54 protein-coding genes (1 of these 54 only partly in view) are annotated in these 57051 nt (G+C 62.5%); 19 read left to right on the forward strand and 35 right to left on the reverse strand.

Annotated features, from left to right (window positions below; translation table 11 throughout):
- The first annotated feature begins 424 nt into the window (after positions 1 to 424).
- Genes aepX through M0D68_RS31635 form a run of 3 tightly spaced genes read left to right on the forward strand, consistent with a single transcriptional unit; the run spans position 425 to position 4389 of the window.
- A complete protein-coding gene (gene aepX / locus M0D68_RS31625; protein WP_266226339.1) occupies positions 425 to 2146 on the forward strand; it encodes a phosphoenolpyruvate mutase in 1722 nt (573 codons plus the stop codon).
- Positions 2143 to 3309, forward strand: coding sequence for a phosphonopyruvate decarboxylase (gene aepY, locus M0D68_RS31630; RefSeq protein WP_266226340.1), 1167 nt, complete (start codon positions 2143 to 2145; stop codon positions 3307 to 3309). The genes aepX and aepY overlap by 4 nt, the downstream gene beginning before the upstream one ends.
- Before the next feature lie 12 nt (positions 3310 to 3321).
- Complete coding sequence (locus M0D68_RS31635; RefSeq protein ID WP_266212469.1) at positions 3322 to 4389, forward strand: 2-aminoethylphosphonate aminotransferase; 1068 nt, start codon at positions 3322 to 3324, stop codon at positions 4387 to 4389.
- A gap of 55 nt (positions 4390 to 4444) precedes the next feature.
- Here M0D68_RS31635 and M0D68_RS31640 read toward each other — a convergent pair whose 3' ends face one another.
- The 4 genes from M0D68_RS31640 to M0D68_RS31655 form a co-directional block, all read right to left on the reverse strand.
- Positions 4445 to 4663 (reverse strand): hypothetical protein, encoded by a 219-nt coding sequence (locus M0D68_RS31640; RefSeq protein ID WP_143131640.1) that lies wholly within the window; start codon positions 4661 to 4663, stop codon positions 4445 to 4447.
- Between the two features lie 54 nt (positions 4664 to 4717).
- On the reverse strand, positions 4718 to 5422 hold the full coding sequence (locus M0D68_RS31645) for a PIG-L family deacetylase (RefSeq protein WP_093632976.1): 705 nt from the start codon (positions 5420 to 5422) through the stop codon (positions 4718 to 4720).
- Positions 5423 to 5606: 184 nt separating this feature from the next.
- Positions 5607 to 7136 (reverse strand): UdgX family uracil-DNA binding protein, encoded by a 1530-nt coding sequence (locus tag M0D68_RS31650; protein ID WP_266226341.1) that lies wholly within the window; start codon positions 7134 to 7136, stop codon positions 5607 to 5609.
- Between the two features lie 174 nt (positions 7137 to 7310).
- Entirely contained in the window at positions 7311 to 8015 is a 705-nt protein-coding gene (locus M0D68_RS31655; protein WP_266226405.1) for an SDR family NAD(P)-dependent oxidoreductase, read from the reverse strand.
- A 173-nt stretch (positions 8016 to 8188) separates the two neighbouring features.
- Here M0D68_RS31655 and M0D68_RS31660 point away from each other — a divergent pair, with 173 nt between their 5' ends.
- Positions 8189 to 9106 carry a LysR family transcriptional regulator gene (locus tag M0D68_RS31660; protein WP_093632973.1) on the forward strand — a complete coding sequence of 306 codons (918 nt, stop codon included), beginning with the start codon at positions 8189 to 8191 and terminating at the stop codon, positions 9104 to 9106.
- On the opposite strand, the gene M0D68_RS31665 is transcribed toward M0D68_RS31660, so the two are convergent.
- The 9 genes from M0D68_RS31665 to M0D68_RS31705 all read right to left on the reverse strand — a co-directional run bounded on the left by M0D68_RS31665 (position 9103) and on the right by M0D68_RS31705 (position 19101).
- On the reverse strand, positions 9103 to 9690 hold the full coding sequence (locus M0D68_RS31665) for an NTP transferase domain-containing protein (protein WP_093632972.1): 588 nt from the start codon (positions 9688 to 9690) through the stop codon (positions 9103 to 9105). The two genes, M0D68_RS31660 and M0D68_RS31665, sit on opposite strands and share 4 nt — an antisense overlap.
- Before the next feature lie 77 nt (positions 9691 to 9767).
- Complete coding sequence (locus tag M0D68_RS31670; RefSeq protein WP_266226342.1) at positions 9768 to 11990, reverse strand: xanthine dehydrogenase family protein molybdopterin-binding subunit; 2223 nt, start codon at positions 11988 to 11990, stop codon at positions 9768 to 9770.
- On the reverse strand, positions 11987 to 12988 hold the full coding sequence (locus M0D68_RS31675) for a xanthine dehydrogenase family protein subunit M (RefSeq protein ID WP_266226343.1): 1002 nt from the start codon (positions 12986 to 12988) through the stop codon (positions 11987 to 11989). The genes M0D68_RS31670 and M0D68_RS31675 overlap by 4 nt, the downstream gene beginning before the upstream one ends.
- 13 nt (positions 12989 to 13001) lie before the next feature.
- Positions 13002 to 13787: a 2Fe-2S iron-sulfur cluster-binding protein gene (locus tag M0D68_RS31680; RefSeq protein WP_266226344.1), complete on the reverse strand. Its 786-nt coding sequence runs from the start codon at positions 13785 to 13787 to the stop codon at positions 13002 to 13004.
- Between the two features lie 356 nt (positions 13788 to 14143).
- Positions 14144 to 14827, reverse strand: coding sequence for a Fe2+-dependent dioxygenase (locus M0D68_RS31685; RefSeq protein WP_266226345.1), 684 nt, complete (start codon positions 14825 to 14827; stop codon positions 14144 to 14146).
- Positions 14824 to 15585: a tetratricopeptide repeat protein gene (locus M0D68_RS31690; RefSeq protein ID WP_200651579.1), complete on the reverse strand. Its 762-nt coding sequence runs from the start codon at positions 15583 to 15585 to the stop codon at positions 14824 to 14826. Before M0D68_RS31690 ends, M0D68_RS31685 begins: the two co-directional genes overlap by 4 nt.
- 7 nt (positions 15586 to 15592) lie before the next feature.
- On the reverse strand, positions 15593 to 17842 hold the full coding sequence (locus tag M0D68_RS31695; RefSeq protein ID WP_266226346.1) for a TonB-dependent siderophore receptor: 2250 nt from the start codon (positions 17840 to 17842) through the stop codon (positions 15593 to 15595).
- A 165-nt stretch (positions 17843 to 18007) separates the two neighbouring features.
- Complete coding sequence (locus M0D68_RS31700; protein WP_266226347.1) at positions 18008 to 18163, reverse strand: hypothetical protein; 156 nt, start codon at positions 18161 to 18163, stop codon at positions 18008 to 18010.
- A gap of 26 nt (positions 18164 to 18189) precedes the next feature.
- Positions 18190 to 19101: a LysR family transcriptional regulator gene (locus M0D68_RS31705; RefSeq protein ID WP_266226349.1), complete on the reverse strand. Its 912-nt coding sequence runs from the start codon at positions 19099 to 19101 to the stop codon at positions 18190 to 18192.
- A 90-nt stretch (positions 19102 to 19191) separates the two neighbouring features.
- Between M0D68_RS31705 and M0D68_RS31710 the strand changes: the two genes are divergently transcribed.
- Entirely contained in the window at positions 19192 to 20280 is a 1089-nt protein-coding gene (locus M0D68_RS31710; protein ID WP_266226350.1) for a medium chain dehydrogenase/reductase family protein, read from the forward strand.
- Between the two features lie 111 nt (positions 20281 to 20391).
- Here M0D68_RS31710 and M0D68_RS31715 read toward each other — a convergent pair whose 3' ends face one another.
- From M0D68_RS31715 to M0D68_RS31755, 9 genes are all read right to left on the reverse strand, one after another.
- Positions 20392 to 21009 (reverse strand): hypothetical protein, encoded by a 618-nt coding sequence (locus M0D68_RS31715; RefSeq protein WP_200620924.1) that lies wholly within the window; start codon positions 21007 to 21009, stop codon positions 20392 to 20394.
- 69 nt (positions 21010 to 21078) lie between these two features.
- Positions 21079 to 21696: a hypothetical protein gene (locus M0D68_RS31720; protein WP_200566597.1), complete on the reverse strand. Its 618-nt coding sequence runs from the start codon at positions 21694 to 21696 to the stop codon at positions 21079 to 21081.
- A gap of 156 nt (positions 21697 to 21852) precedes the next feature.
- Positions 21853 to 22485, reverse strand: a complete 633-nt coding sequence (locus tag M0D68_RS31725; protein ID WP_266226351.1) for a hypothetical protein — start codon at positions 22483 to 22485, stop codon at positions 21853 to 21855.
- Positions 22482 to 23024, reverse strand: coding sequence for a hypothetical protein (locus M0D68_RS31730; protein ID WP_093632960.1), 543 nt, complete (start codon positions 23022 to 23024; stop codon positions 22482 to 22484). Before M0D68_RS31730 ends, M0D68_RS31725 begins: the two co-directional genes overlap by 4 nt.
- 62 nt (positions 23025 to 23086) lie before the next feature.
- On the reverse strand, positions 23087 to 24205 hold the full coding sequence (locus M0D68_RS31735; RefSeq protein ID WP_266226352.1) for a PHB depolymerase family esterase: 1119 nt from the start codon (positions 24203 to 24205) through the stop codon (positions 23087 to 23089).
- Between the two features lie 184 nt (positions 24206 to 24389).
- Positions 24390 to 24896 (reverse strand): hypothetical protein, encoded by a 507-nt coding sequence (locus M0D68_RS31740; protein ID WP_266226353.1) that lies wholly within the window; start codon positions 24894 to 24896, stop codon positions 24390 to 24392.
- A gap of 22 nt (positions 24897 to 24918) precedes the next feature.
- On the reverse strand, positions 24919 to 25365 hold the full coding sequence (locus M0D68_RS31745) for a lysozyme (RefSeq protein ID WP_266226354.1): 447 nt from the start codon (positions 25363 to 25365) through the stop codon (positions 24919 to 24921).
- On the reverse strand, positions 25358 to 26164 hold the full coding sequence (locus M0D68_RS31750; RefSeq protein WP_266226355.1) for a DUF2589 domain-containing protein: 807 nt from the start codon (positions 26162 to 26164) through the stop codon (positions 25358 to 25360). Before M0D68_RS31750 ends, M0D68_RS31745 begins: the two co-directional genes overlap by 8 nt.
- Positions 26165 to 26195: 31 nt before the next feature.
- The gene (locus tag M0D68_RS31755; protein ID WP_200572280.1) at positions 26196 to 26864 is read right to left on the reverse strand and encodes a DUF2589 domain-containing protein; all 669 of its coding nucleotides are present in this window, start codon (positions 26862 to 26864) and stop codon (positions 26196 to 26198) included.
- 274 nt (positions 26865 to 27138) lie between these two features.
- Here M0D68_RS31755 and M0D68_RS31760 point away from each other — a divergent pair, with 274 nt between their 5' ends.
- Complete coding sequence (locus M0D68_RS31760; protein ID WP_093632956.1) at positions 27139 to 27816, forward strand: response regulator transcription factor; 678 nt, start codon at positions 27139 to 27141, stop codon at positions 27814 to 27816.
- 48 nt (positions 27817 to 27864) lie between these two features.
- Here M0D68_RS31760 and M0D68_RS31765 read toward each other — a convergent pair whose 3' ends face one another.
- The 4 genes from M0D68_RS31765 to M0D68_RS31780 all read right to left on the reverse strand — a co-directional run bounded on the left by M0D68_RS31765 (position 27865) and on the right by M0D68_RS31780 (position 33041).
- Positions 27865 to 28668, reverse strand: coding sequence for a DUF4239 domain-containing protein (locus M0D68_RS31765; RefSeq protein WP_200651571.1), 804 nt, complete (start codon positions 28666 to 28668; stop codon positions 27865 to 27867).
- A gap of 4 nt (positions 28669 to 28672) precedes the next feature.
- A complete protein-coding gene (locus tag M0D68_RS31770; protein ID WP_266226358.1) occupies positions 28673 to 29731 on the reverse strand; it encodes a hypothetical protein in 1059 nt (352 codons plus the stop codon).
- 318 nt (positions 29732 to 30049) lie between these two features.
- On the reverse strand, positions 30050 to 31513 hold the full coding sequence (locus M0D68_RS31775) for an amino acid permease (protein WP_211702718.1): 1464 nt from the start codon (positions 31511 to 31513) through the stop codon (positions 30050 to 30052).
- A gap of 235 nt (positions 31514 to 31748) precedes the next feature.
- Positions 31749 to 33041, reverse strand: coding sequence for an aspartate carbamoyltransferase (locus M0D68_RS31780; protein ID WP_054038849.1), 1293 nt, complete (start codon positions 33039 to 33041; stop codon positions 31749 to 31751).
- Positions 33042 to 33461: 420 nt separating this feature from the next.
- Here M0D68_RS31780 and dapA point away from each other — a divergent pair, with 420 nt between their 5' ends.
- Positions 33462 to 34382: a 4-hydroxy-tetrahydrodipicolinate synthase gene (gene dapA / locus M0D68_RS31785; RefSeq protein ID WP_211707590.1), complete on the forward strand. Its 921-nt coding sequence runs from the start codon at positions 33462 to 33464 to the stop codon at positions 34380 to 34382.
- A gap of 83 nt (positions 34383 to 34465) precedes the next feature.
- Here the strand turns inward: dapA and M0D68_RS31790 are convergent, their stop codons facing one another.
- The 3 genes from M0D68_RS31790 to M0D68_RS31800 all read right to left on the reverse strand — a co-directional run bounded on the left by M0D68_RS31790 (position 34466) and on the right by M0D68_RS31800 (position 37996).
- Positions 34466 to 35272, reverse strand: a complete 807-nt coding sequence (locus M0D68_RS31790) for a hypothetical protein (RefSeq protein WP_093632951.1) — start codon at positions 35270 to 35272, stop codon at positions 34466 to 34468.
- 122 nt (positions 35273 to 35394) lie between these two features.
- The gene (locus tag M0D68_RS31795) at positions 35395 to 37464 is read right to left on the reverse strand and encodes a bifunctional diguanylate cyclase/phosphodiesterase (protein WP_266226360.1); all 2070 of its coding nucleotides are present in this window, start codon (positions 37462 to 37464) and stop codon (positions 35395 to 35397) included.
- A gap of 100 nt (positions 37465 to 37564) precedes the next feature.
- On the reverse strand, positions 37565 to 37996 hold the full coding sequence (locus M0D68_RS31800) for a rhodanese-like domain-containing protein (RefSeq protein ID WP_266226361.1): 432 nt from the start codon (positions 37994 to 37996) through the stop codon (positions 37565 to 37567).
- Between the two features lie 123 nt (positions 37997 to 38119).
- Between M0D68_RS31800 and ftrA the strand changes: the two genes are divergently transcribed.
- The 10 genes from ftrA to M0D68_RS31850 all read left to right on the forward strand — a co-directional run bounded on the left by ftrA (position 38120) and on the right by M0D68_RS31850 (position 49805).
- Entirely contained in the window at positions 38120 to 39088 is a 969-nt protein-coding gene (gene ftrA, locus M0D68_RS31805) for a transcriptional regulator FtrA (protein ID WP_266212488.1), read from the forward strand.
- Between the two features lie 377 nt (positions 39089 to 39465).
- Positions 39466 to 40416, forward strand: a complete 951-nt coding sequence (locus tag M0D68_RS31810) for a hypothetical protein (RefSeq protein WP_211707591.1) — start codon at positions 39466 to 39468, stop codon at positions 40414 to 40416.
- Between the two features lie 152 nt (positions 40417 to 40568).
- Entirely contained in the window at positions 40569 to 41336 is a 768-nt protein-coding gene (locus M0D68_RS31815) for a hypothetical protein (RefSeq protein WP_266226362.1), read from the forward strand.
- Between the two features lie 42 nt (positions 41337 to 41378).
- Positions 41379 to 42599, forward strand: coding sequence for a DUF2252 domain-containing protein (locus M0D68_RS31820; RefSeq protein ID WP_266226364.1), 1221 nt, complete (start codon positions 41379 to 41381; stop codon positions 42597 to 42599).
- Positions 42600 to 42904: 305 nt separating this feature from the next.
- A complete protein-coding gene (locus M0D68_RS31825) occupies positions 42905 to 44320 on the forward strand; it encodes a GH1 family beta-glucosidase (protein WP_200620941.1) in 1416 nt (471 codons plus the stop codon).
- A gap of 63 nt (positions 44321 to 44383) precedes the next feature.
- A complete protein-coding gene (locus M0D68_RS31830) occupies positions 44384 to 45625 on the forward strand; it encodes an ABC transporter substrate-binding protein (RefSeq protein WP_200620942.1) in 1242 nt (413 codons plus the stop codon).
- Between the two features lie 9 nt (positions 45626 to 45634).
- Positions 45635 to 46576: a carbohydrate ABC transporter permease gene (locus M0D68_RS31835; RefSeq protein ID WP_093632943.1), complete on the forward strand. Its 942-nt coding sequence runs from the start codon at positions 45635 to 45637 to the stop codon at positions 46574 to 46576.
- On the forward strand, positions 46576 to 47487 hold the full coding sequence (locus tag M0D68_RS31840) for a carbohydrate ABC transporter permease (protein WP_266226366.1): 912 nt from the start codon (positions 46576 to 46578) through the stop codon (positions 47485 to 47487). Before M0D68_RS31835 ends, M0D68_RS31840 begins: the two co-directional genes overlap by 1 nt.
- Positions 47488 to 47498: 11 nt before the next feature.
- On the forward strand, positions 47499 to 48701 hold the full coding sequence (locus M0D68_RS31845; protein WP_266226367.1) for an ABC transporter ATP-binding protein: 1203 nt from the start codon (positions 47499 to 47501) through the stop codon (positions 48699 to 48701).
- 48 nt (positions 48702 to 48749) lie between these two features.
- Positions 48750 to 49805 carry a substrate-binding domain-containing protein gene (locus M0D68_RS31850; RefSeq protein WP_093632940.1) on the forward strand — a complete coding sequence of 352 codons (1056 nt, stop codon included), beginning with the start codon at positions 48750 to 48752 and terminating at the stop codon, positions 49803 to 49805.
- Positions 49806 to 49856: 51 nt separating this feature from the next.
- On the opposite strand, the gene M0D68_RS31855 is transcribed toward M0D68_RS31850, so the two are convergent.
- From M0D68_RS31855 to M0D68_RS31870, 4 genes are all read right to left on the reverse strand, one after another.
- Complete coding sequence (locus tag M0D68_RS31855) at positions 49857 to 50714, reverse strand: PA4780 family RIO1-like protein kinase (protein ID WP_200620945.1); 858 nt, start codon at positions 50712 to 50714, stop codon at positions 49857 to 49859.
- Positions 50715 to 50894: 180 nt separating this feature from the next.
- Positions 50895 to 52151, reverse strand: a complete 1257-nt coding sequence (locus M0D68_RS31860) for a type II toxin-antitoxin system HipA family toxin (protein WP_200651560.1) — start codon at positions 52149 to 52151, stop codon at positions 50895 to 50897.
- Positions 52144 to 52521, reverse strand: a complete 378-nt coding sequence (locus M0D68_RS31865; RefSeq protein WP_266226368.1) for a helix-turn-helix domain-containing protein — start codon at positions 52519 to 52521, stop codon at positions 52144 to 52146. The genes M0D68_RS31860 and M0D68_RS31865 overlap by 8 nt, the downstream gene beginning before the upstream one ends.
- A gap of 377 nt (positions 52522 to 52898) precedes the next feature.
- Complete coding sequence (locus M0D68_RS31870) at positions 52899 to 53270, reverse strand: antibiotic biosynthesis monooxygenase (protein WP_093633240.1); 372 nt, start codon at positions 53268 to 53270, stop codon at positions 52899 to 52901.
- Positions 53271 to 53745: 475 nt separating this feature from the next.
- Here M0D68_RS31870 and M0D68_RS31875 point away from each other — a divergent pair, with 475 nt between their 5' ends.
- Positions 53746 to 55458, forward strand: a complete 1713-nt coding sequence (locus M0D68_RS31875) for a SulP family inorganic anion transporter (RefSeq protein WP_266226370.1) — start codon at positions 53746 to 53748, stop codon at positions 55456 to 55458.
- 40 nt (positions 55459 to 55498) lie between these two features.
- Here M0D68_RS31875 and M0D68_RS31880 read toward each other — a convergent pair whose 3' ends face one another.
- Positions 55499 to 55858 (reverse strand): hypothetical protein, encoded by a 360-nt coding sequence (locus M0D68_RS31880; protein WP_266226372.1) that lies wholly within the window; start codon positions 55856 to 55858, stop codon positions 55499 to 55501.
- Positions 55859 to 55927: 69 nt separating this feature from the next.
- Positions 55928 to 56566, reverse strand: a complete 639-nt coding sequence (locus tag M0D68_RS31885) for a LysE family translocator (RefSeq protein WP_093633239.1) — start codon at positions 56564 to 56566, stop codon at positions 55928 to 55930.
- Positions 56567 to 56951: 385 nt separating this feature from the next.
- Between M0D68_RS31885 and M0D68_RS31890 the strand changes: the two genes are divergently transcribed.
- Positions 56952 to 57051: the beginning of a VOC family protein gene (locus M0D68_RS31890; RefSeq protein WP_200620951.1), read on the forward strand. It continues 335 nt past the right edge of the window; only the first 100 of its 435 coding nucleotides appear in the window; its start codon is at positions 56952 to 56954; the stop codon falls past the right edge of the window.

Raw genomic sequence — 57051 nt, forward strand, 5'->3', positions numbered from 1 at the left:
ACAGGGGCAACGCTAATAGACCACTAACAATGCAAGGAAAGGCACCAAAGCCAGATCAAGGAAAGGCCAAAGCCCTTATAAAACTGACAAAAGCGCCACCAATACCAAAATTAATACAGAGCCAGAATAAACAAAGAAAATACAAAAACACCAAAATCAAATAAGAAAAACGAAACAGCAACCCCAAACCCCTGCTCCGCAGGGGCTCAATCACATTTCCCCACATAACGCCAAAAAAATCCAAACCTAATCACCACTGCATGAAATGCAAAAAACAACACATTTCCCCACTTAACAGCAACATCAAAAAACCCCAATACCACTTCAACACCGGATAAAAACGATTTCAGCTATAGTCGCCATTTTCCAGTACCAGCCGGGCAACAAAAGAGCATCAATAAGCCCGCCACAAGGAGTAAAGAAAATGAACGCCCGCGAACCTGCTTTCGTCTCCGCTTCCCGCAGCGCACGACTGCGCCAGATGCTCGTCAGCAACGAACTCGAATTCATGATGGAGGCCCACAACGGTCTCTCCGCCCGTATCGTCCGTGAAGCCGGCTTCAAGGCGATCTGGGGTTCGGGTCTCGCGATCTCCGCCCAATTCGGCGTGCGCGACAACAACGAAGCCAGCTGGACGCAAGTCGTCGACAACCTCGAATTCATGGTCGACGCCAGTGATCTGCCCATCCTCCTCGATGGCGACACCGGCTACGGTAACTTCAACAACGTGCGACGCCTCGTGCGCAAGCTCGAACAACGCGGCATCGCCGGCGTCTGCATCGAAGACAAGCAATTCCCGAAAACGAATAGCTTCATCAACGGCGAAGCGCAACCGCTCGCCGATATGGACGAGTTCTGCGGCAAGATCAAAGCCGGTAAAGACTCGCAGTCGGATGAAAATTTCTCGATCGTCGCGCGCGTCGAAGCACTGATCGCCGGCTGGGGCATGGACGAAGCGCTGCGTCGCGCGGAAGCCTATCGGCAAGCCGGTGCCGACGCGATCCTGATTCACAGCAAGCTCTCGCGTCCCGATGAAATCCTCGAGTTCGCGCGTGAGTGGGCCGGCCGCGGGCCGCTCGTCATCGTGCCGACCAAGTACTACAGCACGCCCACCGAAGTGTTCCGCGAAGCCGGCATCAGCACGGTTATCTGGGCAAATCATCTGATCCGCGCAGCAACCTCGGCCATGCAGGCCGTCGCCAAGGAAATCCACTCGAGCGAAACGCTCGTCAATGTCGAAGACAGCATCGCCGCCGTCAACGAAATCTTCCGTCTGCAAGACGCCGACGAATACTCGGAAGCCGAAGACCGCTATCTGTCGAGCGGCCGCTCGGCGGGCTCCGCCATTGTGCTCGCGGCCAGCCGCGGCAAGGGCCTCGAAGCCGTCACCGAAGATCGTCCGAAAGTCATGCTGCCGATCGCGGGCAAGCCGCTGTTGCGCTGGCTCATCGATGCGTTCAAGAAGCAGAGCGTCAACGACATCACCGTGGTCGGCGGGTATCGTGCCGATGCGATCGATACGGCCGGCATCAAGCTGGTCGTCAACGAACGTCACGCGCAAACCGGCGAACTGGCGTCGCTCGCCTGCGCCGTCGACAAGCTCGCGGGCGATACGGTCATCTCCTACGGCGACCTGCTGTTCCGCAGCTACATTCTGCGCGACCTGGTCGAGAGCGAAGCCGCGTTCAGCGTGGTGGTCGATTCGTCGCTGACCGATGCGGAAAACGCCAGCGTGCGGGACTTCGCATGGTGCTCGGCAGCCGACGATCGCGGGCTGTTCGGCAACAAGGTCACGCTGCGTCATGTGTCGAGCGGGCAGGACGCAAGCTCGGCCATCGCTTCGCAAACGCCGCATGGCCGCTGGGTCGGTCTGCTGAATGTACGCGGCGAGGGGCGTGAGCGTTTGCAAGCGGTACTCGGCAAACTGCAGGCGCGCCCGGATTTCGATTCGCTCGATATGCCCGCGCTGCTGAACGCGCTGATCGAAGCGGGTGAATCGATCGAAGTGCAATACGTGCACGGCCACTGGCGCGGTGTGAACGATCTGGACGACTTCCGTCGTGCCGGCGATTTCGCGCATGCACAAGCGCCGTTCGCAGCAGCAGCCGACAACCGGAACGACGCAGCCAGCGGAGCCGCGCAATGATCGAGGCGGCACAGTTCGTCGAGGCGGCGCGTGAGCGCGGCTTCGACTGGTATGCAGGTGTACCGTGCTCGTATCTGACGCCGTTCATCAACTACGTGTTGCAGGACGAATCGCTGCATTACGTCTCGGCAGCCAATGAAGGCGATGCGGTTGCGTTGATCGCCGGTGTCACGCTCGGCGCGCAGAACGGCCGGCGTGGCATCACGATGATGCAGAACTCCGGCCTCGGCAATGCCGTGAGTCCGTTGACCTCGCTCACGTGGACCTTCCGTCTGCCGCAGTTGCTGATCGTGACGTGGCGCGGGCAACCCGGCGTCGCGGACGAACCGCAGCACGCGCTGATGGGCCCGGTCACGCCCGCGATGCTCGATACGATGGAGATTCCGTGGGAGACCTTCCCGACCGAAGCCGACGCGATCGGCCCGGCGCTGGATCGTGCGATTGCTCATATGGATGAAACCGGCCGGCCGTACGCACTCGTGATGCAGAAGGGCAGCGTGGCGCCGTACGAGTTGAAAGAGGGCGCCGCCGGCGCTCGCCGCTTGCCGGTCGCGCCGCGTTCGCAATTCGGGAACGTCGCGGCGAATGAACTGGCTTCACGTCACGACGCGCTGCAGAAAGTCATCGCGCACACGCCGCTCGAATCGACGGTGGTGCTCGCGTCGACCGGCTTCTGCGGCCGCGAACTCTATGCCATCGACGACCGTCCCAACCAGTTGTACATGGTCGGCTCGATGGGTTGCGTAACGCCGTTCGCGCTGGGTCTCGCGCTTGCCCGCCCCGACCTGCACGTGGTCGCGCTCGACGGCGACGGCGCCGCGCTGATGCGCATGGGCGCATTTGCGACGCTCGGCGCGTACGGCCCGTCGAATCTCACGCACGTGCTGCTCGATAACGGCGCGCACGACTCGACCGGCGGCCAGGCGACGGTGTCGTCGCAAGTCTCGTTTGCGGGTGTGGCCGCGGCGTGCGGTTATGCGTCGGCGGTCGAAAGCGACGACGTCAACGTGATCGACGAACTGTTCGAAACCGCGCCGTCATCCCAAGGTCCGCGCTTCGCGCGACTGGCGATTCGCCGCGGTACGCCTGATGGCCTGCCGCGTCCCACTATCACCCCGCCCGATGTGAAGACGCGCCTGATGCGCCACATCGGCGCCGCTTAAGGAGTGCGCTCGATGCTGCTGCTCAATCCCGGCCCGGTGACGCTCACCGAACGCGTCCGCAACAGCCTGTTGCAAACGGATCTGTGCCACCGTGAAAGCGAGTTTTTCGACTTGCAGGAAGAGGCGCGCACGCGTCTGGTCGATCTATACGGCCTCGACGCGGGCGAATGGCAAGCGGTGCTGATGACCGGTTCCGGCACGGCCGCTGTTGAAAGCATGACCGCCGCGCTGGTGCCGCAAAACGGCAAGCTGCTGGTCGTGGAAAACGGCGTGTACGGCGAGCGTATTTCGCAGATCGCCACGCAATACGGCATCGCGCACGAGTCGCTGAAACACGACTGGATGCAGGCGCCGGATCTCGCGAAGATCGCCGAACGCCTCGACGCGGACAAAGCGTTCACGCACGTCGCCGTGATTCATCACGAAACAACCACAGGCCGTCTGAACGATCTGCAAGCGCTCGGTGCGCTGTGCCGCGGACGCGGTCTGCGTTTGCTGGTGGATGGCGTCAGCAGTTTCGGCGCGGAAGCGATCGATTTCGCCGACGCCAGTCTCGACGCCGTCGCAGCGACCGCGAACAAGTGTCTGCACGGCGTGCCGGGCGCATCCTTCGTGCTGGTGCGGCGCGCGGCGCTCGCGCAGGCGGCGAGCCGCACGTATTACCTGGACCTCGGACGCCTCGCGCGTCTGCAGGATCAGCGCAATACGCCGTTCACGCCGTCGGTCCATGCGTATTACGCGCTGGTCGAAGCGCTGCGCGAACTCGCCGACGAAGGCGGCTGGCAGGCGCGCCACGCGCGTTACGCGGCGCTCGCCGAGCAGGCTCGCGCGGGTCTCGCGGAGCGGGGCATCGGCAGCGTGTTGCCGCCGGAGCAGTCGTCGGTGGTGCTGCGCGCGTATCGCTTGCCGGGCGGCGTCACGTATCCGCAACTGCACGACGCGCTGAAGGCGCGCGGCTTTGTCATCTATGCCGGTCAAGGCGGCTTGTCGGCCGAACTGTTCCGCATCTCGACGATGGGCAACATCCATGCCGCCGACATCGACCGTCTGCTGCAAGGTTTTAGCGAGCTGACGCGCTAAAGCACGCGATCAGTCGCGCGTGCTGCAACGATCGGGTAGCACGCGCGTGGTGCCGTCACACCGGGTCCTTGTCCGGCGGTCCATCGGGCCGTTGCGGCTCCTCGGTGTGATGACCCGGCGACGGCGGCACGAGCGGATCGGCTTCCGGATCCCGGTTCGGATCGGCGTTCGGGTCGGGAATCGGGCTGGTATGCATGTCGTAGCTCATTGCATCACCTTTGAGTTGAGAGGCGAACGGAAAGCGGGTGGTACGGCCGCTGTCGGTCGAGTTCACCCACACGCCAGCCGTTTCCTTCTAGCGTAGGCGATCCAGCACGCCGCGCACCCCTTACTTTTTCCTGCGGCGACCCACGCTCAATTGCCAGTAGCGTTCGGTGTCGAAAACGTCGTCGTAATTGCCCGCGCCGAAGGCGCGCAGCTGGCTTGCGTAAGCGTTCACCGCTTCGCGTTTGAGCTGCGTGCGGCGCGGGAGATCAATGGTGTGGCCGACGCTCGGATAGGCCGGCGTCGCGACGACGCCGCGTTGCGCGAGGTCGGCGAGCCGCGCCTGAACGACGCCGGGCGTGCGACGATGGATCGCGTCCTCGTAGGCGAACCACGTGAGATGCGACAGGCGCGGCAGGATTTCGCAGCAGGCTTCGAAGACCAGCACATGATCGTCATGATGCAGGCCGAGCGGCATGAGCAGCGTGTTCGCGGTCGTGCGGTAGATGGTCTCTTCAAGCACGGCCGCCAGTTTGCTGATCGACGGCGAGTCCATGTATTGGCTGCCGCGAAACGGCATGCGTAGCGGAATCGCGTCGAGCACTTCGAGAGCGAGGTTGTCTTCGAGCGTGCGGGCGTGGGTGGCCTGATGGGCGCTCGCGAAACCCGATTTTTGATCCCATTCGGTATGCATTTCGTGCTCGGGCGGCGCGGCAAACACCGTGCAGACCGCGGCGTCAGGATGGGCGGCGAGTAGTGCGCCGCAACTGAAGACGGCGTCGTCGAAATGGGGTGAGACGATGAAAAGGCGTGGGCTGGTTTCGCTCATGGGACATGGGTAGTTTCGAAACGCGCGGGGCCGCATTCGAAGCTTCGATATTGCGCGCGACAAACTTGCTGGATTGGCGGCGTCACATCAGCTTAGGCGGAATTGTCGCGACTTGTGTAACCGGAGTGGTCGTCGCAAGCGGCATGCCTGAGTGGGCCGGTTCTGCTGTGGGTCCCGCAGAGGCTCACAGTTGTGCAACGGGCCTATCCCGAACATGCTCACCTTTAGCGGGCGGGTTGTCTCCCGCCAACGCCGCCAACGCCGCCAGCGCCGCCGCGCGGCTGAACGCCGCCGCAATGGTCGCCACGACGTCGTCGCGTAACGTGGCGTCGGTCATTCCTAGTGCATACGACGGATGCCAGGTCGGCACGATCAGGCGGCCGTTGTGAGCGATGGTTTGCCCGAGGTATTCGGACAGATTGACGTGCGGGCCGGTCAGCGTTTGCAACGCCGTCGCGCCCAGTGTGACGACCACGCGTGGTGCGACCTGCGCTAGTTCTTTTTCCAGCCAGTACTGGCAAGCCTCGACTTCGCGCCACACGGGCGTGCGATGAACGCGCTGCTCGTCGAGCGTTTCCCATTTGTAATGCTTGACGGCATACGTCAGGTACAGCGCCTCGCGCTCCAGTCCGGCGCGCGCCAGCACGGTGTCCAGCAGTTGACCGGCCGGCCCGGTGAAGGGCTCGCCGTGCTGGTTCTCGTACTCGCCCGGCTGCTCGCCGATCACCATGATTGCGGCAGGCGCGGGCCCGGCGCCTGCAACCGCCTGTTTCGCGTTGCGCCATAACGCGCAGCGCCGGCAGGTGGCGAGCGGACCAGTGGGCTCCCGCAAAGGGGGCGTCACGGCCGAATACTCGATTGGCGGCATGGGCGGAACGGTGACGGCCGCGCTTTGCGCGCCGAGACGGCTGCGTTCGCGCGCGAGGTGTGCAGGCAAAGGTGGACCCGCGGGCGGCCTTCTCCAGTAGCGCAGCGGCACCGGCGACGGCTGGGCATTGAAGGCATTGCAGTAGTACGCGAGCCAGAGCGCTTCAGTGGGGGTGCTGGTGATGGCTTCGCCGGTCATGGCGTTGGGCTCTAATAGCGACGCGGCTGGCTCGCACTCCGCCATGAGCGGCCGGTCGGTGCGCAGCAGCATGCCGTTCCAGAACACCGCGCCGTGCGGCGTGGCGAACATCCACGTGGAATTGCCCGTGCGCTTGGCGAACCGCTCGGCGGCGCGCTCCAGCAAGTCATGATGCGGCTCGTACCAGCCGACGAATTCGGGCGGCTCCATCGACGGATCGCGCCGTCTGAACAAGGTGAGTGTCAGCAGATCTTCGGTTTCGCGTTCGATAGTCCGGATGCGTCGATCCAGCAGCGCGCCATCGGGGTCGTCGAGATCGAGGACGTTGCGCTCGCCGCGCGTCCAGCGCCATAGGACGCGGTACAGCAGCGCCCAGCGGTCCGGTGCGCGGAAGCACGCCGCCGTTTTCAGCCAGGAGAGCAGTTCGCGGGGAATCACGGGCGTGGCGAGGGCGGGGGCAGGGGCAGCTCCTGTCTCGGCGGTGCCCGCCGTGGCGAGTGCGGGTTCAGTCGCCGGCAGACCCGGCGCCCTAGCTTCACCTTTAGACTCAAGCCATTCGATCTGCGAAGGCTCGACACCTTGCCGCAGCAGCACCCGCGCGGCGCGCCGCCATATGGCGAAAGACGGTTCGATCGAAATGCGTTTCATGCTGACGCGCCGTGGATACGCGCATCGAGATGCGTGTACCTATGCGGCCAAAATACTGTATGGATATACAGTATGCGCTAAAACGCCGGCCTGGATCAAGTCTGCCGGATCAAGCCTGCGCAACAACGGGCGCACGTCAATTGCAACTGGAGCAGAGACACGTCCGCAGACCCATCACCAGGGAACGACCCTTCCGAGGTAATCAAGGTAATGCAAACCGGCGCGCCCTTCATAAGCCTCGATCGTATTGACCAGGTTCGGAATGCTTTCCCCGATGGTCAAGCGCGCCGTAGGACCACCCATGTCTGTCTGGACCCATCCAGGCGCCATCAGCAGGAGGCAGCGCGGAGACTCGGCGCTGCGCGCCGCGAAGGTCCGCATGAACATATTCAGTGCGGCCTTGCTTCCCCGGTAGACTTCGTAATTCGCGTTGGTGGCATTCGTGAGACTGCCTTGCCCAGACGACATGACACCGATCGTTCCAGTCGGCGGGACAAGATCCTGAAACGCGTCAATGACTCTCATCGGACTCAGCGAGTTCGTTACCATCACCCGCACAAATTCCTCGGTCGAGACGTCCGCGATCGTTTCACCATTTTCGTTGACGACGCCTGCGTTCACAAAGAGCACATCGAAACACCGATCTGCAAGACGGGCGCGCAACGCTGCGATCTGTTCGGGAATCGTGATATCGACAATTTCTACTTCAAGCGCGCCAGCGGCGGCTTGCGCGACATGCCGAAGCTTGTCGGTCGAACCCGTTCGCCCGGTGGCGATGACCTGATAGCCGCGCTTCAAATACTCCTCGACCATCGCAAAGCCAAGGCCGCGCGAGGCGCCGATCAGGAGGACGGTTTTCTGTGAATGTGTGTTTTGCATTGGCACTCCCGGTAAACGAAGCCGCTCCCGAACCTGCACGTAACGAGAGCGATCCTCGTAGGTAAATCGTTCAAACCAATATAGCGATGCACAGGGAATGGCGGAAGCCGCGCTGAATGCAACTAATATCTGCATCAGACGCCTTATCTCACCTCCGCTGACTACGATAAAAAATGCCTGAACCGGACCTGAATCTCCTTTTCGCGCTCGATGCTTTGCTCGCCGAGAAAAACGTGACGCGCGCGGCCCGGTCGTTGCATTTGAGTGCGTCGGCAATGAGTCGCACGCTGACTCGTCTTCGTGCCGCGACGGGCGATCCATTACTGGTCCGGGCCGGACGCCAGATGGTGCTGACGCCGTATGCCGAGGAGATTCGCGAGCGAACACAAAATATCGTTCAGGAGGCGCGTTCCTTATTGCGTCCGTCCCCCGCAGCGCTGGATTTTTCAACCTTGCGCAGAACCCTGACGATTCGCGTCAACGAAGCTTTCGTGGAAGCCTTCGGCGCGCCATTGATTGCAGAAGTGACTGCACTGGCGCCGTTTGTGCGTTTGCACTTTTCGTCCAAGCCGGAGAAGAACGCGGAATATCTGCGCAATGGCTCCGCCGATCTCGAGATTGGTGTTCAGGAGGATATGGGGCCTGAAATTCGCGTGCAGGCCCTGTTTCGAGACCGCTACCTCGGTGTTGTCAGAAAGGGGCATCCGCTGGACCTGAAACAGGACGTGTCGATCGAGCAATACGCAGCGTATGGTCACGTCGTCGCGCCGTACGGTCGCCAGACAATCGATACGCTTGACGCTGCGATTGCCCTGGCGGGTTTGGAGCGAACGACCATAGCGGTTGTGCCGAGCTTTCCGGCCGCGTTAGCGGTGGCACGAGCGTCCGATCTGGTCGCGCTTCTGCCGGCCTCTTTTGTGAACACTCAGCCCGGCGCAGCTGCCAGCGTCTGCGCGTTCGAGCTTCCTGTGGCGACTGAGGGTTTTACGGTTTCCCAGATGTGGCATCCGCGTTTGGAGAATGACCCGGTGCATCGTTGGCTTCGGCAACTGATTCTTAGAATGTGCCGTCAGCAGGTGTCATCGGGTTAAACGTTGCGCAGATCTTCCGGCGTATCCACGTCGCGCAGAATCCCGGGATCGTCGACGTCCAGCCGCATGACCCGCTGCGAAGTCAACAGCGCGCGTGCGCCGGTGTCGCCGTCGAGCGCGATCAATGCGTCCCGATGCTCGATGCCGAAGCCGACCGGATGGCCGCGCTGGCCCTGATAAAACGGCGCGACGATCGAAGCGCCACCGTCGAGCGCACGCGCCACTTCTTCGATCGTCGGGGTGGCAATGCGCGGCATATCGGCAAGCGCGACGATCCAGCCCTCGGCGTCTTCGCAGGCCTCGATGCCGGCGGCGAGACTCGCACCCATGCCACGATTGGCGCTCTCGGCGAACACCACGTCGCAGCCGGCGTCGTTCAGGAGGCGCGCGAGAGCGTCCGAACCCGGCCGCACCACGGCCAGCACATGCGAGACGACCCTAAGCAGCCGGTGCGCCGCTTCGTGCGCGACGGGCGTGCCGTCGGGCATCTGGGCGAGGAGCTTGTTGTGCAGGCCGTCCGGGTCGAAGCGGGAGCCGAAGCCGGCGGCGAGCAACACGCCAGTAGCGAGCGAGGCGTAGGCCATGGACGGGCACCGATAGAGGGGACGTGCCCGATTGTGCGATGCAACGCATCGGCAGGCAAGCGCCAATGCATCAGCCGTTATGCGCGCATCGTCCCCATCACCTTGTCGAGCGTCACCGGCAGATCGCGCACGCGCACACCGGTCGCGTGATACACCGCGTTCGCGATGGCCGCCGGCACGCCGGTGATGCCGATCTCGCCGATGCCGCGCACGCCGAGCGAGTTGACGTACGGGTCAGGCCGATCGATGAACGCGATGTCGAGCGAACCGATGTCGGCATTCACCGGCACGTGGTACTCGGCGAGATTCGCATTGGTGAACCGGCCATAGCGCGTATCGAGCGAGGTATCTTCCTGGAGCGCCGCTCCCACGCCCCACACGATGCCGCCCAGCATCTGGCTGCGCGCGGTTTTCTGGTTCAGCACGCGGCCCACGTCATACACGCCGACCACACGCGCCACGCGAATCGTGCCGAGGTCGGCATCGACATGGACTTCGGCAAACACGGCGCCAAACGAGTGAAGCGAGTACTTCTGCCGTTCATCGCCGGGTTTGACCGTCGCGGTGGCCTCGATCGGTTTGCCGCCTGAGCGCGCGATGATCGCCGCCGCCGGATCGCGCTTCGCCGGTTGCGAACGGCTCATGACCCAGCCGTTTTCCACCGTGATGTCGTCGAGCGCGATGCCGTGCACCGGCGAGGCTTCGTCGGCGAGCGCCAAGGCGATCAGCTGGTTGCGCGCCTGGCTTGCGGCCTCGCGCACAGCGGGCGAAACGCTCGCCGCCGATTGCGAGCCGCCCGACCCCGGCGCTTTCGGCAGCGACGAATCGCCGAGTGCGAAGTGGATGTTTTCCGGCGCGAAGCCGAGGGCGTCGGCGGCCACCTGGGTCATCACCGTGTAGGTGCCGGTGCCGAGGTCCTGGGTGCCGGAGGCAACCATGGCGCTGCCGTCCGGCAGAATCCGAGCGATGGCCGCAGCTTCGCTGCGGTTGGCCGGATAGGTGGCGGTGGCCATGCCCATGCCGATCAGCGTATTGCCGTTGCGCATCGAGCGTGGCGCGGCAGTGCGCCGCGACCAGCCGAATTTCTCCGCGCCGATCTGATAGCACTCGCGCAAGGATTTGCTCGACCACGGCTTGTTTTCCTGCGGATCGGCATCGGCGTAATTCTTTAGACGCAGCGCGAGCGGGTCCATCTTCAACGCGACAGCGAGTTCGTCCATTGCCGATTCGAGCGCGAACGAGCCGGTCGTCTCGCCGGGCGCGCGCATGAAGGTCGGCGTGCCGAGATTCATCGGCACGATCCGGTGCGTCGTGATCTGATTGGGCACAGCGTACAACATGCGCGTGACCATGCAGCAGGTCTCGGTCCAGTCTTCGAACATTGACGTGTTCGACGTACTGTCGTGGCGCATCGCCGTCAGCGTGCCGTCGTGCCGCGCGGCAAGCGTGAAATGCTGCTCGGTACGCGGCCGCGCGCCGACGGAGCCGAACATCTGCGGCCGCTCGAGCACGAGACGCACCGGGCGCCCGGTCTGTTTCGCCGCCATCGCGCACAACGACACGTGCGACCACGACGAACCCTTGCAACCGAAGCCGCCGCCGATAAAAGGCGAAATCACACGCACGTCGCCGGGCGACATGCCGAACGTCCTGGCAACCGCCTGCGCCGCATTGCTCACGCCTTGCGTCGAGTCGTAGAGCGTGAGTTGCGGGCCATCCCAGTGCGCCATCGTGGCGTGCGGCTCCATCGGGTTGTGATGCTCGATCGGCGTGGTGTAGACGGCATCGACGTGGACGGGGCCGCTGCGCAACCCGTCCTCGAAGTCGCCGCGTTGCGTGTCGGTTGTGCGGCCTTGTGGTTTGTCGGGCGCATGTCCGTTCGGCTTCGCTTGCGTGAAATCGAGTACCGCGGCGCTGCTCTGATACGTGATGCGCAACTGGCGCGCGGCATCGGTGGCATGTTCGAGCGTATCGGCAACCACCACCGCGACCGGCTCGTTGTTGTAGTGAACCTGGTTGTCCTGCAGCAGTGACAGCCGCCTGCCTGCCGGCGGCGTCAACGCGGGCTTGCCGCCATTCGGCAGGCGCGGCGCGTTCTGATACGTCATCACCAGCAGCACGCCTGGCAATGCCTGCGCGCGGCTCGTGTCGATCGACGCAATCGTGCCGCTTGCAATCGTGCTGGTGACCAGCACCGCATGCGCAAGCCGCGCCTCGGGGAACTCGGCGGCGTAGCGCGCCTCGCCGGTGACTTTCAGCAGACCGTCGATGCGGTCGAGCGGTTGACCGATCAGATTCATGCGACACCTCCGCTGCGGCCCGCGGCCAGATTTACTGCGCGCACGATCGCGCGTTGCGCGAGCTGCACCTTGAACGCATTCTCGTGCTGGGGCCTCGCATCGCGTAGCGCGGCGGCTGCGGCGTCATGCAACCTCGCCTGCGTGAGCGGCTGGCCGTTGAGCATCTGCTCGGCCGCACTTGCACGCCACGGTTTGTGCGCGACGCCGCCCAACGCGATGCGTGCGGTTTTCACGTGGTCGCCGTCCATCTGCAACGCGGCGGCTACCGAGACCAGCGCAAATGCGTAACTGGCCCGGTCACGCACCTTCAGATAGTGGGCGTTCGCGATGAACAAAGGTGGCGGCAAATCGACAGCGGTGATCAACTCACCCGCCTGCAAAGTCGTATCGATATCGGGCCGGTCGCCGGGAAGGCGATGAAAGTCAGCAAACGGAATCGTCCGCTCGCCTGATGGGCCGCTTACACGCACGGCGGCGTCGAGCGCGGCGAGAGCCACGCTCATATCCGACGGATTCACGGCGATGCATTGCGGACTCGCGCCGAGAATCGCCTGCGTGCGATTGTGGCCTTCGAGCGCCGCGCAACCGCTGCCTGGTATGCGCTTATTGCACTGCGTGAAGGCGGTGTCGTAAAAGTAGCCGCAGCGCGTGCGCTGCATCAGATTGCCGCCGACGGTCGCCATATTGCGCAACTGCGCTGAAGCACCTGCCAGAAACGCTTGCGACAGCAACGGATATTGTTCGCGCACCAGCGCGTGATTGGCGGCATCGCTGTTGCGCACCAGGGCGCCGATACGGATGCCGCCATTGGGCAGCGTGGTGACCGTATCGAGTCCGCCGATGTGCGTGATATCGATGAGCCGCAGCGGCCGCGCCACGCCGCCCTTCATCAGGTCGAGCAGATTGGTGCCGCCGCCGATGAACACCGCACCCGGTTGCTGCGCCGCGCGCACGGCGCCGGCGACGTCGCCGGCGCGTTCGTAAGAGATCGCATCCATGCTGGTCGCTCCGTCAGGCGTTGTGGCGGTTATCGCTGCTGTCGCTGTCAATGACACTGCTGGCGATGCCACCAATGCCGTTGCCGCTTGCAGCGTTCTGCCCACCGCCTTCATGCACGGCGCGCACCGCCGCGACGATATTCACATACGCTCCGCAGCGACAGATATTGCCGCTCATGCGTTCGCGAATCTCGTCGTCGGAAAGTTGTGGAGGCCGGCTGCGGACATCAGCGGTCGCGGTGCTGGCCGTGCCGTTGCGGAATTCGTTCAGCAGGGCAGTCGCAGAACACAACTGCCCGGGCGTACAGTAGCCGCACTGGAACGCATCGTGTTCGATGAAGGCCCGCTGCAACGGACTCAGCACGCCGTTGCTGGCGAGTCCTTCCACCGTCGTAATGTTTTCTCCTTCATGCATCACGGCGAGCGTCAGGCAGGAATTGATACGACGACCGTCGGCGATCACCGTGCATGCGCCGCACTGTCCGCGGTCGCAGCCTTTCTTGGTGCCCATCAGGCCCGCGTACTCGCGCAGCGCATCCAGCAAGGTCACGCGCGGTTCGAGTTGCAGCGTGTGAGCACGGCCGTTGATGGTCAGCGTGACCGGACGGCCCGGCACCGGCGAGCGGACTTCCGCAGGCGGCGCGGCCGGAGTGGGGGTTTGTGTTTGCGCTCGCAGATGTGGCGCTGCGCCGACCGTGGCCGCTGCGGCTGCCGACTGCAGAAAGCGGCGACGCGACGGCCGGGGTGGCGTGGCGGCGGGCGCGTCGTCCGATTCCGGACGTTCGTTCTTCGTGGACATGACGGTCTGCTGGCTCCATTGAAAGGTCAATGCAGGCTGGCGACATGCGGATAGCCATCGTGCGGATACCCGCGCGTCGGCTTCCGAAGCGTCGTGGTGTGACTCATCGCTATCAGCAATTTCGGTGCCGTTGCGAATGCAACTGGTTGCCGACGCGGCGCAATGGCGTCCGCTGCGACCCGGCTATCCGGGCACGGCGAAGCGAATCGAATCCCGGAGAGCGCAACCAGGAACGTAGCGACGCGCGTCAACCACGCACGTTGCGCTTAACGAACAGGAAAGTAAATACGCGGACGTGCCTTCTTTCTGTGTGCAAAAAGAAAGACTGTTTTGTGTGGGACGAGGAGTCCGCCAGATCAGGCGTCGGCCCAGCGGCGCAGCAGATTGTGATAGATGCCGGTGAGGCTTACCACGGTTGCATCGTTCGAACCTTTCTCGGCCGCGAGGCGTTGTACGTCGTTGTCGAGTTGAAACAGCATGGCGCGTTCGCCGTCGTCGCGCACCATGCTCTGAATCCAGAAGAAGGACGCGACCCGCATGCCACGCGTCACCGGGCTTACGTGGTGCAGGCTCGAAGCAGGGTAGAGCACCATGTCGCCGGCCGGCAGCTTCGCGCGATGCACGCCGTAGGTGTCTTCGACGCAGAGTTCGCCGCCGTCGTAGGACTCCGGCTCGGCCAGAAACAGCGTGGCCGACAGATCGCTGCGGATGCGGAAGTCAGTGCCGCGCAACTGGCGGATCGCATTGTCCACGTGCGTGCCGAAACCATCGCCGCCTGCATAGCGGTTAAAGAGCGGCGGAAAGACTTTCAGCGGCAACGCGGCGGAAAAGAAGCGTGGATTGCGGCCGAGCGCGTCCTGAATCGCATCGCCAACCGCGCGCGCGGCGGGGGAGCCTTCGGGCAATTGCTGGTTGCGCTTGGCCTGCGCCGACTGTTCGCCGGAAGTCGCATTGCCGTCGATCCATGGCGCCGCGTCGAGGATTTCACGGTATTGCGCGACCTGTTGCTTGCTGAGTACGCCTTGCAGATGCAGCATCATGCGCGCACCTCTTCGTTGATCTCCTGATTGATCTTTTCAGCCAGCATACGAAATGCGGCCACCGGCGAAGCGGCCAGCCACGTTTGCATTTTCTCGACGAACGCCGCTGTTGCGGTATGCGGCACACGCCGCAACCATTGCAGCGCGGCATCGATCTCGCCGCGCTCAGCCAGTAGCCGCGCATAGTTGAACTGGCCGCGAAAATCGCCGCCCACCGCTGCACGCCGGTAATAGTCGAGCGCGATGTTTGCGTTGGCATCGACTTCCCAGCCGTCCTCGTAAAAGCTGCCGACAAAGTTGATCGACTTCGTGTGACCCATTTCGGCAGCGCGCCTGAACCACTGCAGCGCCTGTGCACGATCGCACGCCACACCATTGCCGAGCGCCAATGCGGAGGCGTAGTTGTACATGCCCCAGTCGAGACCGGCCTGCGCCGCGAGGCGGTACCAGTAGACCGCCACCGGCGCGCACGCGGTGGTTCCCCAACCGTGCTCATAGCAACGGCCCAACATGTTCATCGCCATCGGATGATCCTGCCGGGCCGCGTGCTTGAACCAGCTCAACGCTTCCTCGGCGTTGCGGTCCACGCCATGACCGTCGAGCAGATATTGCCCATACACCGCCTGCGCTTCGACGATGCCGTTATGCGCGGCCGCCGCCACCCACGCGGCAGCGGTGGCCGGTGGCCCGGAGAGAATCGCGGCGAGCTCGTCATGTGACACGCTCGCCAGCGCCTTCAGCGTTACCTGTTCCGTCATGCCGTGCTTAGTAATGCGCGTTGAGCGTCAGGAAGGCGGAACGGCCGGCTGCGATCGACGCATAGTGCGCCGGATACGCCTGGTCGTAATACGTCCGGTTGAAGATGTTCTGCACGTTCAGTTGCAGATCGACCTTCTTGTTGATCCGGTACGTCGCCATGCCGTCGAAGCGCCAGTACGACGGCACCGCACGCAAGTTCGCCGTGTCGCCGTACACCTGCGACATGTAGAACGCGCCACCGCCGATCGTGAACTTCGGCAGCACGTCGTAGTTGGTCCACAGGCTGATGCTGTTCTTCGGCGTATTCGGGAACTGGTGGCCGTTATCCGAGGTGGTCTTGCCGTTGTCGCGCAACTGGCTCTTCATGTACGTGTAGCCGCCGAACACCTGCCACTTGTTCGTCAACTGACCGGCCACGCCGAACTCGAAGCCTTGCACGCGCTTGTTGCCGACCATCGCGTATTCGTTGTTCGGCAGCGTGACGCGGGCGTTGGTCGTGTCGATCTGGAACAGCGCGCCCGTCAGCGAGAGATGGTTATCCAGCACATTCCACTTGGTGCCGAGTTCGACGCTACGGTTCTTTTCCGGCGCGAGCTGATCCGCGTTCGCACCGACCCCGCCACGTCCCGGCGTCAGCGATTGCGTTTCGCTGCCCTGGCCGAGCAGGGCGCCGGCCGGCGTCGACGAGGTCGCGATCGACGCATACACGCTGCCGTTCGAAGCCGGTTTGAAGACGAGGCCGAACTGGTAGTTGAACAGCGTGTCGTCGCGCGAGGTGCGCTTGCCGCCGTTGGCCACCGTGTTGCGGAAATCGGTCGAGTAATCGTCGACGCGCAAGCCGACGTTGGCCTGCCAGCGTTTGGTGAGTTCGATCGTATCGAACGCATACAGCGATTTGGTGGTGGTGCGCTGCTCGCTCGGATCGTTCGTTTGCTTGACCGAGCCGGCCCACGGGTCGTTCGGATCCGGCGACCACAGGCTCGTGCAGTTATAGCCCGACGCCGCGCCGATGCCCTTGGTCTTGCAGATCGCACCGGTGGCCGTTGCAACGGTGTACGAATCATTCACGCTGGTTTCGCGCGACAGTTCGAGGCCGGTGGTGAAGCTGTGTTTCAGGAAGCCGGTCCTGAACTCGCCGAACAGTTCGGTCTGGTTCGCAAGGCTGTAGACGTCGCTGGCACGCGTATTCGCGCGGCGCCACACCATGCCGTTCACGACGTTGCCCTGACTGTCGTCCGGCTGCGTCCAGATGTAGTCCTGAGTCGACTTCGTATAACGCGTGGTGTTGCGGATCGTCAGATTGCTGTTGATGTCGTGCTCGATGCGCACGGTGCCGACGTCCGACGTCGTCTTGCGGAAATCGCGGTCGATCAGGCCGTAAAAGTTATGCCGGTCCACGTTCGCCGGATAGATCGTGTCGACGTTGGCCGGCTTGTTGGTGGTCGTGTAGAAGTACGGAATGCCACTGTCGGGCAGGTCGTCGGTGGAGAGGTGGTAGTAGCTCGCCGTGACGCGGGTCGGTGTGCCGAGACCATAGGTGAACGACGGCGCGATGCCCCAGCGCTCGTTGTTGACCGCGTCGCGGCCGGCCACGTCGTTGTTGTGGCTCATCACGTTCAGGCGGAAGGCCGCGTGATCGGCCATTTGCCAGTTGCCGTCGGCGGTGAAGCGGCGGTAGCGGTCGGTGCCGAGGCCCGCGCTGCCGTCGGCGGAATTGCCCAGATGCGGAGTCTTGCTGATCAGGTTGATGCTGCCGCCCGCGCCGCCGCGGCCACCGTAGGCGCCGTCCGAACCCTTGGTCACTTCCACGCTTTCGATGTTGAACACTTCGCGCGTGGTCGCGCCGATGTCGCGCATGCCGTCGACGAAGGTGCTGCCCTGGGCGTCGTAGCCGCGAATGAACGGTCGGTCGCCGAGCGGGTTGCCGCCTTCGCCGGCGCCGAACGTGATGCCCGGCACCGTGCGCAGTGCTTCGGTCAGCGTCGAGGCGCCCGTGCTTTTGATCAACTCCTGCGGAATCACGGTCACCGACTTCGGCGTGTCGACCAGCGGCGCGGTGAATTTGACCGACGCCGAGTGGTCGGTCTTGAAGCCGTCGTCCGCCTGGCCTTGTACGGCGATCGGTGCGAGCTGGCTTTCCTTGTCAGGCGGCGCCGTGCCGGCCGTGCCCTGCGCGAGCGCGGGACCTGCCGCCAACATGCTGCACAGCGTCGTGCTGATTTTGCCGAGCTTCGGTTCGTCGGACCGCAACTTCATTTTTATCCCCGTCATGAGTGCTGGTGCCCGGGTGAACAACGCATTCCTTACCCGAACATTCCATGTTTATTACAAATTGTTTGCGGCCTGCATTCTATGCAATCTGGTTGTAATTGAGAAGCGTTCTCATCAGAAAATCTTCGGGTGGGGAATTGAGTGCGCGTATCAATTCATTAAATTGAAGGCTTGATCGACGAAGATAAGTGGGGAAGGGGTGAGTTTGGCGGCTTCGGCAGGCGTGGGGATGCTTGCACTTTTGTCGCCGAAAGTGTCTTCTGTGGCGCTTGATGCGCTTCTATCTATTTCTGTTTTTTGATCCAAGGCGGACCCTGTCCGCGCCCGATTTTCTACTGTGCGGCCAACTCGGCCAGCATCTCCCGCAGCCACACGAGCGCCGGATCGGCCTGGTTGCGCGGATGCCAGCCCGCGTACAGCGTGAAGCCGCGCGCCTCGAACGGCAGCGCAAAGGTGTCGAGCCGGTCGACGTAGCGTGTCGCGAAGCGCGACGGCAGCGTCGAAACGTAGTCGGTTTTGGACAGCAACTCCGGCACCAACGCGAAGTGCTGGACCGACAGCGCGACACGCCGTTGACGGCCGAGTTCGTCGAGATGCTCGTCCATGAAGCCGTGAAAACTGCCGCCGCTGGTCGACACCAGCACGTGATCGAGCGCGCAGTAGGTGTCGAGATCGAGTGGGGCGTCGCCGCGCGGGTGGCCCTTGCGCTGCACGAACACGAAATGCTCGTCGTAGAGCTTGCGGACTTTCATCGACGGCGGAATCATCCGGTCGGAACCGAGCAGCAGGTCGATCTCGCCGCTTTCGAGCCGCGATGCGGCGGTGGGCTGATCGCCGATCACGAACGCCACGCGCACGCCCGGTCCCGCCGACGCCGGCAGGCGTTCCATCAGGCGCATGCCGAGCACGGCGGTGGCGTTGTCGTGCGCGGCGATTACGAAGCGCCGCGTATCCGTGATGGGATCGAAGGCAGACTGATGGCGCACCACCGCTTCGAGATTCTTCAACGCTGCATGAAGCGGCTCCATCAACTCCAGCGCCCGGGCCGTGCGGGTCATGCCGCGGCCGGTTTCGGCCGGCAGCAGCAGCGGATCACCGAAGATCTGCCGCAAGCGCGAAAGCTGCGTGGAGACGGCCGGTTGTGTCAGATGCAGCCGCTCGGCCGCACGCGTGACATTCGACTCGGCGAGCAGCGCGTCGAGCGAAACCAGCAGATTCAGGTCGATGCCGCGGAGATCAATCATGTTGATAGGTCGCATATGAGTAATTGATTTCTAGAATACGTACCGCGCCTCTACAGTTCAAGCACCGAAACGAACTGAAGGAAGCTCAACATGAAAGCCTGGATGCTCGACCAACCCGGCAAGCCGCTGGCCTTGCGCGACGTGACCCAGTCGCAACCGCGCCGTAACGCCGTGCTGGTGCGGATGGAGGCGGTGCCCTTGCTCAGCTACACGCGTGAATATGTCGAAGGGAAGTTGCCCTACGCGTATCCGCCGACACCGTTCTCGCCCGGCACCAATGGTGTTGGCCGGGTCGTCGCGGTCGGCGAGGGCGTGGTCGCATTTCGCGCCGGTCAACGCGTTGCCGTGAATCCGTACTGGATTGCCGACGAAACGGTGCGCGAGCCGGCGCAGGCGCTGTTAGGGCTGACCGCCATTAGCGCCGACAGCGCTGCGGTGCTGGCTGAGTTCCCGCACGGCACCTTGCGTGAAGTAGCCGAATTCCCTGCGTCGACGCTGATTGCACTGGACGGTCTGGACGGGACCGACGCCACACGTCTCGCGGTTCTGGCGAAATTCGCGGTGCCCTTCGGTGGTTTGCGGCGAGGGCGTCTGTCGGCAGGCGAGACGGTGGTGGTCAACGGCGCAAGTGGTTACTTCGGCTCGGCGGCCGTGCTTGCGGCGCTGTCGCTCGGCGCGAGCAAGGTCGTCGCGCTCGGCCGGCGTCTTGAACCGCTGCAAGCGCTGCTCGAGCAAGGCCGCGGACGTGTGGTCCCCGTCGTGCTGAGCGGCGATGCCGCGCAAGACACAGCGGCGATTCGCGCCGCAAGCGGTGGCGGCGCGGACCTCGCGTTCGACATGGTCGGGCAGGCCAGTGACGCGAACGCGACCCTCGCCGCACTACGCAGCCTGCGTCGCGGTGGACGGCTCGTGCTGATGGGCAGCATGCAAGTGGACCTGCCGATTCCGTACAGCGAGATGCTGTTGAACAACTGGGAATTGATCGGCCACTTCATGTACACGCGCGCCGACTATCTCGCGCTGGTTTCGCTCGCCACGTCCGGGCAGATTCCGCTCGATGCGGTCGAGTTGAAGTCGTATCGGTTTGCCGAGCTGGAAGCGGCAATCGACGCGGCCGGCCGCATGTCGGGTTTGCAATGCACGGTCGTGAACGGCGCGTCGCCGCAAGCGTGGGGTTGAGCGTGTAGTGGCTTAGCTGCGGTCCTCGCCGAGCGATCCGGCTGGCCGAGCTTTGAGAAATGCGCCGACCCGCATCAAGCGGGTCGGCCGCATTGCAGAAGATGCATCCGTTCAGCCCATCACGATATTCGCCAGCTTGAACTGATACGGCACCGCCGTGGTCCCGCCGCCACCGCCCGTCATCACGATGTCGCAGCGTGCAATGCCGAGCAGCGACAACTCGGTGTTGATGTCGGAGATCACGGCGGAATTCATCACCTTGCCTTGCTCGATCTGCGAGGCGGTGCCGATCCAGAGCGTCGGCTTGAACTCGAACACGGCCTTCTGCCCGGGCACGATGCCGGTCTTCTTTGCGAGCAGCCGGTTGTCCTTGAACACGCCGGCGCTGATGGCGCCCGTGCGCAGATCGTTGCGCAACTGGATCTCGCGCGAGCTCGTCGACGCGCCGGCGATAGCGAGCACGTTGCCGGATGCGGCGCGGCTCACGCTGAACATCTGGCCGTTTTGCGCGACTTTTTGCGGCATGTAGTTGCCGTCCGAGTCGCTGGCGGTAACGGTGGTGAGCAGCGGAAAGACGAACGGGTGATTGTCGCCGCGCCCGCAGTTGCTGATGACCTTCCACGCGACCGCGAGTTCGTCGAAATCCGTCGAGACGTTTTTCTGAAAGATCACGACCTGACTGTTGTTGACGTCGTTGGAGAGGTTGATGAAGTTGAGTTTGATGTCCATGGCGAACCTTTTCCTGGTGGAGTGAAGCGGCGTCGAACGACGAATCCTCCGACGCCGAACGCGTGTCCGTTACGCCATCACGACGTGTTCGAGCCGGAAGGTGAACGGCAACGAGCGCGGGCCGGGACCGCCGCCCGTCATCACGATGTCGGCGCTGGCAATGCCGAGCAGCGACAGCTCCGTGTTGATGTCGGAGATGACGGCGGAATTCAGCAGCGCGCCCTGTTCGATCTGCGACGCGACACCGATCCACAGAGTCGGCTTGAACTGGAACACGGCCTTTTGCCCCGGCGCGATCGATGTTTTGGTCGCAAGCGGACTGCCGTCCTTGTAAATGGTCGCGTTCGTGGCGCCGTTCGGCAGATCGTTGCGGACCTGGACTTCCGAGCTGTTGCCCGGGTCCGTGCCGAGCGTGAGCACGTCGCCCGACGTCGAGCGGACGATCTGGAAGACCTGCCCGTTGGTGGCGGTTTGCTGCGGCATGTAGTTGCCGTAGCTGTCGCTCGCGCTGACGCTCATCGTCATGGGAAACTTGAACGGATGATTGTCGCCCTGGCCGCAGTTGCGGATCACTTTCCACGCGATCGCCAGTTCGTCGAAATCCGTCGCGACGTTTTTCTGGAAGATCACGATGTTCGAATTGTTAGCGTCGTTCGAACGGTTGACGAAGTTCAGTTGAATATCCACTTGCCTGCTCCTTGAGGTTGAAATACGGCAATCGGTTTGCCGCGCACCTTGCCACCGGCCTGCCGGATGGACGGGCCGTCAAACGAAAGAAGAGGTGAGACGCCTTATGCGGGCGTCGTGCCGGCTCGAGGCGTTAAAGACGCGAGAGATGCGACGCTAGAGATGCACGATGTTTTCGAACGCGAAAGCGAAGGGCTGCGCGTCGACGCCGCTGCCGCCGCCTGTCATCACGATGTCGCCCGCGGCAATGCCGGCGAGGGGCAGCATCGTGTTGTCACTCGACAGCACCGCCGAACTGAGCGCGCGTCCTTCCTCGATCTGCGAGGCCACGCCGATCCACAGCGCCGGTGTGAAGCGGAAAACGGCCTTCTGCGCCGGCGCCACCGCCTGCTTGGCGGCAATCAGCTTGCCGGCGTTGAAGGCGTTGATATTGACCGCGCCGCGCGGCATCCGGTTGGCGACCTGGATTTCCGGACCACCGTCCGCGCCGCCCGCCTGCGCCGGTTCCGCGGTGAGCCGGGCGCGGCCGGTCGGATGAACCCCGATGACGAAACGTTCGCCGTGCTGCGCGCTCATGCGCGGCGAGAAGTTGCCGTGCTCGTCGCCAAGCGCGATCTCGATGTCGGTCGAATAGACGAACGGATGGATGCAATCCCGGCCGCAGAAGCGGATCACCTTCCATGCGATCGCGAGCTCGTCGAAATCGGGAATCACGTTGCGCTGGAACAGCACGATTTCGCTGTTGCCGCAGTCATTCGAGCGGTTGACGAAGCGAAGATTGACGTTCATTTCGCCTGCTCCGCGTCGTCGTCCGAGAGGTGCTTCTCGACCCACTGCGTGAGGGCGGGCGACACGCTGCCGGCGACCGACGACGTATGCAGCGCTTGCGCCCGGCTCTGCGCCTGCATGTCGTTCGCGAACCGGCCGAAGGCCATCGCGGCATCCGTGGCGTTGCGGCTGCGGGACAGGTCGTCGAGATACTGGGCAGCGGCATCAGTGAGCGCGCCGGTGTGCTGCACGTGACCCTGGGCGATGCGCGTCGCGAGGTCGGCATTGATCGCGGCCAGCTCCTTGATCGCGGCGGCGGCGCCCGGCAGCGCGAAGCGGTCGCGCTGCTCGCGCCAGCCGGCGTCGAAGGCCGATTGCGCAGCGCTCGTGTACTGCTGGCTGCTCTGCAGGGCGGTGCGTACGAAGGCGCGCCACGTGCGGACATCCGTTGTGGCGCCCGGCAGTCCCGCCGGATTGGCCGACTGCGCGACGAGCTTGCTGAACAGCTGGAAGGCGGCGAGATTGGCGTTTTCCCACTGCGTGATGAGGGTCGAGAGCATGACGGATCCTTGATCAGTTCGGGTTCAGGTTCGGTTTTGATGAGCGATGACAATCACCGCGTTCACTGACGTGCGCCGCCCAGGCGCTCGATCATCTTCATCACGGCGGCCATTTGCGGCGCCTCGCGGGTATTGAAGTTGGGATGGTCCGGGTCCGGACTCGTGTAGCCCCAGAAGTCCCAGCAGCCGAGCGGATTGACGGCGGATTTCGCAGCCTGCGGGTAGAGCACGATCAGGCGATTGGTGTCGGCGATCTCGTTGTAGCCGGCGCCGCGCACGAATCGTTGGCCGACGGCATCGGCGTTCTGCACGCAGCCGTGAAACGCGACATGGACGGCGCACGCCGCATGCAGACAATCGGCCGGCACGTACACGTAGGCCACGTCGGCGAGCGACGCACCGCGGTTGGGATCGAACTCGCGCTGATCGAAGCTCCGCAACTCGCCGCTTGCCTGCGTCGCGGGTGCATTCAACGGCGCATTGGGTCTCGCGTAGATCCAGCGCAGCATCTCGTGCGATTGCTCGAAGCCGCAGTTGTTGATGTACGGGCTTTGGTTCGCATCGCAGGGTGAGTCTTCCGGGCGGTTCGTGATCAGTGCATGGCCGGCGTCGGGATGGCGTTGATACTCGATGCTGGCTGCCGGCACGTGAGCCAGTTCATAGAAACGCTTGGCCTGATCTACCACGCGGGTCGCGACGACGCTATCCTTCGCGCCGCTGAAGAGGTAGATGCGTTGCTCGCGAAGATTGGCGGGATCGTCGATCTGGCCGGCTTTCGCAAAGCGTTGCGCGGCCTGCCATGCGCCTTCCGCGGTCGGCGCCGCGCCTGCCGGCTGCATGCACAGCGTGACCGCTGCCACGGCCGGCGCGATAAAGGCCGACTCTCCGGCGCAATCGAATGCGCCACCGGCCACGATGCCCGCGCCGATCAGACGGCTCGACCAGGCAACGTCGAACTGGGCCGCCATGAACGCGCCGGACGACAATCCGGAGACGGACGTGTGTTGCAGATCCGCGCCGAGCGTGGGCAGCGGCGCGAGGTCCGCGGCGTGTGCGCACGAGACGGTCGCGGCGATCAGCACCACTGCGCTGAACCGCGCGCGCAGGACGTCGTGCCATGATCTGCGTGATTGCCAATCAAGTTTGGATAACGAATCATTATGAATAGTTGCCGAATTCATGCCGCTGCTCCTGTTGGGTGTGTACTCGATGAGTGTTCGGGTCTACGTCTCAGGCATGCGTTGCTTGTGTTGCACTACCCTTGCAGAGTAGGTGCGCGGCGTGTTCGCATGAATAGGGCGGAAGGCTGGTACGGCGACATAGGACGGATGGCCTGGGCCGTACCCGCCGTGCATTGCCAGGTTGTCAGGGCGCGCTGCCGGGTGTGCACGGCACCAGCGGTATCGAGACGCTGCGGTCGGCCGTAGTGATGGCTAGAGGCCGGTTCGACGGCGTGTAGCGCAGCCTGTGGATGCCGCGCGGCCCAAAGCCACTGTCGATGTCGGCCAGCAGCTCGGCGCCGTCCGGGATGCCGGCGAGACTGCGGCCGCTCATCATCGTGGGCCGGCGCTGCGGGTCGTCCCAATTGGCGCTGTCGGCGGATGCATAGAAGGTGGGTAACACGCCGAGCCGGTAAAGGCTGTCGAGCGTGCGCGCAAGCCGCTCGCCGCAGCGTTCGCATAGCGCAGGTTGGTGCGCGATCCGCAAGGCCTGGCTGATGCGCACGACTTCAGCCTCGCAGGTAAGCGTCGGCGTTGGCTGTTGGGCGTGCGAATCAGCGATGGAATAGAGGACGATGGCGGCGGCTGCGATTGCACAGACAACACGCGTGTTAAGCCCGCGACCCGTCCGGTTGTGATGGTTTGAAATCATCGGGAAGCCTCCTGTCAGGACACTAGGAAAGAAAGAGCTTGCGTTCGGCCTGGCGGCGGCGCGTCAGACCCGCGAGCGGTTTGCCGCCCGCTTTGTTCCAGACGAGGAACTGGTCGGCGGCATGACTGCTTGCGCCCGCGTTCAGATAGCGCAGCAGCGTTGAGGAACGCAGCCGCCCCGCGCCGAGGTTGAAGACGAACGACATCAAGGCGTCGAATTGCTGCTGCGTGATCGCGACGCGTACCAGCTTGCGCAGCGCGAGTTCGGCGCTGCGCAAGTCGCGCCTCAGAAGCGCCAGCGCCTCGGACTCCGAGAGCGGGCGGTTGAAGCTTTCGTGCAGCAGAATCAGATGTCCATAGCCGATCGTCGGTTTGCCGACGGCGTCGAGATAGCGGTTCAGGCGTAATCCCTCGAACTGTTTGATCAGGTCGATACCTTGCGTGCCGGTGCACGTGGGTTGCTCAGGCATGGCGTTTCTCCTCATCGTCGTGCCGTGCGCGCGGCACGAGGCGGTGGGTGTATTCGTCGATCACGCGCATGATCGCTTCGGGCGGGTCGAGCGCCGCAAACTGCATTTCGATGTCGATGTGCTGGCTATCGCGCTGCGCTTGCTCACCTTGGGCGTTCGGGCGTGCGGACGGCGGCGCGAGCGTCACGAAGAAACGGCCGCGTTGATCGCCGCCCGCCAATCCGCCGGCCGGTAGCGTTTCGGTGAAGTCCGCGCGCACCGTCAGATGCACGACCATCCTGTCGAGCGCCAGTCCGCGCGGCGTCGCCAGCGCGACGAGCGGCACCGGCATCGTGTGCTCCGCGTCAAGCGCGACCTCGACCGCGCGCGGCGTGAGCAGGCCGTTCTCGTCCTGGTCGAAGAACTGGTCGAGCACGGTGGTGTACTGAAGCGAGAGCAACTGATTCGCGGCGGCTGCCGCGTGTTGCATGCCGCGCGTGATGTCGTCAAGCGCGAGACCGCGTGGTGGTGGCGGTGGATCGCTCGCGCTCGACGGCGGCGCACCGCCGGACGGTGGAGTGCCGGGCGGCACGTTCGCTCCGCTGCCGTTCGCCATGTCGGCGTCGCTGGCCGCCGCCGAAGCGGACGGCGCAGCTTGCGTGACTGCCGGCGGCTCGCGCGTGCCGGGCGCAGCAGCCGGTTTGCTATCGCTAGCGTTCTGCGAGGCCGTGCGCTGTGAGGCGTTGTCGTGCGGTACGCCTTCGGCCGGCGTACCGTGTGAAGCCGGCACGCCGCGGCGCCGTTTGAAGAAGTTGAACATGGTGTCCGCCCGCCGTCAGTGGCCGCTGTGCTTACTGATGGACAGGCTGCTGGCCGCTCGCCTGCGTGCTTGCCTGCGTGGTCTCGCCGACCAGCTTGCCGTCTGTCGGTGTGGCCGGCAGCGGCTTGACGTCTTTCGCCTTGTCTTCGGTCACAACCGGTTTGGTGGCGGCGTCCGTCAGGAAGTCAATGACACGCATCAGCGCTTCCGGCGGAGGCTGCCGCTTGATCTGCGTGTGGATCGAATATTTGGCTCGCGTATCGGTGCTGCGGGTTTGCTCCGACTTGTGCGAGACACGTCCCGAGATGCTCACGCTGACCGGACCCCAGCCAAACTTCGCCTGGAATTCGCCGCTCGCATCCGTGGACTCCGACGACTTCTCCGACTGCGTGATTTCCATCTCGAAGTCGATCGTGCCTTCTTCGATCGCGATGATCGGGTGAACGATCGCGGCCAGCAGCGGAATGCGCATGGTCTTCTGCACCACGCCTTTCGATACGCCGCTCTCGTCGACTAGTGTTTCGTCGTAGTCGAACTGCACAGCGACTGCCTTGCCGTTCTGAATGCACACCTGCATCAGAAAATCGGCATAACTTTTCGCCGCCTGGGTTTGCGCTGAAATCATTGCTTTCAATGGACCGGCGATCATTTGGTCCATTGGTAAAGCATTAATGACAGAGCCGATGAAATTGGCATCCATACAGACCTCCATGGTGAATTTGTGACAGTGCGAATACACTGTCTCTATTCAAATTACATAAATTGGAGAAATCTGTGGAGAGGCCATCCGTCCTGCATGACGGCAGGGGAGGACGGCATATTAATTCTGAAAGAAATGGAGTGCCTTTTGTATTAGAACGTTTTTCACGGATCGTCGGAACTAGTGCGTCATTTTCAAAAGAGCGGTAAAAGCGAGCCGAAGAGACGCAAATAACGTGAACCCGAGCGTCTCGCTACCGAGGGGATACGCTTAAATGAACGTTCTGATGATCGATAGTCCGCCGCTATTCGTGGCAGGGGTAGCCGATGTCTTATGGAGACGGGACAGCAGTTGCCAGGTGTGGTCGGCCCAGCGTCCTGAAGACATCTACCGCATCCGGGAAGGCCTGCCGCCGGGAACGGTCGGCGCGGTCACCCTCGAATGGGACGAGCGTGCTGCGCGGATGGGCTGGCCGAAGGTGCTGCAGGACGCCCTGGGGACGGTGCCATGGCTATTCGTGGTGCGCACGGTGTGTCGCCAGGCGATCGCCGATGCGCTGATGGCGGGCGCCTCGGGCATCGTCGAGCGTCATGCGAGCGCGGACGAATTCGCCGATGCGCTCTGCCGCGTCGCCTCGGGTGCGATCTACGTTCCGCCCACTTATGGCCTGGGCGCCGAGCTGGGGCCGGCTCAGGCGCAGTCCAGCGATCGCGCATTCGAGCGTCTGACGCCGCGGCAGCGCGAGGTATTGCGTCTGCTGGCGGAAGGGAAGTCGAACAAGCAGATCTGCCGGGTGCTCAACGTCGCGGAGGGGACCATCAAGAACCACCTGTACGCACTTTTTCGGCAGATCGGCGTCAGCAATCGCACGGAGGCGGCGCTTTGGCTTGCGCGTCACGTGACACCTGAAAACGTGCGCGGCCAGACGCTCTTATGCGTCACGCATGAGTAAATGCCACGCTTGCATCCGGCCCGGCGCACGGGCCGGATGCAAGACCGGCTAGGCCGGTGCAATCTGATGTCCGGCGTCTTCAGCGGCAAGGGTGTCGATGGCGTGCTGCATGGGCGCCGGACTCACGCTGACTTCGCCGGCGAACGGCCGGTCGACAGCTAGCACGAAAAAGAACGCGAGTCCGAGCGTCGTTGCCCAGATGGTCACGAGCCCAAGATGAAAGCGCGTCACGGGCAACACGTACAGCAGCACCAGCGAGAGCGCGCTCGCGATCAGCATGACACCCCACAACGTCACCGGCATGGCGACATCGAGCGCCTGCAGCCGATGCTCCCGAAGCTTGGTCATTTCATTCACACGGGCGAGCACTTCGGTCAGGAGTGCCCGCTCGCGATCGTCCGACGGCACGATCCGGTTGGTCGTCGCGAACATCTTGTCGAATGCGGCCTGGGTTCCGGCATCCGCGCGAGCGTACTGCTGCATTTGCGGCCACTCGTCGCGAACAACGTGCTCGATATAGATGATCAGCTCGCTCCTCGCGGTGAGCGCATCCGGCTTACCGAACGACGCGAGATCGTGAGCGAGTTCGGTGGCACACGCGGCCTCGGACGAGACCGTGCCAGCCGCGGCGTCGTAGGTACCCCAGACCGTAATGGCGGCGAACGCGACCAGCAGCGAATTGATGGTGGTCACCGCGGACATCATCGCCACAGTCATGCCGCGCTGTTCGGCATCGAGTTGAACCGGAAAGCAACGACGAAACAGCAGATAGCCGCCCAAGGCCGCGGCGAGCGTCGCGCCGACGATCAGCGCACCCATCAAGGCGGCGGGCATGTTGTAGAGGAAGAGCATCGTGTCACTCCGGGTCGTTTGGAATGGGGGTAACGGACAGCCGGGCCGGCTCGCCTGCGAGCATCGCGCGGGTGAGATCCGCGAGACGTTGGCGTACGGTGTCGCCGGCATCCGGATGATCGAGCGACTGCTGAAGCTCGAGCAGGCTCGCGGCGATCTCGCTCTGCCATTGCGTGCGTTCGCTCACAGCCTGGGCACGGCGCGTCTGCTGTGCGGCATCCGCGTCGGACGAGCGATCGCCGCGCACGAGTGTGTCGAGCGTGTCGACGAGCCTTTGCAACAAGCGGTGTACGGCAGTTGCCGAGAAGCCGCCGAGCATCGATAGGGCGGGTTTGCCGAAGCTGTGCATGCTGCCCTGATCGAAGAGGCGCGACGGTAGCATCTCTACGAGGATCAACCCGGCAATCAGCCCGAGAATCAGGCGCGCGCCGTAGGATGCGTCGTACTTCGGGTCGTACGTCGACGCGGCGATGTAACGATGCGCCTGAAACAGCGTCGCGAACGATGCACCAAGTCCCGCGCAAAACAGCAGGAACAGCGCATTCCATAACAACTGCGTGCCGTGTGAGTCGAGGAAGCCGCGCTCGACGTTGTCCGCAGAGACATCGGGAGAAAGCCCGGTTGCGACCACGGCGATCAGAAACGCAATCGACGCGACCGTCAACAGCCTGATCAGCGGCACCGGACCGAGCCACGCGAACGGGCGGCCGAGACGGTGCTGCGCATCGAGCAGCGTGACGGCTTGCGGTGTGGCCGGCGCGATGAGCGCGGCCAGTTTCCGGTGGATCGATGCAAGCGAGTGCTGCGAGGTGGCGGCGTAACGAGGCACGTCGCCGACAGTGCCGGGAGGCGGGTTGTCAGGCGCTGTGCCGTCGATCAACGCGCTTAGTAGCGCGATGGTTTCGGGCGCGACGGGCAGACCGTGATGCAACGCGTAGCGCGCCATCGCCTCGCATTCGTCGCGCAATTGGGCCAGCAGTGCGCCGGGCGATGCGCCGTCAGGAGGGGCACTGACACGTGCGGCGCGCAGCCGGAACCGATTGGAAAAATGGTCGATGCCCATTTCAGCCCTCCGGTTCGTTACGGTGGCCGATTGCGGAGCGTGCGGCGCGGCAGGCTCGAGTTAGTAAGCGTTGCAAAGTCATGATGAACGTCCTGCTGTGGAAGAGTGCCGGCGTGCGTGGACGCGATAGACGGCGATGCCACTTTGCGTGTCTCGCGCGCTGTGGACAATCCAGCAGAAGTCATGGATGACGGGGTGACGAAGCGCCCGTGACGGGCGTTCGAGCGACAGCAAAAAAAAGCGGCCTTGCTGGTTTTCAGCAAGGCCGCTTTATTAGTCGTTCAATCGATGCGGTGAAATACCACATCGTCTGTGATATCAGTCGGGTGCCCGTTCCGGATAGCGAAGCCGCGAATGACTGCGGCCGTAGATCCCGTAGACGATGAGCCCGATCACGAGCCAGACGAAGAGCCGCAGCCACGTGACGATCGGCAGCCCCGCCATCAGCAGCAGGCAAAACAGAATCCCGAGGATCGCGATCACCGGCACGCCCGGCGCGCGGAACGGTCTCGCGGCTCCTGCGTCGCTACGGCGCAGATAGATCACGGCGCCGCAGACGAGAATGAACGCGAACAGGGTGCCGATGCTGACCATCTCGCCTAACACGTTGATCGGTGTGAACGCCGCCACAATCGCGACGATCGCACCGATCATTATCTGGCTCAAATGGGGTGTTTGCAGACGCGGGTGGACGCGCGCGAACAGGTGCGGCAGCAGGCCATCTTGTGACATCGTGAAGAAGATACGGCTCTGGCCATATAGCAGCACGAGTATCACGGTCGTCAAGCCGGTCAGCGCGCCGATCTTGATGAGCACGGAAAACCAGGTGACGCCGATTGCATCGACACCTTTCGCGATCGGATCCGGGACGTTGAGCTGGGCATACGGAACGAGTCCTGTCAGCACGCCGGCGACCGCAATGTAGAGCAGCGTGCAGATTATCAGCGAGCCCAGAATGCCGATCGGCATATCGATCTGCGGCTTGCGTGCCTCCTGGGCCGCGGTGGATACAGCATCGAAGCCGATGAAAGCGAAGAACACGACGGCCGATCCGCGCAGAATGCCGCTCATGCCGAAATTGCCGAATTCGCCGGTATTCTGCGGAATGAACGGATGCCAGTTAGCCGGATGCACAAAGAAGGCGCCGATAGCGATGAACGCCACCACCACGGTCAGCTTGATCGCCACCATGATGTTATTGAGCCGGGCGGATTCCTTGGTGCCGAGCACGAGCAGGAGAGTCAGCACGGCGATAATGAAGACCGCTGGCAAATTGACGACACCGGCTACCGTGCTGCCATCGGCCAGCGTCACCGTGGTGCCGGGTGCCGCTGCCATGGTGGGCGGAATGTTGATCCCGACGTTGTGCAACAGGCTCACGATATAGCCCGACCAGCCAACCGCAACAGTCGCCGCGCCCATCGCATACTCGAGGATCAGATCCCAGCCGATGATCCACGCGAATATTTCGCCGAGCGTGGCATACGTGTAGGTATAACTGCTGCCGCAGACCGGCAGCATGGCAGCCAGTTCGGAGTAGCAGAGTCCGACAAAGGCGCACGCAATCCCGCCGAGGACGAACGAAAGAATGATGCTCGGGCCCGCGTAATGCGCCGCGGCCGTGCCGGTCAGAACAAAGATGCCGGCGCCGATGATCGCGCCGATACCCATCGCCGTAATGCTGGGCGCACCCAGCGACTTCGACAGTTGGTTTTCGCCACCCTCCGCGCTTGCGACAATATCCGCGACGGATTTGCGCGCCATATAACTCGTGTCAGCCATGATGAGTCGTCCTGTTCGTATGTGGGTGAATCCGAGATCGAATCGATCTGTGACGCACTGCAATAAGCGACTTCTTTAAAGGCGACTGACACTGTTGATGTTGCGGTTGAGGGGAGGACTAACGAGTTCAGTCTAGTCCGGATTTAATCGAGTGGGTACTGAAGATATAAATTGCGGATGCAGAAACGGCCTTGCGGGCGATCCGCAAGGCCGTCTTTTCAATCTCGAATCCTGATCAATCGATGCCGTGAAACACCGCGTCGTCCGGACCGAGATAAACCGGCGGGCGCCATGCGGCGTCGCGCATCGAATGCTGAACCAGCTTTTCGACGCCCAGCAGCACCGCGAAAATCGCCATCCGCACCGGGATGCCGTTATCGGTCTGGCGGAAAATCGCTAGACGCGAATCGTGATTCAGATCGACGCTCAGATCGTTCGCGCCAGGCCGGCTGTCGCGCGGCAGCGGGTGCATGATCAGCGTGTCGGGACCGCACACGCTGTCCATTAGCGCCTGATTGATCTGGAAGTCCGGCGTATAGCCTTCGAAAGATTCGTCGGTGAAGCGCTCTTTCTGGATGCGCGTGGCGTACACCACGTCGGCGCCGCGCAGCCCGGCGGGCAGATCGTGGGTTTGCTCGATCACATGATCGTTGCGCGAAATCTGCTCGATGATGTAGCTCGGCATTTCGAGCATGGGCGGCGAGATGAGCGTGAACTTGATGCCGCGATACAGCGCCAGCAGCTTGACCAGCGAATGCACCGTGCGCCCATATTTCAGGTCGCCGACCAGCGCAATATGCGCACCGTCGACGATCTTGCCCAGCCGCGAGAACTCGCGCTGGATCGTGTACAGGTCGAGCAGCGCCTGGCTCGGATGCTCGCCCGGGCCGTCGCCGCCGTTGATCACCGGCACGTTGGTGGCGCGCGCGAATTCGGCCACCGAGCCTTGCTCCGGATGGCGGATCACCAGCGCATCCACATAGCCGCTCATCACGCGACTGGTGTCGTAGATCGATTCGCCCTTGGCCATCGACGAAAACGTGAAGCCGGTGGTGTCGCACACCGAGCCGCCGAGCCGGCAGAATGCCGCGCCGAAGCTCACGCGGGTCCGTGTGCTGGCTTCGAAAAACAGATTGCCGAGCACCGCGCCTTCGAGCACGCGGGAGATTTTCCGGCGCCGCGCGATCGGCTGCATGATGTCGGCGACGCGAAACAGCGCCTCGACCGAGTCGCGCGAGAACTGATCGACCGACAGCAGTTGCGGCTTGCCTTCGAACAGCATCTGGCTCGCCAGCGACTGCGAGTCTACGCTTTGCGTATAGTTTTCACCCGGCTCGCCATGCACCACGATTTCCGACACGAAACGCTCCACGATCTCCGGCATGGCCCGCGATTCCTGCGAATCGTCCGGCAAGAGCCATGTGTCCAGCGCACGGCGTGACACGCCGATACGGCTCGCGAACGTCTCGCGGGTCATGTTCATGCGACGCATCGCGTCGCGCAGGAAAGCTTGTTGTGGGACGCTCATGCGGGCACCTGTCGGGAAAGGGCTGCGAACCGGATATGTACGCGGTGCGTATATTAGTTTCCCTGTCGCAGAAGTCAAGCAATTTTGCGAGTTTGGCCAATCCTTCGGCGAACCCGTTTGCCAGCCCGCTTTGCAAACTCGCCCCGGACGCGGTTACACTGCGTGTCATGCATTCCGGCCAAACGCTCCGACTCCGTCCGTCAACCATCGCCCGTCTCGCTTTTGCGAGCGTCGTGGTCGCACGCGCGGGTTTCCCGAGCGTTAGCGCCAAAGCCAAAAAACAGCCGCTCATCTGACCGGAGTTGCTGTTCCGTCAGATGTTGCGACGGAACAGCCGGTCAACGCCCCCTGCGGCATTCCCTGTTTTTCCTCCCTCGCACCGCTGATCGGAATCGATACGGTCGTCATCGAGGTAAAGACATGTCTATTTTTTCGGGTATCTGGGTTCCGCTCATCACGCCGTTCGCCGATGGCGAGGTGGATCACGCCGCGTTGCGCGCGCTGGTGCGCCGCTATGCCGACGCGGGCATCGCCGGGCTGGTCGCGTTAGGCACCACTGGCGAGCCGGCCGCGCTCGACGATGCCGAGCAGGACGCCGTGCTGGCGACGATTCTCGACGAGGCGCGAGCCGCCGCTCACAGCACTCACGGCGCGGACGCACGAGCGCTGCCGGTGCTGGTCGGCGTGTCGGGCAATCACACGGCGAGCATGAAGGAGCGTATCGAGCAACTGAACGCGCTGCCGATCGCCGGTGTGCTGATGGCCGCGCCGTATTACATCCGGCCTTCGCAAGCGGGCATCGTCGGGCATTTCATGGCGCTTGCCGATGCGAGCGACAAGCCCGTCGTGTTGTACGACATTCCGTATCGAACCGGTGTGCGGCTCGAACTCGACACGCTGCTGACGCTCGCCGCGCATCCGCGGATTCAGGCCGTGAAGGATTGCGCCGGTTCGCTCGACACCACGCTCGCGCTGATTCGCGACGGGCGCTTGCAGGTGCTGACCGGCGAGGACATCAATATTTTCAACACGTTGTGTCTGGGTGGGAGCGGGGCGATCGCGGCCTCGGCGCATCTGCGGCCGGAACGGTTCGTCGCGCTGTATCGTGCGCTGTCAGCAGGACGGCTCGACGAAGGACGGCGTATTTTTCATGAGCTCGCGCCGCTGATCCAGGCGTTGTTTGCCGAACCAAATCCGGCGCCGGTGAAGGCTCTGCTCGCCGCGCAAGGCCTGATACGCGACGAGCTACGCATGCCGATGACGCGTGCCGGTGATGCGCTGGTCGCGCGGCTCAGGGAGCTGGAAGGGTTTGATCGGATAGAGGCGCACGCAGCGGTATAGGCAGCTTGAGTGCGGATTCGCTTCGGGCCATCTGTATTTGAGATGATGGTTCGTGATGCCAGTCTAAACGGCCGCGCGCTGCGTCAAACAGTCCCCGGCAGCGACCGGCGTTGCGTGGACGTGTCGTGGCCGAGTACGTCGCCGCGCTGCGTTCTCGATTCGTGTAGTCCGCGCATTTCCCGTGACTCGGCGAGACGCTCCAGCGCGCCGCGGTCGAGCGTGGCGAGCATGTCGCGCTCGACGATCAGATGATGCAGGGCCAGCACGATCAGGCCGATGCTCAGCAGCAGATCGCCTGCAAACACGACGGCATAAAGCGCCGAGGTGGTGCGAGGATTGCCGTACAGCAGCGTCATGTTGGAGCGGTCGAGCAACACGAGCACGAGCGGCACGATGGCATTGAGCGTCGCGATACCGCTGCCTATCGCCACCAGCATACGAGCTGCCCCAAGTTGCGGACGGCGCCGCCGGTAGACCTCATACAGCGTCGCCGCGCGGCACGGCGCAAAAAACAGCGCCAGCAGGCTGGCGCGGACCGCCAGCGGTGCATTCAATGCCAGCACGCTCCCATACAGCACGCAGAACACGGCAGTGACGGCGAGGCCGGCGCGCCACGGCGCCGATGCACCGAACAGATCACGCGTGCCCGTCCAGATCAGAATGCGGCTTTGCAACGCCAGCGTGGCGGTGGCCAGCAACAGCAAATCGCTAGGCCAGATCTTGTGCAACGTGAAGCATGCCGTGGCGGTGGCAAGCAGATAAAAGCCGACGGCCCAGAAGCGGAAGGCGCCCACCTGCGCGAACATACGCGAAAGCGCTGTCGTGATGAGGGCGCTGCACAGGAACGTGATCAGCCACACCGTTTGGAACGTCGCTACGTCAATTTTCATGAAGTCTCCAGCAACCAATCTGTTTGTTCCTGCTTATAGGTAAAACGAGGCGACGCAGCGGGCGCGCCATGATAGGCGAACCGGGTCGCAAAGGTACACGTCTTTCAAACAGATCAGGATGTTCATGCGGCCACCATTCTTGCCCGCAGCAGATCGCCGAAGTCCTCGGCGGTGAGCGGCTTGCCTAACAGGAAGCCTTGCATTTCGTCGCACATCATCGACTTGAGCATGTCGAGCTGCGATTCGGTTTCGACGCCTTCGGCCACCACGTCCATTTCCAGCGAGTGAGCGAGCGCAATGATCGCGGAAACGATCGCGCTGCCTTCCGGTCCGTGCTCGTCGAGCCCGTTGGTGAAGAAGCGGTCGATCTTCAACTGCTTGACGCGAAAGCGTTGCAGATAGGCGAGGCTCGAATAGCCGGTGCCGAAATCGTCGATGGCGATTTCAAAGCCGCTTGCCTGGAACGCGCGGATCATCTCGATGGTTTTCTGCGCGTCCTGCATGGCGACGGTTTCGGTGATCTCGAACATGATCTGCCCGCATTGCACGCCTTCGGCTTGCACGATCTCGAGCATCGTCGCGACGAGGTCCGGTTGCGACAACTGGCGCGGCGACAGGTTGATTGCCACTTTCATCGAGGGCAGGCCCTGGTCGACCCAGCGGCGAATCTGCCGGCACGTCTCGCGCAGCACCCAATAGCCAATCTGCACGATCTGACCCGAGCGCTCGGCAATCGGAATGAACTCGAGCGGCGCCAGTGCGCCGAGTTGCGGATGATTCAGGCGGATGAGCGCTTCGGCACCGGCCAGCGAGTCGCCGCTGCCGTGGAACTTCGGCTGGAAGTGCAGTGAGAAATGGCCGGCGGTGAGCGCCTCGTGCAGCGCGCTTTGAATTTGCAGCGTGCGCGTCGCGGCTTCGTTCATGCTTTGTTCAAAGAAGCGATAGGTGCTGCGGCCCGCGCGCTTGGCTTCGTACATGGCGGCGTCGGCATGCTTGAGCAGCGTGTCGACGCTATCGCCGTCGTAGGGAAAGAGCGCGATGCCGATGCTCGGCATCACCTGCAGCGGCTGCGAATCGGTCCATACGCCCTGGCGCATCCGTTCGAGCACGCCTTCGGCCATCGAGCCGGCGTCTTCCCGTGACGTCAGGTTCTCGGACAGCACGACGAACTCGTCGCCGCCGAGACGCGCGACGGTGTCGCTCTCTCGCACACACAGCAGCAGGCGCTGGGCGAATGCGGACAGCACTTCGTCGCCGGCCGAGTGACCAAGTGAATCGTTGATGGTCTTGAAGCCGTCCAGATCCATGAACAGGATGGCGAACAGCGAACGCTGCCGGCGCGCGCTATGAATGGCGCGGTCGATGCGTTCGGTGAGCGTGCTGCGGTTGGGCAGGCCCGTCAGCGTGTCGAGCGTGGCGAGCCGCACGATCTGTCCGTTCAGCTTTGAGACTGCGCCGACCAGAAAGCTGGTGCGCGCATCGAAACGCGACAGTATTAGCGTGACGATCAGAATCGCAAACGTGAACAGGATCACCGAAGTCGCGAGCCATGCGGCGTTCACGCCCTTGGCCGCGCCGCAGATGGCGCCGGGCGGAAACTCCGCGGCCGCCATGCCGGCGTAGTGCATGCCGCTGATCGCGACGCCCATCACCAGCGCCGCAATGAAACGTTTGCGCAAAACGTGGAGTTCATCATCGTTACTGAGTGCGCGAGCTATCCACAGCGCGGCGGTCGAGGCGCCGATCGCGATCGCCAGCGAGCCGGCGAACCAGGCCGGCTGATAGTGGATGCCCGGCTCCATTTGCATCGCCGCCATGCCGGTGTAGTGCATGCCGGCAATGCCGAAGCCCATCAGCACGCCGCCGGCCACGAGCCGAAGCAGCGTGAGCCGCGCGTGGGTCGTCACGACCAGCGCCAGATACGACGCGCCGATCGCGAGTCCGAGCGAATAAGCCGTGGTCGCGAAATCGTAGCCGAGCGGAATCGGCAGCGAGAAGGCGAGCATGGCGACGAAGTGCATCGACCAGATGCCGACACCGAGCGCGGCGGCGCCGCCGAGACGCCACGCGTGCCGCAAACTGGCCGACGCCAACAGGAAGATACGGCCCGTCAGATCGAGCGCCGTGTACGACGCCAGCGTCGCGACGACGAACGAGAATCCGACCAGCCAAAAATTGTATGAGCTCTGCATGTTAAGTCCAACCGCGAGAGGGAAGCGGCTGAACTTGTTATCGACAGTTGGTGGCGTTTATTTAATTGATTTTCAATATGTTAGTCATGGGGTTTGAGCATCACACGGCTGGCGTGATGTGTACCAGGGTTAATCCTTCGTCGAGCCAGCCCGTAATGCCGCCGATCATCAGTTTGACGGGGCGTCCCAGCTGCGCGAGACGCAGTGCGCCGCGTGCGGCGCCGTTGCAGTGTGGGCCTGCGCAGTAGGTGACGAACAGTGTGTCTTGTGGGTACTCGGCGAGCTTCGACGCCACGATTTTTCCGTGCGGCAGGTTCAGCGCACCCGGCACGTGGCCCTGTTCGAACAGCGCCGGGCTGCGCACGTCGAGCAGCACGAAGCCGGGCGTGCCGCTCGCGAGTGCCGCGGATACGTCCGAGCAGTCGGTTTCGAATTGCAGCGACGCCTGAAAGTGGGCAACGGCGGCGGCGCTATCGGCGGCAGGGATGGCGGTAACGGCGTTGTGGGCTGTGAGGGTGTCGAGCGTCGGCATGGCGAGGTTCCGGTTGGGCAGTGAGCGTGATTGTCTGGCGAAGCGATTCTCGAGCCTTCATTGTCGCGACGCTCCACGTGTCGGGGTAGTGGCGCAATCGTCAATCTCCGGTAACATCACGCCATGCACAATCATCTTGTCGTCGCGCTGGCTTACGACCGGCTCTGTACCTTCGAATTCGGCTGTGTGACCGAACTGTTCGCGCTCGAACGTCCTGAGCTCGGCGTGGACTGGTATCGCTTCGCGGTATGCGCGAGCGAACCTGGTCCGATTCGCGCGGCTGGCGGCATCACCGTCGCCGCGCCGTACACGCTCAGGCTGCTGGATCGCGCTGACACGATCGTGATTCCCGGCTGGCGCGATGCCGACGAATTGCCGCCGGAACCACTGCTGAAAAAAATTCGCGCCGCCTACGAACGCGGCGCGCGCCTTTGCTCGATCTGCTCCGGTGTGTTCGTGCTGGCCGCTGCGGGTGTGCTCGACGGCAAGACCGTCACGACACACTGGCGCTACGCCGACAAATTGCAGCAGCGCTATCCGCAATTGCGCGTGCAGCCGGATGCGTTGTATGTCGACGAAGGGCAGATCATCACCTCGGCGGGATCGGCGGCCGGGCTCGACATGCTGCTGCATCTGGTGCGGCGAGATCATGGCAGCGCGATCGCCAATCGGGTCGCGCAGCGTCTCGTGGTGCCGCCGCATCGAGAGGGCGGCCAGGCGCAGTTCGTGCCGCGGCCGATGCCGCAAGATGAAGGCGGCCGCCTCGCGAAGCTGATGGACTGGGTGCGCCGCCATCCTGCGTTGCCGCACACCTTGCGCTCGCTGGCCGAACGGGCGGCGATGAGCCCGCGTACGCTGCAGCGGCAGTTCCACGACGCGACGGGCATGGCGCCCTACGAGTGGCTGGTGCGCGAACGCGTGGCGATTGCGCGAGAACTGCTTGAGGCGCAGACCCCGCTGCCGATGGCGCGTGTGGCCGAGCTGGCAGGCTTCGGTTCCGAAGAATCGCTGCGGCGGCATTTCCGGCGTATCGCGTTGACGAGCCCAGGCGCGTATCGTAAGAAGTTCGGGATGCCGGCCGGGGTGCAGTGATTCGGCTAGCGGCGCGTCGTTTTTCGTTCTGCTGTTTCCCCTACTGGAACAGTTTCAAACGAACGCATTGCCAATGCGCAAAATCATGTATGACTCGGGTATGACAAGCAGCTTGATGCGTGCCGCATGACCGGTCGAATACGTTTCGTGCAAGCCGCCGTGTATGCTCAAAAGTCACAGAGTGCCGCGTGCCGGGCGTTGCGAGCGAATCGTGCGATAGGCCGCCCGTTTCGCCGCCTTGCAAGGGTTCGCGCAATCGCCGGTTTTCTGTCAGCATCACGGCCAGCATCCGTGGCAACCCACGTCAACCGTGCAGCGCATACGGCTACTTGAAGCGCGTGTTCGAAACACGTCGTCGTCATCGTCCTCTCCTGCTCATGAACGTCAAAACCGCCGCTGCTGCCGTTGTCGTCTCCGCTGCCATGGCAGCGCTCATGCCTGCGCTCGTCGCGGCGCAAACGGAAGCAGCCGATTCGCGCGCCGAACTCTATCGCCGCAACCTGCTGGCGGGCAAGGAGGTGCCGTGCCGCACCAACGCGTCATGCGCGGCGTTGGGCGTGGCCGCGCTCGAAGCAGGGCGCCTCAAGGACGCGCAAACGCTGGTCGCGATGGAAGCCGCGCTCGCCGAGGCCACCGCCATGCAGGCGAACGAAGAGAATTCGCCGAAAGCGACCAGTTCGGCGCGGGCTCGCGTGGCGATGGCGCTGGTTCATCAGGGCGACGTACAAGTGAGGCTGGGCGCGCTGCCGGATGCGCGCGCGTACTACCGCACCGCGGTGAGCCGCGGCAACGACTATCCCAACGACGCGCTGCTCGGTCGCGCGGTAGCGGCGGCGCGTCAGCGTCTCGAAGCGATTGCGGACAAGGCGGTAGTGGCCGGTCTGCCGCCGAACGGCGCACGCTTTGCCAGCTACATGTTTTTCGGCGCATGGAACAGTATCGAGGTGAAGCCGGTGAAAGGGCGGCACGGCGTCTATCGGATCGATGGCGACTTCGTGTATCCGACTGTCGCCGCCGACGGTCAACCGAGCGCGAACATGGGCAGCCTGTCGGCCTACGTGCGGTTCTACGACGGCGTGGCGCGCGTGCCGATGAGCGATGGTGTCGGCGATGCGCCGCTCGACGCAACCGCCAGGATCACCAATCTCGCGCCTTATGACAAACGTGCGGACAAGCCAACGGACAAGCGTGCGGACAAATGCCTGATCGAGTTCAAACTCTCCGCACCGGAAACGCTCGATGTAGCGACGCACGGCTCACCGACGGAATGCGGATTTGGCTTCAACGTTAGTGCGGACGGACGTTACTATCTGATGACAGGTTCCTGACGGCTGGCACGCTGCAGGTTGCCAGCCAGTTCACCTGCCGCCCGCATGCTTCCCCATCCGCGCTGCGTCTCTTATGATGCAGTGGCCGTGCACGATTTACCGCTGTCCAAAGCGTTTCCGCCAACAAAACTCTGATAAGAAAAACGCTCGCCATGCAAAACCTCCTCGACTATCCGGCACTTGTCTTCATCATCTGCTTTGTTGTGATGTGGCTGTCGGCGCGCATCGGCGCGTCGCTGCTGCGGCGCTTCAGAAAGATCGACGAAGACGCACGCGAGGATTTCAGCGTGATTCAGGCCGCCACGCTGACGCTGCTCGCGCTGATCATCGGTTTCACTTTTTCGATGGCGGTAGGCCGCTACGATCAACGCAAGAACTACGAGGAAGAAGAGGCGAATGCGATCGGCACCGAATACGTCCGCGCCGATCTGTTGCCCGCCGCCGACGCGGCGATCGTCCGCGGTTTGCTGAAAACTTATCTCGACGAACGCGTGCTGTTCTACGTGACGCGCAACGCCGATGAGCTCGCCAAAGTCAACGCCGAGACGTCGCGCCTGCAGGGGGCCATGTGGACTGCAGTGAAGAATGCCGCTGCCGCGCAACCGACGCCAGTGGCCGCGCTCGCTGTCGCCGGAATGAACGACGTGCTCAATACGCAGGGTTACACGCAGGCCGCGTGGTGGAATCGCATTCCTGCCGCGGCGTGGGTGCTGATGGTGCTGATCGCCGTGTGCGCCAATGTGCTGGTCGGCTATGGCGCACGTGGTTTGAAAGCGGGAGCCGGCTTGTTGCTGATCGTTCCGCTGATCGTGTCGCTGTCGTTCATGCTGGTCGCCGATATCGACAGCCCGCGCGGCGGTGTGATTCGCGTGAAGCCACTCAATCTCCATGCGCTCGCGGATTCGTTCCGCTCGCATTGAACCCGTACTGAATCCGCATCGAGTCGCATGAAGGAGAAACACATGTCCGATATCGCACAGACCATCGCCAGCTTTAATGCCGGCCGCGATCCTGAACGGCTCGCGATGAAATACAAGCTCATGCGTAGCTCGCCGTTCGTGTTTCTGCGCGGCACCTGTCATCTGTTTTACGCGCGGCTGCCGCGCGACAAGGTGCTCGACGAAGCGCCGCCGGTGTGGATTTGCGGCGATATGCATCTGGAAAATTTCGGCAGCTACAAGGGCGACAACCGCCTCGTCTATTTCGACAATAACGATTTCGACGAAGCCTGTCTCGCGCCGAGTCTTTACGAACTGGTACGGCTCCTCACGAGCGTGCTGGTCGGCGCGAACGACCTCAAGCTGAGCCGCGCGCAGGCGCTCGCGCTCTGTCACACCGCGGTCGACTCCTATAGCGCCGCGCTCGCTTTCGGCAAAGCACGCTGGATCGAAGCGGAGACGTCGACCGGCATGGTGCGCGATTTGTTCGACGCACTGGCGAGCCGCACGCGCGCCGCGCATCTGGATCGGCGCACCACGCTCAAGGGTAAGACCCGCGTGCTCAAAGTGGATGGCAAGAAAGCGCTACCGGTGAGCGACAAGGCGCGCGCCACAGTCACTGCGTTCATGCATCAGTTCGCCGCCGGTCAACCCAATCCGGACTTCTATCGCATCATCGACGTGGCGCGGCGGATTGCCGGCACCGGCAGCCTGGGTGTGGACCGCTACGTGATTCTCGTCGAAGGCAAGGGCTCACCGGACGGCAACTATCTGCTCGATCTGAAAGAGGCGCTGCCTTCTTCAGTGACGCCGCATGTGCGCACACCGCAGCCGAAGTGGCAGAGCGAGGCGCAGCGTGTGGTTGAAGTTCAGCGGCGCAATCAGGCGGTTTCGCAGGCGTTCCTGCATGCAGTCGATTTCAATCAATGCTCGTATGTGCTGCGCAGCTTGCAGCCTTCGGAAGACCGTGTGGCATTGAGCGACTGGGACGGCAAGCTGCCGCGGCTCGAAGAAGTGGTCAACAGCATGGCCCAATTGAGCGCATGGGCGCAGCTGCGCAGCGGCGGACGGCAGAAGTCGTCGATTGCGGACGAGCTGATTGCATTCGGCAATCGCAAGGATTGGCAATTGCCGCTGATTGAGCTCGCGACGCAGTGCGAGGCGCAGGTAGGGGCTGACTGGAAGGCGTATTGCGAGGCTTATGATGGTGGTGCGTTTGATTTGCCGGCGCCGACCAAGTCTTGAGAGGTTAGCCGCACTGGAGGTTCAGCGCGTAGCGCGCAAACTTGCGGAATAGCTCGCGTGTTGGCGTACGCAGTCGTACTACGCTTGCGCATTCTCACGCCGTTCCCGACCTCTTTCGATGCGCGGTGCATCCCAGCGCCGCGCATGCCAGCAAGTCCTCCAGACAAACCCTGATTGCTGCGTTCAATCCGCCACTGCTATCGTTCGCTGGTCTTTGTGGAAGCGCTTCCACTCTAGCTGCCCGGCAGCATCCACATCGAGTTTTGCCGTACCCGGTTCAATGACCTCAGCGCAGGAGAGAATCCGTGGCAAACGACGCATCCGCTGTATTCGACACCCTATCCCCAGCCGTTTCCAAGGGCTCGCCCGCCGATCCCTTCACCCCGCCCGCGGACTCTTCGCTGTGGCGCAAGAACTTCCTGCTTGGCGCCGCCACCGCTTCGTATCAGATCGAAGGCGCGGTGAATGAAGACGGCCGCCTGCCGTCGATCTGGGACACCTTCTCAGCGATACCCGGCAAGGTGCTGGCCGGCGACACCGGCGCCGTTGCCTGCGATCACTATCATCGCTGGGAAGCGGACGTCGAGATGCTGGCCTCTCTCGGTCTCGAAGGCTATCGGCTCTCGATTGCGTGGCCACGCGTGATGGATGCGGCAGGCGCGCCCAATCGCAAAGGGATCGACTTCTACAAGCGCCTCCTGAATCGTCTGAAAGAGAAGGGCATCACGACCTTCGTGACGCTCTATCACTGGGACTTGCCGCAGCATCTGGAAGATCGCGGCGGCTGGCTCAATCGCGACACCGCTTACCGTTTCGCCGACTACGCTGACTTGATGAGCTGCGAACTGGCCGGAACGGTCGACGCATGGGCGACGCTCAACGAGCCCTGGTGCTCGGCGTATCTCGGCTACGGCAACGGCCACCACGCGCCGGGCCTCGCCAACGACCGCTTTGCGACGCAGGCGATGCATCACCTATTGCTCGCGCACGGCCTCGCCGTGCCGGTGTTGCGCACCAACGATCCGGCTTCGCAGAAAGGTATCGTCGCCAACATCGGCCGCGGTACGGCCAATAGCGACAGCGCCGCGGATCAACGCGCGGCGCATCTGTTCGAAGTCCAGCACAATGCGTGGATTCTCGATCCTTTGCTCAAGGGTTCGTATCCGCAAGACCTGTTCGAGTTGTGGCCGGGCACTGAGCCGCTGGTGCTCGACGGCGATATGGAAACCATTTCCGCGCCGCTCGATTTCCTCGGCATCAACTATTACTTCCGCACCAACGTTGCGAGCGACGGCGCGCATGGATTCCGGGACGTGCCGCTCGAAGGCGTCGAGCGCACGCAGATGGGCTGGGAGGTGTATCCCGATGGCTTGCGCGATCTGCTGATCGGTTTCAAGGAGACGTATCACAACCTGCCGCCGATCTACATCACCGAAAACGGCATGGCCTCGGACGATGAGGTGACCGACGGTCATGTGGAGGATACGCAGCGCATCTCGTTCCTCAGGCGCCATCTCGCGGCGGTCGATCAGGCAATCAAGGCCGGCGTGGATATTCGCGGCTATTTTCTGTGGTCGTTGATGGATAACTTCGAGTGGGCGTTTGGGTATGAGCGTCGCTTTGGTGTCGTACATGTCGACTACAGTACGCAGAAGCGCACAATCAAACGGAGTGCTGAGCTAGTGGAGAAATTTTTGCAGGAGCGTAAGGCAAAGGCTTAACGGCAGGTGAAGCTGGTTTGTATGTCGACCTGAAACGCGGGCGCAAAGCCCGAAGGAGACGGAATGCACAGCAAAAAAATGGTCTTGCGAGGCGTAGTTGCGGCACTGGCGCTGTACGGAGTCATCGCGCATGCGGCTGAACCGCTGAAAGCCAACGTGATTCACTGGTGGACCTCCGGCGGCGAATCTGCCGCGATCCGCCAGTTTGCCGATGCGTACAACAAGGCCGGTGGCCAGTGGGTCGACAACGCGGTGGCCGGCGCCGATCAGGCGCGCTCCACCGCGATCAACCGGATCGTCGGCGGCGATCCACCCACCGCCGCACAGTTCAATACTTCCAAGCAGTTTCACGACCTGATCGATCAGGGCCTGCTGAACAACGTCGACGACGTCGCCGCGAAAGAAAACTGGAACGGCGTGTTCCCGCAATCGATCATCGACAGCATCCGGGTGAAGGGTCACTACTACGCCGCGCCGGTCGATATTCACATGCCGGCCTGGTTCTTCTACTCGAAGCCGGTGTTCCAGAAGGCTGGCATTGCCGCCGAGCCGAAGAGCTATGACGAATTCCTCGCCGATCTCGGCAAGCTGAAAGCGGCGGGCGTGATCCCGCTCGCGCTCGGCGGTCAGCCGTGGCAGGAAAAGATCACGTTCGACGCGGTCTTCGCCGACGTCGGCGGTCCCGATCTTTATCTGAAGGTGTACCGCGATCGTGACATGAACGCGGTCAAGTCGGATGCATTCAAGAAGGTGCTCGCGCAGTTCAAGCGCTTGCATGATTTCGTCGATGCCGGCTCGCCTGGCCGCAACTGGAACGATGCCACCGCGCTGGTAATTTCCGGCAAGGCCGGTGTGCAGATCATGGGCGACTGGGCCAAGGGTGAATTCTCGGCGGCCAACCAGGTTGCCGGCAAGGACTTCGGCTGCTTCCCGGGCTTCGGTCCGCATTCGCCGTATCTGGTTGCGGGCGACGTATTCGTGTTCCCGAAGACCGACAATGCCAACGCAATCAAGGCGCAGAATCTGCTTGCCACGGTGATGACCTCGCCGGCCGCGCAAGTCGCATTCAGCGCGAAGAAAGGTTCGATTCCGATTCGCCCCGATGTGGATGTGAGCAGTCTCGACATCTGCGCGAAGGAGGGCATGGCGATCATGAAGGACAAGTCGCGTCAGTTGCCGAATCCGGAGATGCTGCTCTCGCCTGACACGCAGGGCGCGTTGATCGACGTCATCACGAACTTCTGGAACAAGAACCAGTCGGTCGATGATGCGCAGAAGGCGTTTGCCAGTGCGTTGAAGAGCTAGGCGCTCATCATGCACGCGCTCAAGCTGCCGGCTGCCGACTCAAGGCATCGCAAAGGGCCGCTGAAAAAGCCGCTAAAAAAGCGTTTACCGATAGCGGCATGGCTGGCCTTGCTGCCGATGGTCCTGACTGTCGTGTTCGCGTATCTCGGCACGATGGTCTGGACCGCGCGCGTATCTCTCAGCAATTCGCGCACGTTTCCTTCCGGCGACTTCGCGGGCCTCACGCAGTACACGCGGCTCTTCAATAACGACCGCTGGTTGCTGTCGCTGCAAAACATCGTGATCTACGGCGCGTGCTTCATTGTCGCGTGCATGGTGATCGGTTTGCTGCTGGCGATTTTCATCGACCAACGCGTGGTGGCCGAAGGCGCGTTGCGCACGGTGTTTCTCTATCCATATGCGATGTCGTTTGTCGCAACGGGTCTGGTCTGGCAGTGGATTCTGAATCCTGAGCTGGGTGCGCAGGCCGTGCTGCACAAGATCGGTTTCGTGCATGCGCGCTTCGACTGGATCGTGGATCAGGATTGGGTGATTTACACCATCGTCATCGCGACGGTGTGGCAGGCGTCCGGTCTCGTGATGGCGCTGCTGCTGGCCGGCTTGCGCGGTATCGACGACGAGCTGTGGAAAGCCGCACGTATCGACGGCATTCCGCGTTGGCGCGTGTATGCGAGCATCGTCGTGCCGATGCTCGGGCCTTCCCTGTCCACCGCCTTCGTGCTGCTCTTCGTGATGGTCGTGAAGCTTTACGACGCCGTGGTCGCCATGACGCAAGGCGGGCCCGGCACGGCAAGCGAAGTGCCGGCGAAGTTCATCATGGACTACCTGTTCGGCCGGGCCAACATCGGCCTCGCGTCGGCCGCGTCGATCGTGCTGCTGGCTACGGTGCTGGCGATTCTCGCGCCGTTCTTTTATGCCCGCAGCCGCGCTGCGTTGCGCAAGGAGGTGTGATGAACACGCTCAGTCCGCCACTCAAAGGCGGCACGCCGAGCCGTGCACGTCGACGCCGCCGTTCGTTTACACCCGCACGGCTCGGCGTCTACGCGTTTCTGCTCACCGCCGCGTTGTTCTTCCTATTGCCGTTGTATGTGATGCTTGTCACATCGGTGAAACCGATGAGCGAGATTCGCCTCGGCAATCTGCTCGCTTTCCCCGCGCATTTCACACTCGATGCATGGAGTGCCGCATGGCAATCCGCCTGCACCGGGCTCGATTGCAACGGTATCCAGGTCGGCTTCTGGAATTCGGTGCGTATCGTCGTGCCCAGCACGGTGTTGTCGATCGTGATCGGCGCGGTGAACGGCTATGCGCTGTCGTTCTGGCGGCCGCGTGGGGCAGGGCTGCTGTTCGGCGTATTGCTGATGGGCGCTTTCATTCCCGTGCAGGTGATGGTCTATCCGCTCGTGCGCGTGCTCGCGAGCGTGCATCTGTTCAGTTCGCTGCCGGGTATCGTGGTGATCCACACCATCTTCGGCATGCCAGTGATGACGCTGCTGTTTCGCAACTATTACGCGTCGATTCCGCAGGAGCTGTTCAAGGCGGCGCGCATCGACGGCGGTGGTTTCTGGCGCATCTTTTTGCAACTGATGCTGCCGATGTCCACGCCAATCATCGTCGTCGCGGTCATCATTCAGGTGACAGGCATCTGGAACGACTTCATTCTCGGCCTTGTGTTCGCCGGCACGAAAAACCTGCCGATGACGGTGCAACTGAACAACATCATCAATACGACGACTGGCGAGAGGCTCTATAACGTCAATATGGCGGCGACCATTCTGACCTCCATGGTGCCGCTTGCGGTTTACTTTATTTCGGGCCGCTGGTTTGTGCGCGGCATTGCGTCCGGCGCCGTCAAGGGATAGGGCGATAAAGCATGGCAAACCTGGCTAACCTGGCAAATGCGGCCGATCTGGCTAACCCGGCTGATGCGGCGAATGTCGGGCACGCGGTGGACACCGCGGGCCTGTCGAATCCGGCCAACGTATCTATACGCAATCTGAAGATCCAGCTGGGCGCGAATACGGTGATCGAGAATCTCGATCTCGATGTGCGAGCGGGTGAGTTCGTCGTGCTGCTTGGACCATCGGGTTGCGGCAAATCCACCTTGCTGCACAGCATCGCGGGCCTGATCGACGTGACCGACGGCAGCATCGAAATTGCGGGCGAAGACATGACCTGGGCCGACCCGAAAGATCGCCGTATCGCGCTGGTGTTCCAGTCGTATGCGTTGTATCCGACCATGAGTGTCGAGCGCAATCTGTCGTTTGCTTTGCGTATCAACGGCACACCGAAGGCGGAGATTGAACGGCGTGTCAAACGGGCGTCCGAGATGCTGCAACTCGGCCCGCTGCTCAAGCGCAAGCCCGCGCAACTCTCCGGCGGCCAGCGGCAGCGCGTGGCGATCGGCCGTGCGATCGTGCGCGAGGCCGATGTGTTCCTGTTCGACGAGCCGCTTTCGAATCTCGACGCCAAATTGCGCACCGAATTGCGTCGCGAACTCAAGCAACTGCACCAGCGTCTGGGCGCGACGATGATCTACGTGACCCACGATCAGGTCGAAGCAATGACCCTCGCCACACGGATGGCCGTGATGCGCGGCGGCGTGATCCAGCAGTTCGGCACGCCCGCCGAAGTCTATGCGCGGCCGAACAATCTGTTTGTCGCGACGTTTCTGGGCTCGCCCGCCATGAATGTGCTCAAGGGCACGCTCGAGACGCGCGATGGCGCGCTACACTTTTGTACAGCGGATTTGCAACTCGATGTGTCGCATTATCCTTTCAAAAACCTGCCAACGGATCGTCTGTCATGCGTACTCGGCGTACGGGCCGAAGACGTCCACGTGGGGGAAGGCTCAAGCGGTTCAAGCGGTTCAAACTCAAAAATGAGCGAGTGCGCGAACATTTCCCTGATCGAGCCGATGGGCAACCACCGTGTCATCTGGCTCGACTATCATGGAGTGCAAATCGCGTCGATCGACCAGACGAAGACGCCGGTGGCAATAGGGGATGCCGCGACGTTCTCGTTCGATGGCGCACATATTTCGCTGTTCGAGGAAGATGGCGGCGCGCGTCTGTAGTGATGGGATGCAGCGTCGTTGAATACAACAGGCTTGACGGAGAACCGCGTGGCAACACTCAAGGATGTCGCGGCACTGGCCGGCGTCGGCATGTCGACTGCCTCACGGGCCATTTCCGGTAAGGGACCCATTTCAGCCGATGCCGCCGCGCGCGTGAAGGCCGCGATCGAAGCGCTGAATTTCCGGCCGTCGTCCATCGGTCGCGCCATGGCGACGCAATCGCTCGGCATGATCGGCATTTTCGTGCCGACTTTCTTCGGCTCCTACTACGGCACGATTCTCAAGCAGACCGACACCGAACTGCGCGCGGTGCGCCGTCACGTGGTGGTGGCGACGGGTTGCGGGGAAGTGTCGCCGCGCGAGCAGGCCATCGAGGCAGTGCGTTTTCTGATCGGCCGCGATTGCGATGGCGTGGTGGTGATCAGCCACGATCTGCACGACGAAGATCTGGACATGCTGCATCGCATGCATCCGAAGATGGTGTTTCTGAATCGCGCGTTCGATCAGTTGCCGGAGGCGTCGTTTTGCGCGGATCATCGGCGCGGCGGTGAACTGGCGGCACGCACGCTGCTCGACTATGGGCATCGGGACATTGCGGTGATTTCCGGGCCGTTCAGCGCCTCGGACAATCACACCCGGCTCGAAGGCTTCTTTGCCGAATTGTCGCGCGAGGGCATTGCGCGCGAGGACGTCACGCTGATCGAATCGGACTTCTCGCCGGAAGGCGGTTACGTCGCCGCGCAGAAGCTGCTCGATTCGGAGCGGCGCTTCACCGGCCTCTTTTGCGCGAACGACACGATGGCGGTGAGCGCGCTGGCGCGTTTCCACCAGGCGGGCATTTCCGTACCGGACGAAGTCTCGGTGATCGGCTACGACGATGATTATTCGGCCGCTTATGCCGCGCCTGGGCTCACCTCGGTGCATATCCCGACGGCGGAGTTGACCCAGAACGCCGTGCGCTGGCTGGTCAATCAGTGCTACCGGACCTCGTGGGAGATCATCCGCGAGTTTCCGGTGAGCGTGACGATGCGGGAATCGGTGGGGCCTGCACCGGGGGCTTCATCGACCAGGATCAAGGCACCCAGTTGCCGCATCGCGTCGTAGCGTCTTCGCGAAGCGGCGTATAAAGGCGCGTAGGGGCTGCTTTGGCCCCGCTTATGTTCCGCTGCGCAGCGACTGCTCGTAGCGCAGGCGCGCTTCTTCGTCGAGGCGCGTGTCTTCGAGTTCCTGCAGCACGGCTTCGAGATCGATCGGCGTGGTGTCCAGTTCGACACGGCCGGTCAATTTGGCATCCACGTGCAAGGCGCCTGCTTCGTACAGCGACCAGATTTCCTTGCCGTAGCTCGTATCGAGCAACGCGGGCGCGAAACGGCCGAAATAGGTAGCGAGGTTGTTCACGTCGCGCTCGAGCATAGCCGGCGCTTCCAGATTGCCGGCGGCATCCACGGCTTGCGGCAGATCGATAATCACCGGGCCGTCCGCCGCGAGCAGGATGTTGTACTCGGACAGGTCGCCGTGAATCATGCCGGCGCACAGCATGCGCACCACCTGGTTGAGCAACTGCGCATGCAATTCGAGTGCGCGTGCTTCGGTCATCTCGACATCGTTCAAACGCGGCGCGACGTCGCCATCCGCATCGGTCACCAATTCCATCAGCAACACGCCGTCGGTGCAGATGAAGGGCTGCGGCACGCGCACGCCGGCGTTGGCGAGCTGGAACAGCGCATCGACTTCCGCGTTCTGCCACGCCTGTTCCTGCACTTCGCGCCCATAGCGGCTGCCTTTTTCCATGGCGCGCTGCTGGCGGCTGTTCTTGACCTTGCGACCCTGCTGATAGGACGCGGCCTGGCGGAAACTGCGCTGTTTGGCGTCCTTATAGACCTTCGCGCAGCGCGTGGACTCGCCGCTGCGGACCACGTAGACGGTGGCTTCCTTGCCGCTCATCAGCTGCGAGATGACTTCGTCGATCAGGCCCTCTTCGACGAGCGGGAGCAGACGTTTAGGTGTTTTCATGCGGCCACCGGAGCGCGGTGGGGAGCGGATCGGTCGGGTGCGGCCGATTGCGAGAGGAGGTGGTGCGGGATTCGGATCATGCCGGATTATAAGGGGTATGGAGACATGTGCCGGAACACGAGCGTCAAGGTGCCGGACGCGACCGGCACACCGCGGACGTATGGTCGCCAGACGAAGACATCACGCCTGAAATACAGACTCCATTCGCTGTATTTCGGGCCGGGACAGATTCAGCGCGGCGGCTTCTTCCCGCCATGTGTCGACGGCGTCTTGAACTTCCGCGACGATGCGGCGCGCGTCTGTGTCGTCGAGTCGATAAAACTCAGCGGTGTCGAAGGCGGTTTCAAGATCCGGCAGGGCGCTCATACCGTCCAGCGTGAGCGCGTGTTCCCGCTTGCTCGGATTTGGATTCATATCGAACGCCGGCGAGAGCCGCCAACCCGAAGGCTCGCGAATGAAGCCGTGATTGCGCAGGTGATCGTCCCGGTTTCCCATGAGTACGTTGAAGACGACTCTTCTGAAGAGTTGAGCGAGATCTTCGTCGATATGACCTTGTGCGCCGTTGTCGGCGAGGTACTCGGCAATGTCCAGGTAGCCTGCTCCCGATTCGCCATCCTGACGTTCGAGCAAGGTCATGGCCGAGGTGTACATGCGCCGGCTGCCTTCACGGCGATCGAATCGTTCGACGCAGAACGTGCCATAACGTGTGCCGACATACTTGAGTTCGGATTGCGGCACCCAGATGCCGGCTTTCCTGGCCAACCGGTGAGCGATGTATTCCCACGCACCGATGTCGTAACGGTCGTCTTTGGCGGGGAATTTGGCGATCCAGAGATCATTGCCCAGGCTCGTGAAGTTCGCTTTTGGGCGAGCGCCGCCGAGCGAGGTGCCAGGGGCGATCAGCATCGCGAGCCACTGCTCGTACTCGGGCAGTTTTTCTATATCGGCTTCTTCAATGCGCAGGCTGATATACGCGAGGGTCGCGAGGTCGGTGACCGGCGGCGCGGCATCGGCGCTGTTGTCGAGAAAATGTCCGTCCACGTCCTGAAACCGCAGCGCGCCGACTCGTGTCAGGTCGTGCACGCCCAGCAGGAAATCGATCTCCTGCAAATTGCGCATAGGCCGGTCTTCGCGATCTGCCGCCGCGGCCTCGCGGCGTTCCATCAGCACGCGGCCCCAGCGATCCGGCGCCGAGTCCATGAAAACGCCGAATGCAGCGGATTTCGCAGGCGGATATTGCTCGTCGGTCCATAACTCGAGGCGCGGGTCGAGCATGAATGCGTTACGCCCATCTATCCAGCTCTTTGCATAGGCGAACGATGCCGGCAAGTCTGTGCGCGCAGTCTGGCGATACAAGGTGCCGACCTGCTGCTGGCTGCTCAGTTCGGTTGCGTCGAGAAATACCTTGAATGCATCTCGAGGTTTATTGCTAACCATCAGATTTCTTCGGGTGTTTTTTTGCCGGCTGCCCGGTTTTGACAGGGGCGGCGCCGGGCGTGTTCGTGCGCGGTTTGCGCTGACCCGGCAACTTGAGGTCCTGCAGCTTGCGGCCGAGTTCGTCGTCATGGGCGACGGCGTCCATGTCCTTGTCGAGACCCAACACGCGAAGCGCCCGCATATAGGTGCCGAGCGCAATATTCGGATCGCCTTTCTCGAGGCGGCTCAGCGTGTCGCGCGAAATGCCCAACCTTTCGGCGAACAGAACGGTTGGGAGTTCACGCCGCAGGCGGGCGAGTTTCAGGCGTTCGCCGAGCGCACGCATCTGCTTCTCGACCGACGGAAAGGGACGTTGAAAGGTGCGGGGCATGTCCGATAGATTAGGCAAATATCGAGAATATGTCAAAAGTATCGGACATATTTTCCGAGCCAGAGGTTATGATTGCCTTGATCTGACCCAGAATTTATAAGATTTGTACGATATTTAAGGCAATTTTGGTGATTTTGCCTAAAGTATCGTACAAAATAAGAGGCTCAATGATCACCCAACCACTCCAAACCCGCGCAGACGAGACCTTGCGGACCGCATGCTGTGCCGGTGGCGTATCTAATAGTGCCGCTGCTGGCCCGGGCGTTTTACGCGATCAGAACCTGGCCGTCGATCTACACGGTGGAGCTAGTCGAGTTCGTGCTGATCGGCTTGATGATGCTTTGGAGTAGCGGGTTTCGTGCCGATTCTCGCAACGTTCAAACCGGACGTACGGGCGGCGCGGCTCGGGCAGTCGGTCCATCCTGTACCCGATGGGCCGCTGCAGGATGCGTAAACCCTGAATCGCCGTAAGTGCGCAGCACCTCAGAGATGATCACCTGATACCCATCGAGCCAGTTTGCCTGCGCTGCTTTCGCTTCCAGATGCGCGGGGTGTTGCATCAACGCTTGCAATGCCTCGAGCGACGCCCAGTAATACACATTCGACGTCAGTCCTGTCGACGCGTTTTCCCACGACTCTTCGCCGAGATAGCCGGGAATGGCCTTGGCGGCGGTGGCGATGGTCTCGTCGAGCCGGTAGAACCGTTCGTCTAATTGTCGTGTCGCGAAGATGAAAGTTGACGTGTACATGGCGTAACCGGTTTGTAGGTAGGCGAACGTTTGCGCATCATAGCGCACGGTATCGAGCGCTCATTTTTTTGCGTTATTTGCCGCATTTTCAGGGGTATTCTCACGCGCCATCTGCCGCACGGCAGTAACGGTGTTGTAATAGTCCGCAACAGTCTATTGCGTTTTCCCTCATTCATTTCGCACGGCAATCGCTTAAACTTGCCAGTAACAATTTGTTACGGGGTGCGAGATGTTGGCCGTGTTCATCATCGCCTGTCCGATCTGCATCGCCGCGCTGTTCGGTTTCGCGCGGCACGTGGATCCGCTGACAGGGCAGTTCAGGCGTTAGACCCAAAATGGAGCAGTTTCGGCAGAGGTGTTCAAGCCATTACTGGTTTTAACCACTTTCTATAGCCGATCAAAGCCTCAACCCTTGCCTTGACGTGCCGAGTCACGGCACGATGCGCGATAACCTAAGTTTGGGGCACTATCGCGTATGCGGGATTTTCTGGCAAACATCATTACGCGCCTTGGCGTTTTGAAGGGCGTGCTTCCTTTGAGCCGTGCCGCGGCGGCGCGCGATGCGCTGGCCGGCGCGCAGCTTGCGTCGATGGATATTCCGCAAGTGCTCGGCTATGCGCGCATTGCCGGCATGCCGGCCGTTACCGGTCTTTACACGGTATTTCTGCCGCTTATTGCGTTTGCGTTCTTCGGCGCCTCGCGGCACCTCGTCGTGGCTGCCGACTCCGCCACCGCCACCATTTTCGCGAGCCGCCTTTCGACCATGGCGCCGGCTTCGAGTGTGGAATATGCGGCGCTTGCCGGAATGGTCGCCTTGCTCACTGCCGCGCTTCTGCTCATCGCGCGAATCTTCAAGCTTGGTTTTCTCGCTGATTTTCTCTCGCGCACGGTGCTGGTCGGCTTCTTGGCCGGCGTTGGCGTGCAGGTCGGCATCGCCATGCTGGGCGACATGTTCGGCGTCCCTGGACATGCCGCGAACAGCGTTGGCCAACTCGCGCTCGTGGTGCGCGAGGCGGCGCAGATCAATCTGCCGACGCTCGCCATTTCTGCGCTGGTCGTGGTTTCCATTCTGGTTTTCAAGCGCTTTTTGCCACGCCTGCCGGTGCCCTTGATCGCGGTGGTGGCGGGCATTGCCGCAAGTGATATCTACGGTTTCGCTGCCCACGGCATTTCAGTGTTGGGGCCGGTGGCAGGGGGACTGCCGCCGCTGCGCATGCCGTCGGTCACGTGGCAGCAATTACTCGATCTGCTGCCGGTTGCCGCCTCGTGCTTCGTGATGATCGTGGCGCAAAGCGCTGCCGCGAGCCGCGTATTTGCGGAGCGCTATCACGAGACGGTCGATACCAATGCCGACCTGCTAGGTATTGCCGCCGCCAACGCTGCCGCGGCGTTTTCCGGCGCCTTCGTGGTGAACGGCAGTCCGACGCAAACCGCCATGGCCGATCGCGCCGGCACGCGCAGTCAGTTCGCGCAGGTCGTATTCGCTGTAGTGGTGGTCGTGGTGCTGCTGTTTTTCAGCCGTTATTTGCAGTACCTGCCGCACTGCATTCTGGCCAGCATCGTGTTTACGATCGCCATTGGCCTCATCAATCTGCAGACGCTGTTTTCGATTCGCCGCGAAAGCCCCGGTGAATTCACGCTGGCCGTGTTTACCGCCGCGGCGGTGGTGCTGATCGGTGTCGAGCACGGCATTCTGGTGGCGGTGGCCTTATCGCTGCTGCGGCATGTGCGGCATAGCTACCGGCCGCACACCATGGTCCTCGTGCCCGGCGAAGGCGGCATCTGGGTGCCGGTGCCGGCCGCGCCCGGGCTCGAGACCGCGCCGGGGCTGATCGTCTATCGCTTTGGCTCCGACCTGTTCTACGCGAACGACCACTTTTTCATCGACGATGCCCGTCGCCTGATCGACCACGCGCCGAGCCCGGTGCACTGGTTTGTGATCGATTCCGGCGCGATCACCGATCTCGACTATTCGGCGGCGCGTTCGGTCGGCGAGTTGTGCGAAGCGCTAAAACGTAGCGGCGTCGAAGTGATTTTTGCGCGCGTGAATCAGTATCTGCGCTCGGATATGGACCGGCATGGCATCACGCCGACCGTCGGCGCAAACTGCATTTTCAGCACCTTGCATGACGCGCTGCGCATGGCAGGCGTGGAGCAGCCGGGTACGCAGGCCAAAGCCGCGCCGTAAACGTCATTCCGGTTTGTTTTGCAAGACGTGGTGGATTGCTTCAGGTCTGCGGCTCTTCATCGGCAAAGAAGTAGCCGATAAAGAAGCACGCGCCCGCAACCAGCGCGCCAAGCACGGGCACCGTATAGGCGAGCGCCGTACCGTGCCAAAGACTGTCGAACCATTGATGAATCTGCGCCATCACCACGGCCGCGTTGCCGCCGATGCGCTGCAATTCGATCTGATAGCGCGGGTCTGCGATGCTGTACATGGAAACGGCGCTGTCTGGCGCCGGCGCCATGACATAGATGATCACCCCGGCAATCAGACCGGCGAGCAGCACGACGACCCCCGCCAGATAGAGCCGTTTTTGCAATGGCGAATGCTTCGCCGCCGGATTCAGGTCATTGCCACCGCTCATCGTGTTCGCTTGCCCGCTCAAGTCATCAAGGCGACAGTATCGCAGAGCGGGCGCACCCCGAAGACGCGGCTAGCTTTTCGAAGTCAGCAGCTTGATCCCCGCAATGCCGAACATGATCGCGAGCGACCCGTCCAGCCAGCGACGGATCGCGACGTAGATGCGCCGTGCGGACGCAGTTGAAAACAGCACCGCGTAGCTGCTGAACACGGATACGCCGATCACCATGCAGCCGAGCACCACCGGCGCAGTGTGCGACGTGCCGCCCGCCGGCGACATAGCCAGCGAAACGATCGAGAGCCACACCAGAATCGCTTTCGGATTGGTGAGATGCAGCAACAGGCCGCGCAGATAGAGCCGTTTGAGCGGTTCGCCTTCGCGTGCGGTATTCGTAGGCAGCTTTTCCGCGCTGAATGCCGAGCGCGCGGATTTGAAGCCAAGCCACAGCAGATAAAGTCCGCCGGCAATCTTGATCGCCACCAGGCATTCCGAGTAAGTGGCGAGTACCGCCGACAAACCCAGCGACGCCAGCAACGCCCAGAAGAATGAACCGGACACCACGCCGAGCGCGAAGGTGAGCGCGGATTTTCTGCCGGCGCTCATCGCCAGCGACATGATCGCGAGATTGCTTGGCCCCGGACTCGCCGTGCCGACGAAGTAGGCGCTGTAGGCGATCAGGACATCGGCGGTGAGGAAGGAGCTGGCGGTCATGGGCGTGTGAACCTCGGCGAGGGCGAACTGCGCCGCTCGTTGCGGCACGGGGGAATCGCATGGATCGATGCGCGAACAACCATTTTGCTCGCCCGTGTGCGAATCTCACAGATACAGTTGATCTCACGTGCGGCTGCACAATCGGGCGTTTGTGGGGCAACGCGGGGCTACTCTGGCGGGCCACGTGCCGAGTCCGGCTGTATTCGGAATCAACGCCGTTCGCTGAGCATGGTCGATTTATCGATTTTGGTGTTGGTCAGATCAAATATATATCGTTTTTCACCATTTTTAATCATGGTTAAAATCTGGCCCATGCGTGCGCTTTTCCGGGCCGCTTCATTGACCGATGCACGAACCCCCTTTACCTTCAGCGAGTTCCCCCACCATGAGCGTTGCCGACACCGTTTTGCCGCCGTTCCATCTGGCGTTTCCCGTGCATAACCTCGCCGCGGCCCGCGAGTTCTATGGCGAGCTGCTCGGCTGTC

This window comes from Paraburkholderia sp. SEWSISQ10-3 4 (genome assembly GCF_030464785.1).
GTDB classification, from domain to species: Bacteria; Pseudomonadota; Gammaproteobacteria; order Burkholderiales; family Burkholderiaceae; genus Paraburkholderia; species Paraburkholderia aspalathi.

Coding starts and splice junctions, on each gene's coding strand:
- aepX (WP_266226339.1), top strand. CDS start 425: ATGAACGCCCGCGAACCTGCTTTCGTCTCCGCTTCCCGCAGCGCACGA.
- aepY (WP_266226340.1), top strand. CDS start 2,143: ATGATCGAGGCGGCACAGTTCGTCGAGGCGGCGCGTGAGCGCGGCTTC.
- M0D68_RS31635 (WP_266212469.1), top strand. CDS start 3,322: ATGCTGCTGCTCAATCCCGGCCCGGTGACGCTCACCGAACGCGTCCGC.
- M0D68_RS31645 (WP_093632976.1), bottom strand. CDS start 5,422: ATGAGCGAAACCAGCCCACGCCTTTTCATCGTCTCACCCCATTTCGAC.
- M0D68_RS31650 (WP_266226341.1), bottom strand. CDS start 7,136: ATGAAACGCATTTCGATCGAACCGTCTTTCGCCATATGGCGGCGCGCC.
- M0D68_RS31655 (WP_266226405.1), bottom strand. CDS start 8,015: ATGCAAAACACACATTCACAGAAAACCGTCCTCCTGATCGGCGCCTCG.
- M0D68_RS31660 (WP_093632973.1), top strand. CDS start 8,189: ATGCCTGAACCGGACCTGAATCTCCTTTTCGCGCTCGATGCTTTGCTC.
- M0D68_RS31665 (WP_093632972.1), bottom strand. CDS start 9,690: ATGGCCTACGCCTCGCTCGCTACTGGCGTGTTGCTCGCCGCCGGCTTC.
- M0D68_RS31670 (WP_266226342.1), bottom strand. CDS start 11,990: ATGAATCTGATCGGTCAACCGCTCGACCGCATCGACGGTCTGCTGAAA.
- M0D68_RS31675 (WP_266226343.1), bottom strand. CDS start 12,988: ATGGATGCGATCTCTTACGAACGCGCCGGCGACGTCGCCGGCGCCGTG.
- M0D68_RS31680 (WP_266226344.1), bottom strand. CDS start 13,787: ATGTCCACGAAGAACGAACGTCCGGAATCGGACGACGCGCCCGCCGCC.
- M0D68_RS31685 (WP_266226345.1), bottom strand. CDS start 14,827: ATGATGCTGCATCTGCAAGGCGTACTCAGCAAGCAACAGGTCGCGCAA.
- M0D68_RS31690 (WP_200651579.1), bottom strand. CDS start 15,585: ATGACGGAACAGGTAACGCTGAAGGCGCTGGCGAGCGTGTCACATGAC.
- M0D68_RS31695 (WP_266226346.1), bottom strand. CDS start 17,842: ATGAAGTTGCGGTCCGACGAACCGAAGCTCGGCAAAATCAGCACGACG.
- M0D68_RS31705 (WP_266226349.1), bottom strand. CDS start 19,101: ATGATTGATCTCCGCGGCATCGACCTGAATCTGCTGGTTTCGCTCGAC.
- M0D68_RS31710 (WP_266226350.1), top strand. CDS start 19,192: ATGAAAGCCTGGATGCTCGACCAACCCGGCAAGCCGCTGGCCTTGCGC.
- M0D68_RS31715 (WP_200620924.1), bottom strand. CDS start 21,009: ATGGACATCAAACTCAACTTCATCAACCTCTCCAACGACGTCAACAAC.
- M0D68_RS31725 (WP_266226351.1), bottom strand. CDS start 22,485: ATGAACGTCAATCTTCGCTTCGTCAACCGCTCGAATGACTGCGGCAAC.
- M0D68_RS31730 (WP_093632960.1), bottom strand. CDS start 23,024: ATGCTCTCGACCCTCATCACGCAGTGGGAAAACGCCAATCTCGCCGCC.
- M0D68_RS31735 (WP_266226352.1), bottom strand. CDS start 24,205: ATGAATTCGGCAACTATTCATAATGATTCGTTATCCAAACTTGATTGG.
- M0D68_RS31740 (WP_266226353.1), bottom strand. CDS start 24,896: ATGATTTCAAACCATCACAACCGGACGGGTCGCGGGCTTAACACGCGT.
- M0D68_RS31745 (WP_266226354.1), bottom strand. CDS start 25,365: ATGCCTGAGCAACCCACGTGCACCGGCACGCAAGGTATCGACCTGATC.
- M0D68_RS31750 (WP_266226355.1), bottom strand. CDS start 26,164: ATGTTCAACTTCTTCAAACGGCGCCGCGGCGTGCCGGCTTCACACGGT.
- M0D68_RS31755 (WP_200572280.1), bottom strand. CDS start 26,864: ATGGATGCCAATTTCATCGGCTCTGTCATTAATGCTTTACCAATGGAC.
- M0D68_RS31760 (WP_093632956.1), top strand. CDS start 27,139: ATGAACGTTCTGATGATCGATAGTCCGCCGCTATTCGTGGCAGGGGTA.
- M0D68_RS31765 (WP_200651571.1), bottom strand. CDS start 28,668: ATGCTCTTCCTCTACAACATGCCCGCCGCCTTGATGGGTGCGCTGATC.
- M0D68_RS31770 (WP_266226358.1), bottom strand. CDS start 29,731: ATGGGCATCGACCATTTTTCCAATCGGTTCCGGCTGCGCGCCGCACGT.
- M0D68_RS31775 (WP_211702718.1), bottom strand. CDS start 31,513: ATGGCTGACACGAGTTATATGGCGCGCAAATCCGTCGCGGATATTGTC.
- M0D68_RS31780 (WP_054038849.1), bottom strand. CDS start 33,041: ATGAGCGTCCCACAACAAGCTTTCCTGCGCGACGCGATGCGTCGCATG.
- dapA (WP_211707590.1), top strand. CDS start 33,462: ATGTCTATTTTTTCGGGTATCTGGGTTCCGCTCATCACGCCGTTCGCC.
- M0D68_RS31790 (WP_093632951.1), bottom strand. CDS start 35,272: ATGAAAATTGACGTAGCGACGTTCCAAACGGTGTGGCTGATCACGTTC.
- M0D68_RS31795 (WP_266226360.1), bottom strand. CDS start 37,464: ATGCAGAGCTCATACAATTTTTGGCTGGTCGGATTCTCGTTCGTCGTC.
- M0D68_RS31800 (WP_266226361.1), bottom strand. CDS start 37,996: ATGCCGACGCTCGACACCCTCACAGCCCACAACGCCGTTACCGCCATC.
- ftrA (WP_266212488.1), top strand. CDS start 38,120: ATGCACAATCATCTTGTCGTCGCGCTGGCTTACGACCGGCTCTGTACC.
- M0D68_RS31810 (WP_211707591.1), top strand. CDS start 39,466: ATGAACGTCAAAACCGCCGCTGCTGCCGTTGTCGTCTCCGCTGCCATG.
- M0D68_RS31815 (WP_266226362.1), top strand. CDS start 40,569: ATGCAAAACCTCCTCGACTATCCGGCACTTGTCTTCATCATCTGCTTT.
- M0D68_RS31820 (WP_266226364.1), top strand. CDS start 41,379: ATGTCCGATATCGCACAGACCATCGCCAGCTTTAATGCCGGCCGCGAT.
- M0D68_RS31830 (WP_200620942.1), top strand. CDS start 44,384: ATGCACAGCAAAAAAATGGTCTTGCGAGGCGTAGTTGCGGCACTGGCG.
- M0D68_RS31835 (WP_093632943.1), top strand. CDS start 45,635: ATGCACGCGCTCAAGCTGCCGGCTGCCGACTCAAGGCATCGCAAAGGG.
- M0D68_RS31840 (WP_266226366.1), top strand. CDS start 46,576: ATGAACACGCTCAGTCCGCCACTCAAAGGCGGCACGCCGAGCCGTGCA.
- M0D68_RS31845 (WP_266226367.1), top strand. CDS start 47,499: ATGGCAAACCTGGCTAACCTGGCAAATGCGGCCGATCTGGCTAACCCG.
- M0D68_RS31855 (WP_200620945.1), bottom strand. CDS start 50,714: ATGAAAACACCTAAACGTCTGCTCCCGCTCGTCGAAGAGGGCCTGATC.
- M0D68_RS31860 (WP_200651560.1), bottom strand. CDS start 52,151: ATGGTTAGCAATAAACCTCGAGATGCATTCAAGGTATTTCTCGACGCA.
- M0D68_RS31865 (WP_266226368.1), bottom strand. CDS start 52,521: ATGCCCCGCACCTTTCAACGTCCCTTTCCGTCGGTCGAGAAGCAGATG.
- M0D68_RS31870 (WP_093633240.1), bottom strand. CDS start 53,270: ATGTACACGTCAACTTTCATCTTCGCGACACGACAATTAGACGAACGG.
- M0D68_RS31875 (WP_266226370.1), top strand. CDS start 53,746: ATGCGGGATTTTCTGGCAAACATCATTACGCGCCTTGGCGTTTTGAAG.
- M0D68_RS31880 (WP_266226372.1), bottom strand. CDS start 55,858: ATGAGCGGTGGCAATGACCTGAATCCGGCGGCGAAGCATTCGCCATTG.
- M0D68_RS31885 (WP_093633239.1), bottom strand. CDS start 56,566: ATGACCGCCAGCTCCTTCCTCACCGCCGATGTCCTGATCGCCTACAGC.